Source organism: Bradyrhizobium roseum (assembly GCF_030413175.1).
Taxonomy (GTDB): Bacteria; Pseudomonadota; Alphaproteobacteria; order Rhizobiales; family Xanthobacteraceae; genus Bradyrhizobium; species Bradyrhizobium roseum.
Genome location: NZ_CP129212.1, coordinates 1081395 through 1138292 on the forward strand (window position 1 = coordinate 1081395; position 56898 = coordinate 1138292).

Consider the following 56898-nt stretch of genomic DNA (forward strand, 5'->3'; position numbering starts at 1 on the left):
CTGCAGGCCTCGGCGCCGCTGCGCAGTTCGAGGCGCCGCTGACCTATCGCCACGAGGCGCTGCGCATCACCTTCCTGACTGCGCACAAGGCCACCGACGCGGATGCCGTCGACTGGTCGGTGCTGACCGACAGCAAGATGACCATCGTGGTCTACATGGGCATGACGGCGGCGCCGTCGGTTCGGTCAGGGCTTTTGGCCGCCGGACGATCGCCGGAGACGCCGGTCGGTATCTTCGCGCGCGTGACGCGGCCCGATGCCCAAGCCGTGGTCGGCACGCTCGAAGAGCTTCCCGCGCTGGTCGAAAAAATCGATGGCGGCCCCGCCATCCTCATCATCGGCGACGTCGTCGCGCATTCCGCGCCGTGGCGCGAGGCCAACGCCGGTCACATCATCTCCAAACTGCTGGATGCCGCTGAATGACCTCTCCGCTTCAACAAAAAATCAAGATCACCGGTCCCTCGATGGTCACCGCCAACCGCACCTCGGACGGCATCGTGATCTATCGCACCGCGCAGCAGGGCTGGTCGGCGAACCTGTCGGACGCCGCGATTGTGCGCACCTCCGACGAGGCGCGGGTGCTGCTCAACGAAGCCAACGCCGACGACGTCGGTGCGATCGGTGCCTACATTGCGCCCGTTGAACTCGAGGATGGCGGCGAGATCAAGCCCGGCAACTTGCGCGAACATATCCGCTCGAAGGGTCTCACCATCGACCTGCTTCCGGCTTGAGGCTGATTTATCATGTATGCTTATGACGAACTCGATCGCACGCTGATCAATGAGCGCGTGTCCGAATTCCGCGACCAGGTGAAGCGCCGGCTCTCCGGCGAACTCACCGAGGACGAATTCAAGATGCTGCGGCTGCAGAACGGCGTCTATCTGCAACTGCACGCCTACATGTTCCGTGTCGCGATTCCCTACGGCACGCTGTCGTCGAAGCAGTTGCGGCGGCTGGCGCATGTCGGGCGCCGCTACGACCGCGGCTACGGCCATTTCACCACAAGGCAGAACATCCAGTTCAACTGGATCAAGCTGTCCGACCTGCCGGACGCGCTGGCCGACCTTGCCGACGTCGGCATCCACGCCATGCAGACTTCCGGCAACAACATGCGCAACGTCACCTCCGACCAGTGGGCCGGCGTCGCGCCGGGCGAAGTCGAGGATCCCCGCATCTGGTCGGAGATCCTGCGCCAGCACACCACGCTGCATCCGGAGTTCTCGTTCCTGCCGCGCAAGTTCAAGATCGCGATCACGGCGTCCGAGCACGACCGCGCCGCCATCAAGGTCCACGACATCGGGTTGCGCCTGCACAAGAACGCCGACGGCGAAACCGGCTTCGAGGTGCTGGTCGGCGGCGGCCTCGGCCGCACGCCGTTCATCGGCAAAACCATCAAGCCGTTCGTGCTGGGCCGCGACATCCTGAGCTATGTCGAGGCGATCCTGCGCGTCTACAACCAGTACGGCCGCCGCGACAACATCTACAAGGCCCGCATCAAGATCCTGGTCCATGAACTCGGCATCGAGAAGTTCTCGCGCGAGGTCGATGAGGAATGGAAGCAGATGGACGGCGGCGGGCTGACGCTCGATCATTCCGTCGTCGAGGAGGTGCGCTCGCGCTTCTCTTATCCTCCTTACGAAAAGCTGCCGCATATGCCGGACGAGCTGAAGCAGGCGGCTGCAGATCCTTTGTTCGAGCGCTGGCGCAAGAATTCGGTGGCCCCGCACAAGGTGCAGGGCTATTCGATCGTGACGCTGTCGCTGAAGCCGGTCGGCGGCCCGCCCGGCGACGCCACCGCCGACCAGATGGACGCGGTCGCCGATCTCGCCGACAAGTATTCGTTCGGCGAAATCCGCGTCGGCCACGAGCAGAACCTGGCGCTGCCGCATGTCGCCAAGCGCGACCTGCCAAAACTCTGGCGGGCGCTCGACCGTCTTGGGCTCGCCACGCCGAACGTCAATCTCGTCACCGACATCATCGCCTGCCCGGGGCTGGACTATTGCTCGCTGGCCAATGCGCGCTCGATCCCGATCGCGCAGGAACTGACCAGGCGTTTTGCCAACCACGACACCGCCGAGATGATCGGCCGGCTGCACATCAACATCTCCGGCTGCATCAATGCCTGCGGCCATCACCATGTCGGCCATATCGGCATTCTCGGCGTCGAGAAGAACGGCGAGGAATTTTACCAGATTACGATCGGCGGCCGCGCCGACGAGCACGCGCAGATGGGCGAGCTGATCGGTCCCGCCGTTCCCTATGCGGAGGTCGCCGACGTGATCGAAGACATCGTCGAAGCCTATCTCGCCCTGCGCGACCGTCCCGGGGAACTGTTCGTCGACACGGTGAAGCGCCTGGGCGTCGAGCCATTCAAGGAGCGGGTCTATGCCACTCGTTAAGAACGCAAGAATAGCGACCGATCTGTTCGTCCATGTCGCCGACGGTGCGGAATTGCCCGGTGACGGCGACGTCCTGGTTTCGGCCCAGCGCCTGCTTGACGACCCCGAGACGCTGCTGAAGCGGCCGGGCAAGGTCGGCGTGGTCTGGCCGAACAACCGCGCCGTCGATGATCTCGTGCCTCATCTCAACCGCCTGGCCGCGGTAGCGCTGGTATTTCCGTCGTTCCGCGACGGTCGCGCCTACAGCCAGGCGCGGCTTTTGCGCGAACGGCACGGCTATGACGGCGAATTGCGCGCCACCGGCCAGGTGCTGCGCGACCAGTTTGTCTTCATGGTCCGGGCCGGCTTTGATGCGTTCGACGTCAAGAAGGACGCGGACGCGGACGCGTTCGCCGAGACGGTAAAGCGCTATTCGGTATTCTATCAGCCGACCGGCGACGGCCGTGTCGCCGCGTTCAATCGGCGGATGCAGTTGCGTCACTCGGAGAGCGCCGGCCAGTGAGCATGACTGCACAGCAGGTGCTGGTTCCGGAAGCGGCGATAGCTTCGCAGGCACGGTCGCTCGATCTGGCGCTGCGCGCTGCGTCCCCGGCGGAAGTCATCAAGACCGCATTGAAGACCGTCGGCCGCGAGAATCTTGCGCTGGTCTCGTCGTTCGGCACTGAATCGGCGGCGCTGCTCAGAGTGATGGCGGGTGTGGATTCCGCCATCCCGGTGGTGTTCCTCGATACCGGCTGGCTGTTTGAGGAAACGCTCGCCTATCGCGACGCGCTGATTGCCACGCTCGGTCTTACCGACGTCCGCTCGATCCAGCCGCTGGACGAAAACTTGACCCGCGAAGACCCCGACCGCGAATTGTGGTTTTCCGATCCCGACGCCTGCTGCCGCATCCGCAAGGTCGAGCCGCTGGCGCGAGCGTTGAAACCGTTCTCGGCATGGATCAATGGTCGCAAGCGCTTTCAGGGTGGTGCGCGCGCGGACATTCCCGTTGTCGAGGACGACGGCACGAAGTTGAAGTTCAATCCGTTCGCCAATGTGTCGCGCGAAGAAATCGAGGCGATCTACAAGCTCGCCAAACTACCGCCACATCCGCTGGTCGCCTCGGGCTACCTCTCGGTCGGTTGCATGCCGTGCTCGAGCCGCGCCGCAGCGGATGAGGACGCCCGCGCCGGCCGCTGGCGCGGCAGGCAGAAGACTGAATGTGGCATCCACACGACGAAAACTTCCTAGGTTGCTCGCTTCTTAGGACAACGCGGCTGCCGGACCGCAAACAATGAAATGCGGTTTCGTTGACTAAGCGGCCATTCGCCGCGACTTATGCGTCCGTGTTTGATGTATGCTTCATCCAGCCGAATGGAGATCAACGATGATCCGTCGCATTCTGCCGCTCTTCGCGGGACTGCTCTGGGCAAGCTCAGCGTTTGCCGCAGATGTTACCCTGCTCAACGTGTCCTACGATCCGACCCGCGAACTCTATGCCGATTTCAACAAGGCGTTTGTCGCGGCCTATAGTAAGGAAACCGGCAAGAGCGTCGAGATCAAACAGTCGCACGGCGGTTCCGGCTCGCAGGCGCGCTCGGTGATCGACGGGCTGCAGGCCGACGTCGTGACGCTGGCGCTGGCCTATGACATCGACGCCATCGCAGCCAAGGGCCTCGTGGCGCCGGATTGGCAGAAGAAGCTGTCGCTCAACGCATCGCCCTATACCTCGACCATCGTGTTCCTGGTCCGCAAGGGCAATCCCAAGGCCATCAAGGACTGGGACGATTTGATCAAGTCGAACGTGCAGGTGATCACGCCGAACCCGAAGACCTCCGGCGGCGCCCGCTGGAATTATCTGGCGGCGTGGGGCTTTGCGGAAAAGAAATACGGCTCCGCCGACAAGGCCAAGAAATTCGTTGCCGATCTGTTCAAGAACGTGCCGGTGCTGGATACCGGCGCGCGCGGCTCCACCGTGACCTTCGTCGAGCGCGGCGTCGGAGACGTGCTGCTGGCGTGGGAGAACGAGGCGTTCCTGGCGCAGCGCGAATTCGGCAAGGACAAGTTCGAGATCGTGGCGCCGCCGCTGTCGATCCTGGCCGAGCCGCCGGTCGCCGTCGTCGACAAGGTTGCCGACAAGAAGGGGACGCGGGCGGCCGCCGAGGCCTACCTGAAATATTGGTATACCAAGGAAGGTCAGGAAATCGCCGCACGCAACTCCTACCGTCCGCGCGATTCGGAGATTGCGAAGGAGTACGAAAAATCCTTTGCCAAGGTCGAACTTTTTACCATCGACGACGTTTTCGGTGGTTGGACCAAGGCGCAGAAAGATCACTTCGGCGAAGGCGGCATTTTCGACCAGATTTACAAGAATTGATCTGGTCGCAAATATTCTGGTTAAGAGTCGGCCGTCGCGAAAGCAGGGGGATTTGTGAGCACAGCGGTCGCGCGGCGAAGCAGCTTGCCGGGATTTGGTCTCACCATGGGACTGACCCTGACATGGCTCTCGATCATCATCCTGATTCCGCTGGCCGGCCTGTTCCTCAAGACGCTCGAGTTGTCGCCCGCGCAATTCTGGGAAATCCTGACCAGCCGCCGCACGCTGAACGCACTGAAGATCTCGTTCGGCCTTTCCTTTGCGGCGGCCTGCGTCAACCTGGTGATGGGCACGATCATCGTCTGGGCGTTGGTGCGCTATCGCTTTCCGGGCCGGCGTCTGTTCGACGCCATCGTCGACATTCCCTTTGCGCTGCCGACCGCGGTCGCGGGGGTGGCGCTCACGCAATTGTTCGCAACTAAAGGCTGGCTCGGCGGACCGCTGGCCGAGCTCGGCATCAAGGTCGCGTTCACGCCGATCGGCATTTTCATTGCGATGGTCTTCATCGGCATCCCCTTCGTGGTGCGGACGGTGCAGCCGGTGCTGATCGATCTCGACCCCGAGATCGAGGAGGCGGCCGCGAGCCTCGGCGCCAACCGGTGGCACACGGTGTTCCGCGTGATCATGCCCAGCCTGACGCCGGCGCTGTTGACCGGCTTTGCGCTGGCGTTCGCGCGCGCGGTCGGCGAATACGGCTCGGTGATCTTCATCGCCGGCAACCTGCCGAATGTCTCGGAAATCGCGCCGCTTTTGATCGTGATCCGGCTATCCGAATTCCGCTATGCCGATGCGACCGCGATCGCCGTCATCATGTTGCTGGCGTCGTTTTTGATCATCCTGATCGTCAATCGCCTGCAACGCTGGGCGCAAACCCGCGTTCCCGCGCACTGAGGGCCCGGACGATGTCGATGCCATCCAGCTTCGTGACGCCGGCGCCGCTGAGAACTTACGCCTCGGCCGTTGACCTCTCGGTCTCGCCGCCGTCGACACGCGAGGCCGGCGAGCGGGCGCGCGCGATTGCGTCGCCTCGGGACCTGCGGACCGAGCCCGGACCGGTGCGCTTCATCATCATCGCGCTCGCCGTCAGCTTCCTCACCATCTTCGTCGTGCTGCCGCTGGTCGTGGTGTTCGCCTCGGCCTTTTCAAAGGGCATCACGGCCTATTTCACCGCGCTCGCCGAGCCGGAGGCGCTGTCGGCGATCAAGCTGACGTTGCTGGTCGCGGCGATCTCGGTCACGCTCAACCTCGTGTTCGGCGTGATCGCGGCCTGGGCGATCGCCAAGTTCGACTTCCGCGGCAAGACGTTTTTGATCACGCTGATCGACCTGCCGTTCTCGGTCAGCCCCGTCATCTCCGGCCTCGTCTTCGTGCTGTTGTTCGGCGCGCAGGGATACTTTGGCACTTGGCTGCAGGCGCGCGACATCCACATCCTGTTCGCAGTGCCCGGCATTGCGCTGGCGACCATCTTCGTGACGTTTCCCTTTGTCGCCCGTTCGCTCATACCGCTGATGCAGGAGCAGGGCACGCAGGAGGAAGAAGCCGCGATCTCGCTCGGCGCCTCAGGCCTGCAGACCTTCTTCCGCGTCACCCTGCCCAATATCAAATGGGGCCTGCTGTATGGCGTATTGCTGTGCAACGCCCGCGCCATGGGCGAGTTCGGCGCCGTATCGGTGGTCTCGGGCCATATCCGCGGCGAGACCAACACCATGCCGCTGCTGGTCGAAATCCTCTATAACGAGTATCAGTTCGTGGCGTCGTTTGCGATTGCCTCGCTGCTGGCGATGCTGGCCCTGATCACGCTGGTGGTGAAAACCGTGCTCGAGCAGCGGCTGGACGAAGGACAGATAAGGGACGATTCCGGTGACCATTGAAGTCAGAAACATCGTCAAGAAGTTCGGCGCGTTTGCAGCGCTCGACAATGTCGACCTGAAGGTCGGCAAGGGCGAACTGCTGGCGTTGCTCGGCCCGTCGGGGTCGGGCAAGACCACGCTGCTGCGGATCATCGCCGGCCTCGACTGGCCGGACGCCGGCGAGGTGCGGATCGACGGCGAGGACGCGCTGGGACGCGGCGCCAGCGAGCGTCACGTCGGGTTTGTTTTCCAGCACTACGCGCTGTTCCGCCACATGACGGTGTTCGAGAACGTCGCCTTCGGCTTGCGCGTGCAGCCGCGCGCCGTCCGCAAGGACGAGGCCACAATCCGCGCCCGCGTCAAGGAATTGCTCGATCTGGTGCAACTCGACTGGCTGGCCAACCGCTACCCCAGCCAGTTGTCCGGCGGCCAGCGGCAGCGCATCGCGCTGGCCCGCGCGCTCGCGATCGAGCCGCGCATCCTGCTGCTCGACGAGCCGTTTGGGGCGCTCGACGCCAAAGTGCGCAAGGAACTGCGGCAATGGCTGCGCTCGCTGCATTCCGAAATTCACGTCACCTCGATCTTCGTCACCCACGACCAGGAAGAGGCGCTGGAAGTCGCCAACCGCGTGGTGGTGATGGACAAAGGTCATATTGAGCAGATCGGAACGCCCGGCGACGTCTACGACAATCCCGCGTCCGCCTTCGTCCACGGCTTCATCGGCGAATCTATCGTCCTGCCGGTGGAGGTTTCCGGCGGTTCGGTGCGGCTCGGCGGCCGGCCGCTCAACATCGCCGCCGATGGCGCAGTCTCGGGCGCCTCAAGACTGTTCGTTCGCCGTCACGATATGCAGATCGGCCCGGCGGGAACCGGCTCGCTGGAAGGCGCCGTGCGCCATGTCCGCTCGTTCGGCCCGATCCAGCGGGCGGAAATCGCGCTGTCGGGCGGCGAGGGCAAGACCGTGATCGAAATCGACGCCCCCCGCGACCGGGAACTGCAAGCCGGCGAGATCATCAGCCTGCAGCCCCGCCGTTATCGGATATTTGCGGTCCAAGAATAGGGTCGCCGTCATTCCGGGGCGATGCGCAGCATCGAACCTGGAATCCCAAGATTCCGGGTTCGCTTCGCGCCCCGGAACGACCGTTGATTGGCTCCCGCGTTCACCATTCAGCCACTGTTGATATGCAACAACGGCCGCATTCAGCCTTTCAGATTCGGGGGATTTTTGCATTGAAACGGGCGACCACCGCCATCATCGGGCTTTTGCTGCTGGCCGGCTGTTCGGCCGACGTCAAGGTTCCCGAGCAGCCGTCCATGTATGCCGACATGGCGCAACCCGGCGCCAGGCTTGATACGGCCGCTGCCGCAATCATGATCTCGCAATACCGCCAGAACAACGGCCTCGGCACGGTCGTGGTCGATCCCGAACTGACCAGGCTGGCCGAGCAGCAGTCGCAGGCGATGGCGGCCCGCAACAAGATGGACCACAATGTGAAGGGTCCGCTCGACAAGCGGCTCAGCGCCGCCGGTTATCCTGCCACCGTTGCGGTCGAAAACATCTCGGCCGGCTACCACACGCTGGCGGAGGCCTTTTCCGGCTGGCGCGACTCGCCGCCGCACAAGGCCAATATGCTGAAAAGCGGTGTCACAAAATTGGGCATCGCGGCGACCTATGCGCCGAACGTCAAATACAAGGTGTTCTGGACCCTCATCCTGGCATCGACCTGAAGCTGGCCCGCTCACGGGCCCGCCGCTTCACAAAACGGTAAACTCGGCGTGATCCTTGCTTCGATCTCGCCGATTGACGCCGTTGCGAACTGCCGCCACGGTGCCGGCCAATTGCCCACGGATCGATGGTCACGATGGATCATTCCAGCAACCCCGCGCCCGCCACCACGCCCGCCTTGGCGCAGCGCGTACTGGTGCTGCAGGGCGGCGGCGCGCTCGGTTCCTATCAGGCCGGCGCATTCCAGGCGCTGTGCCGGGCGGGTTTCGAGCCGGAATGGATCGCGGGTATTTCAATCGGTGCCATCAACGCCGCGATCATCGCCGGCAACGACCCGGAGAAGCGCGTCGATCGCCTCAAGGAATTCTGGGAGATGGTGTCGTCTCCGGTGCCGTGGAAGCCCGTTACAAATGGCGACCGCGCGCGCTCGCTGTTCAACGAGACCTCCGCCGCACTGATCGCGACGTTCGGCGTGCCCGGCTTTTTCACTCCGCGGATTCCGCCCGCGCCACTGTGGCCGCCCGGCAGCGCGCAGTCGCAGAGCTATTACGATACCGCGCCCCTGAAGAAGACGCTGGAGCGGCTGGTCGACTTCGATCGCATCAACGATCTGAAGACGCGGCTCAGCGTCGGCGCGGTCGGCGTCACCTCGGGCAATTTCAGATATTTCGACAATGTCGAGTTCAGTAAGCTCGGCAAGAAGATCGGCCCCGAGCACATCATGGCTTCCGGCGCGCTGCCGCCCGGTTTTCCTTCCGTCGAGATCGATGGCGAGCACTATTGGGATGGCGGCATCGCCTCCAATACGCCGCTGGACTTTGTGCTGAGCGAGGAAACCCATCGGGATCTCCTGATCTTCCAGGTCGACCTGTTCAGCGCGCGCGGCGAATTGCCGACGTCGCTTCTGGAGGCTGCCGAGCGCGAGAAGGATATCCGTTTTTCCAGCCGCACCCGCATGAACACCGACAAGAACAAGCAGTTGCACAATGCGCGAAAGGCGCTGCGCGACTTGCTCGCAAAGCTGCCCGATGATCTCAAGAATGATCCGTCGGTGGAAGTCCTCTGCAGCGTGGCCATGGAAAATACCGTCACGGTGGTGCACCTGATCTACAAGAGCAAGAACTACGAAACGTCGTCCAAGGACTACGACTTTTCGCATGTCGCCATGGTCGAGCACTGGAACGCGGGCGTCCGCGACGTTCATGAATCGATGCGTCACAAGGACGTGCTGGAGCGGCCGCAATCCGGCGAGACCATGATCGCCTACGATATGTTGGGGGATGCCGCCAAGGTCCCCGCAGGCAAGCAGGAGTGAATGCAATGACGACACTGAAAGGCAAGACCGCCGTCGTGACCGGCTCGACCAGCGGCATCGGACTGGCGTATGCGCGCGCCTTTGCCGCCGCCGGCGCCAATGTCGTGCTCAACGGCATGGGTGTGCCGGCCGATATCGAGCGCGAGCGTTCAGGCATCGAGACCGATTTCAAGGTCCGCGCGGTGCATTCGCCCGCCGACATGACCAAGCCTGCCGAGATCGCCGAAATGATCGCGCTCGGCGAGAAGACGTTTGGCGCGGTCGATATCCTCGTCAACAATGCCGGTATCCAGTTCGTGTCGCCGATCGAGGAGTTTCCGCCGGAGAAGTGGGAAGCCATCATCGCGATCAACCTTTCGTCGGCGTTTTACGGCATCCGTGCCGCGGTGCCCGGCATGAAGAAGCGCGGCTGGGGCCGCATCATCAACACGGCGTCAGCCCATTCGCTGGTGGCGTCGCCGTTCAAGTCGGCCTACGTCTCGGCCAAGCACGGCATCGCCGGCCTCACCAAGACGGTGGCGCTGGAGCTTGCGACCTTCAAGATCACCTGCAACTGCATCAGCCCCGGCTATGTCTGGACGCCGCTGGTCGAGAAGCAGATTCCCGAAACCATGAAGGCGCGCAACCTGACCAAGGAGCAGGTCATCAAGGACGTGCTGCTCGACGCGCAGCCGACCAAGGAATTCGTGACGTCGGAGCAGGTCGCAGCACTGGCGCTGTTCCTGTGCAGCGACGATGCCGCCCAGATCACCGGCGCCAATCTCTCGATCGACGGCGGCTGGACCGCGGCATAGGCGGCGCGAACGGCTCCCGGGGAGCGCACGCCCTCGTCCTAATGGGCGGCGCTTCCGACAAAGGCTGCGATGCTCGCGGCCGAGAGATGCAACTCGTTGGCGGCAAGCTTGCCGGCGACGAGAATCAAAACGCTGGCCAGCAACAGCCTGAGCACCGTCTCCGGCACGCGCACCGCAAAATAGCTGCCGATGACGATGCCGGGCAGCGAACCGATCAGCAGCACGCCCATCAGCGCCCAGTCGACCGAGCCCAGCGCCCAGTGGCCGATGCCGGCGACCAGCGTCAGCGGCACGGCGTGCGCAATGTCGGAGCCGACGATCGTGGCCATCGGCAGCCGCGGATAGAGCAGCAGAAGGGCCGTGACGCCGACCGCGCCGGCGCCGACGGACGAGATCGACACCAGCACGCCGAGGGCGACGCCGACCATCACGGTCGCGCGGCCGGTCATCCAAACGTCGATCGCTTCCATCCGCCGACGGTATTGCTCCATGATCGCTTTGCGAAAGATCAGCGAGGTAGCCGTGAGCACGAGCGCGAGGCATAGCACCAGATTGATCAGGCTGCGCGCGGCCTCGCCGTTGAGTTCGAGCTGCCACAGCACCAGCAATGTCAAGACGCTCGCCGGGATGCTGCCGCTGGCCAGACGGATCACCGCCGGCCAGTGAATGCTTCGGGCCCAGCCATGCACCAGGCTTCCGCCGGTCTTGGTCGCCGCAGCGTAGAGCAGGTCGGTGCCGACAGCGGTCGATGGATGAACGCCGAACAGCAGGATTAACAACGGCGTCATCAGCGAGCCACCGCCAACCCCCGTCATCCCGACCAGCAGGCCGACGCCGAAGCCCGATGCGACGTAAAGAGGATCGATCATTGACAGGCGTCAGCTCGTTGATTCGGGCGAGTATAGAGCAATGCCGGTATCAACGTCCTGATTGGTCGCAATAAAAATGTGTTATGCTGAGCTTGGCCCGGCCGACGATGCCCAGCTAGTCGTCCCAGGCGGCAGGCCTTCGCGACGTGTGACGGATGCGCAAAATGTCGATCGTGTCTTTTCGCACGCGGTAGAAGATCCGGAATGGATAACCTACGACAGACGCTACGCGGACCTGAGATCGTTGCGAGACTCTCGGAGAGGATTCAGGGACCCGGCAAATCCGGTCGATGACATCTTCCATCGTCCGATGGCAGCAGCGATCACCGGGCTTGCGCTGGCGGTGTAGTATGCAGAAATCCGATCGAGATCGGCGAGCGCTTGTCTCGAATAGACGGGCTTCATGCCCGACGAAATTTTGCGAATGCTGCCTTAACTTCAGCATCGGTCGCGGTGTCGCCAGCGTCGATCGATTCCATCGCCGCATCAATGATCCGCAATTCCTCTTGGGTCACCGGATAGTCCGGCCCTCGCAATTCGTTCTCGATCTGGTTTGCGATGGCAACGAGCTCATGCTGTGCCTCCTCAGGCCAGGTTTGAGCGCGTTCCAGTAGCTTTTTCAGATCGGTCGCAGCCATGGTAAGAACATATCATGGCGGAGGCTGTCTTCCAACCGCTGCGATAGCCTCAAGGACACTGCTTCCCGAATGCCAGCACGTGCAGGCCGAGCCGCCGGCGCACGATCCAGAACAGCAGCACCGTCTCGAACGCCAGCGCGATCGAGGTCGCGGCCGCGGCGCCATGGCCACCGAAGCGCGGCACCAGGATCAGGCACAGCACGAGGTTCATCACGAAGGCGAGCGCATAGGCCAGCGCGCAGATGTGCTGGTGGCCGAGCATGTTGAGCAGCCGCTCGACCGGGCCGATGGCGGATCGCACCAGAAGCCCGATGGAGGCAATGAACATGATGTCGTAGCCGACCACGAATTGCGGTCCAAACAGCCACAACAGCGGCTTGCCCAGCGCCAGCAGCAGCACGGTTGCAGCCAGCGACGGCCAGAACGTCCACTGGATCGCATGCGTCACATAGGCCGACAGCCGCGCCTTGTCGCCCAGCGCGTGATACTCGGCAAAGCGATGCGCCGTCGTCGCGGCCATCGCATAGTGGATGAAGGAAACCAGCGCCAGCGTCTTCACCACGGCGAAATAGACGCCGACCTCTTCGGAGGAGCGGAATTGTTGCAGCACCAGCACGTCGGTGTAGGACAGCAGCAGGTAAAAACTTTCCACCAGCAGGATCGGCAGCGAGACCGCCAGCCAGCCGCGGAAATCATAGGCCTTGGGGCCGGCCTCGACATGGCCGCCGAGCCTGCGGTTCAGCACGATCATCTGGCCGATCATCGCGATCCATACCGCCGCGGCACTGGCCCCCATCGCGGCGGTAGCGCCGAGATTGAAGCCGAGCACGAAGGCGCCGGCGGTGAGGCCGATGATCAGCGACTGCCGCACGATGAATTGCGGCATCAGGCCGAGCCGCATCCAGTCATGCGAACGCGCGATGCCGTCCTGGGTGTTGGCGACCACGAATGCCGGCAGCGTCAGGCAGCCGATATAGAGCGGCACGATCGTGTTGGCGTCGATCCAGGGCGACAACGCCTTCACCAGGCCCGCCAGCAGCAGCGAGACGATGGAGGAGACGGCGAAGGTGATCCAGCGGCTGCCGGAGAGGAAGCCGCGCAGCAGGGCGTGTTCACCGCGGGTGCGATATTCCGGAATGATCTTTTGCGCTGACGCCGAGATGCCGAAATCCATCATGCTGCCTAGCAGCAGCACCCAGGTCCAGACATAGACATAGACGCCGTAATCCGAGCCGCCCATCCAGCGCGCCAGCAGGATCTGCGAGAAATAGGCGAGCGCCGCGCTCAACACGCGGATGATGAAGATGGTGCCGGCCAGCCGGCGGGTGACGGAAGCCTCGCTGGAGCCGCCGAGCAGCGCGCGCAGGCGCGCGATCGCGCCGGTGCGCGAGGCGGTTGCGGATTGCGTATCCATCACGGCCACGGCGGTGCATCCCCGAAACGCGCCGCGAGGCGGCGGCGATGTGCGGGGTGTATCAACCATTCGTTAAGATTTGGTTGGGTGGGGCCGCCTACCGCTATCGTCCCTGCGCAGGCAGGGACCCATGATCACCGGCGGATATTAGGCGGAAGGTTTCAGTCACCATGCCATGACCGAGAGATCACGCGGTATGGACCGCTGCGTTCGCAGGAACGACAAAACGGCTTAATTCAAATTGACGTTGAACTCATACGCCCGGTCGCCGCTAACCAGCGTCAGTTTCAGCGCGGCGCCTTCAGCGCTGGCGCCGGGCGGCAGGCCGTCGAGTTCGAAGACAAAGCGTTTGACGCCGGGTGGGCTTTGCTCCGCCAGTCTGGGGACCGGCAGCGCCCAATCGGGTGTCGGTCCCTCGACGAACAGGCTGACGTCCCGGGCCTCGGGCGCGGTCACGTCGACCAGCACGTTGTTCTTGCCCTCGCGCTTGACGTCGCGGATGGTCAGCGGATTGGGATCGCCGATATTGGCGGGTTTGGGCACGGTATTGAGCGCATCGGAAAGATTGCCGTCCTCGGTGCTGGCGACGCTGGCAAAGGCGAGCTCGGCATCGGCTTCGACCGGTATGCAGATCTTGTCGCAGACCGCATAACTGACGCTGGCGCGCAGCGTTACCGGCTTGTCGGCATTCTTGGCGACAATCCGCAGCGGCAGCACCACCTGCTGCTTGTAGCCCAGCGCGGTGCCGCCGGCGCCGTCGTCGAATTTCATCGGTGCCGGCCACAGCACGGTCACGGCTTCGACATTATCCGACCTGGAAAAATCGAAGCGCGGCGGGACGCCGGAATCGCCAGGGGTCCGCCAGTAGGTCTTCCATCCCGGCTGCAACTGGATGGCAACGCCGCCGAGCAGCACCGTGCCGCTGCGCGATCCCGCCAGCAGCCGGACCGCGGAGTGTGCGTCGCGTTGCCACGGCGAGGCATCCTCGGCGCGAACCTCGGACGTAGAATAGGCGGCGCAGAGAGCGGCAACGCCGAGCGCGGCGCGCAGGGGAACCATCGCGATCATGGGACGTCTTTACAGGCTAGTGTCGAGGTAAACCATTGAATTGCGTGTGATCGGCCGCCGAATGATACCGGAAGCTTGATTGACAGAAACCCGCCCCGATATCAGGATGTGCAATCAGCAGGAGAGGCCTTTGCGGATGAGCCCTGAAGGCAAAACACCGAAGCCCGTTCGCCGCAAGTCCGCGGGCTTGGGTGATATACCGTCCGGTGGCGACGGCTATCTGGACGGGCAGTTGCTGATCGCCATGCCGGTCATGGGCGATCCGCGTTTTGAGCGCTCCGTCATCTACATGTGCGCGCATTCCTCCGAGGGAGCGATGGGCATCATCGTCAACCGTCCGGCCGGCAGCATCGATTTTCCCGGCCTGCTGGTTCAGCTCGACATCATCCAGAAGGCCGACGAGATCAAGCTGCCGGAGAACGCCGAGACCATGCAGGTGCTCAAGGGCGGCCCGGTCGATACCGGCCGAGGCTTCGTGCTGCATTCCAGCGATTACTTCATCCAGGACGCGACGCTGAACATCGACGACGGCATCTGCCTGACCGCGACAGTGGACATCCTCAAGGCGATCGCCAAGGGCACCGGACCAAAGCACGCGATCCTGGCCCTGGGCTATGCCGGCTGGGCGCCAGGCCAGCTCGAGAACGAGATCCAGCATAATGGCTGGCTGCATTGCGACGCCGACGCGGATCTGATTTTCGGCGATGATGTCGGCGAAAAATATCTGCGCGCGCTACGCAAGATCGGCATCGATCCTGGCATGCTCTCGAACGAAGCCGGGCACGCCTGACTTGTCATTGCCGGGCTTGACCCGGCAATCCATCGAGAAGAGATGCTTTTGCGAAGATGATGGATGCGCGGGTCAAGCCCGCGCATGATGGCCTGAGGGCTTGGACTCGCTACTCCGCCGCCTGCTGCTGCACCGTCGGTTCGGTGCCGGCCACCGTCGCGCGGCGCATGTCGCGGGGCTGCGATTGGTCGTAGCGGCGGACGCGGTGCATGGTCTGGCGGTTGTCCCACATCACGAGGTCATGCAGCGTCCATTTGTGGACGTAGACGAATTCCGGCTGCGTGGCGTGCTCGGTCAGGTCGCGCAGCAGCAGCCGCGCCTCCGGCATGGTCATGCCCTGAATCGCGCCGGCATGCGATGACAGATACAGCGACTTGCGGCGATGCACCGGGTGCGTCCGCACCAGCCGCTGCAGTACCGGCTTGAACATCGCCTTCTCTTCGTCGGTATAATCCAGGAAGCCGAGCGAGCCGCGCGAATACATCAGCGAGTGCTCGCAGATCAGGTCCTCGATCTCGGCCTTGGTGTCGTCGTCGAGCGCGTCATAGGCCGCGCGCATGTCGGCGAATTCGGTGTTGCCGCCCTTGGGGTTCACCACCCGCGCCGACAGCAGCGAGAACTTTGCCGGAATCGGGCGGAACGAACTGTCGGAATGCCAAAGGCAATTGCCGAGATTGAACAGATGGGCGCGGCTGTCGCGGGGCAGCGGCTTGCCGTCCTTGCCGAGGTTGGACACATCGTTCAGGCCGGTGGTCAGCCGGTAATCTTCCTTCCTGGTGATGTTGCCGCCGCGGGCGCTTTCCCGCTCGCCGAAATTCAGCGCAAAGGCCATCTGCTGTTCGTCGGTCACGTCCTGGTTGCGGAACAGCAGCACGGCATATTTGTCCATGCCGGCCTCGATGTCGGCCGCGTCCTGCGGCGTCAGCGGCTTGCGCAAATCGACGCCCGAAACCTCGCCGAAAAAATGCGGATGAAGCTGCCGGATCGTAACCGTCATGGCGTCCCTCCAGGATGCGGCGGGCGGTGTGTCCCGCTTTGCTTGCGAGAAAAGTTACTCCCCGAACTGTCCAAGTCAACGCTGCGGACGCATGCCCGCTAAGCGTTTCGCGCCATCAGCCCGCCGTCGACCGGGATCACCGCGCCGGTCAGGAACGAAGCCGCCGGCAGGCACAGGCTCAGCGTCATGTGCGCCACTTCCTCAGGCTCGCCGTAACGGCCGAGTGCGGTGCGGCGCTTGGCATAGATCGTCTTGTGCTCTTCGGAAATCCGGTCGGTGATCCCGGTGCGGATCGGGCCCGGGCAGATGCAGTTCACGGTGATGCCCTCGCGGCCGAGCTCGACGGCCAGCGAGCGCGTCAGGCTGGTGACGCCGCCTTTTGCGGCCGAGTAGGCGCTGACGGTCGCGGTGGCGCCGAGCGCCTCGGTCGATGCGATATTGACGATGCGCGGGCACTTCGATCGGCGCAAATGCGGTAGTGCAGCGCGGATGATCCTGGGATGCGCGGTCAGCATCACGGCCAACGCCTTGTCCCATGCGGCGTCATAGCCGTCATCGTCGATCGGCATGCGGACGGACATGCCGGCGTTGTTGATGACAATATCGAGCGAACCGAAATGCTTCGCGACGTCGCCCACGACCGTGATGATGTCCTGCGGCTTGGCGACATCGAGAACCCATGCCTTTGCCGAGCCGCCGGCCACGGCGATTTCATCGGCCACCGCCTGGGTCGCTTCGACGTTGAGATCGGTGACGGCGACGTTGGCGCCCTCGGCGGCGAACACGCGCGCCGTGGCGCGGCCCATGCCGCTGGCGGCGCCGGTGACGAGAACGGTCAGGCCTTTGACCGAGCGGCTGAGCTGTTTGAAATCTGGCATGATGGTTCCCGGCGATGGAAGGCTGCGCGCTGGAAGGATTGACAAGGCTGGCACCGATCCGCAGAGAGGTCAACGAAGCCGGGCGCGGGCCATCCAACGACAACACAACAACAGGGACGGGAGCGATGAACGAACTGGATTTCAGTGGCAGGCAGGTCTTGGTGGTGGGCGGCTCGAGCGGCATCGGCAACGGCATCGCGCAGGCGTTTCGCGCCAAGGGTGCGAAGGTGGCCGTCTGCGGCACCCGCGCCAGCGCCGCCGACTACTCGCCCGACGAAGGCTCGCATCTCGAAGGGCTGAACTATTTTCAGCTCGACGTCAGCAACGCGCAGGCGATCGAAGCGCTGAAGCCGCCGTTTGAAAAGCTCGACGTGCTGGTGCTGGCGCAAGGCGCGGTGATCTATCGCCGCGGCGAATTCGAGATGGACGGCTTTCGAAAAGTGCTGGAAGTCAATCTGATGAGCCTGATGGCGTGCGCGATGAAATTTCAGCCGATGCTGAGCGCGAGCAAGGGGTCGCTGATCATCGTCAGCTCCACCGCGGCCTATCACTCCACCATGGGCAACCCGGCCTACAACGCCTCGAAGACCGGCGCGGTCGGTCTGACCCGCACGCTCGGCGAGGCCTGGGCCGAGAACGGCATTCGCGTCAACGGCATCGCGCCCGGCCTGGTCGATACCAAGATGACCAAGGCGACGACGGCCAATCCGAAACGCCTGGAAGGCGCGCTGGAGCGGATTCCGTTGAAGCGGCTCGGTACGCCCGCCGACATGGCCGGCGCGGCCTTGTTCCTGGCCTCGCCGTTGTCGTCCTACATCATCGGGCAAACCCTGGTGGTCGATGGCGGGCTGATCCTTTGAGCCTGAAATCTTGAACCGCGGCATTTCGCAAGCTTGAGGAACCCGAACGGGTCTCGCCGGTTAGCCCTCCAGAAATTCCGGAAACAAGGAGAGACCATGATGGACAAGGATCGGATTGCCGGTTCGGCCAAGGATTTTGCGGGTAAGGTCGAAAGCACCGTCGGCGACTTGGCCGGGGATGCGAAGACCCAGGCCGAGGGCCGCGCGCGCGAAGCCGCCGGCACCGTGCAAAATATCTACGGCCAGGCCAAGGACGCCGCCCGCGACGCTACGGATGCGGCGGTCAACTACGCCAAGGACGCCTATGACAACAGCGGCGACACCGTTCGCAGCGGTCAGCAGGCGGTGGCCAAGACCGTGCAGGAAAATCCGCTCGGCGCGCTGCTGGTGGCAGGCGGCATCGGATTTGCCTTGGCGATGCTGATGTCGCGCCCGGCGCGCCGTCCGCCGTCGCGCTTCCGCTACTAAGGTCAGAACACGGAAGCACCCCATGCCCCGGACGCCAGCCTTGCGGCTGCGCTCCGGGGCATTTCTGCATGGGGCTGTTTCGATATCTTGGTTTGGAGCGATGACGTGTTCACCCGGCGGTGCGATGTACCGTCGGGTAAACAACGCATGTCTGGCGAGGATCTTGGCCGTGTAAAAACCCCATTCCAGAGAAGCCGGAGAGAAGGTCGGACCGGTCGGCCTCAGGCCGCGATCGCGGCCATCAACGGCTTGGTCCCAACGATGTTCATAACCCGGGTCAGATTGTAGGCCAGGACCGAGAGGGCCATCTCGGCGGCTACTTTAGGAAGCGTTTTGGTCAGGAAGTGCGTCGCACCCATGCGCGCTTTCATGGTGCCGAACGGATGCTCGACGGTCTCGCGACGTAGTCGCATGGCGAGCGGGTTCGCATCGAGCCGCTGCTGCACGGCGTCGAGCAGATGCTCGTGTTCCCATCGTGTGATCCGTCGCTCGGACCCGGGCGTGCACTGGGATTTGATCGAACAATTCTTGCAGGCGTTGGTCCAGTAGCGCCTCAGCATCTTGTCGGCTTCTTCGTTTGTATAGCGATAAGGCAAACGCTCCCCGGCCGGACAACGATAGGCATCGTCCTCCGGCAAATAGACGAAGTCCTGCTTGCCGAAGCGTCCGTCCGACTTGGCGCCCGAAGTCATCGGCTTGGGCAGGGTTATCGTGATGCCGGCCTCGTGGCAGGCGAGGATCTCCGGGCTGTTGAAGTAGCCGCGGTCGGCAACGGCCTCGAGGGTCTCGGTCTGCAATACAGCCTTTGCTTGCCTGGCCATATTGGCGAGTTGCGCCCGATCCGAGCCGCTGTTCGTCACCTCATGGGTAATGATCAGGTGATGATCGGTATCCACAGCGACCTGCACGTTGTAGCCGACGACGCCCGAGCCACGGCCGCTGGTTGCCATCGAGCGACTGTCGGGGTCGGTCAGAGATATCTGCTGGTCGGGCGAAGCCAGCATCTGCTTCTCGTAGACAGCAAGCTTGCCCATTTGCTCCTTCACCTTCGCCAGCTTCTCCTTGAGTCTCGTCACCTTCCCGGCCAGCGCTTCGGTCGGCTCCTGCCGGTCGGCGGTGTCAAGCTGGCTCAGATAGCGGGCAACGCTTTCCTCCAGTTGGGCACGCCGCCGCTCCACCTTTGCCCGCGTGAAGTTCCTGTCCCGGTTGTTCACGGCCTTGAACTTGCTGCCATCGATGGCAACGCTCGCCGTCGCGAGAAGGCCCATCTCACGGCAAAGCTCAACGAAGCGCGCGCAGACCTTGCGGAGCCCCAGGCCGTTGTCCTTGCGGAAGTCTGCGATCGTCTTGTGATCAGGCACGAGCCGGCCCAGCAGCCACATGACTTCGACATTGCGACCGGCCTCTCGCTCCAGCCGCCGGCTCGACTGCACCCGGTTAAGGTAGCCGTAGATGTAAAGCTTCAGGAGAACCGAGGGATGGTACGACGGCCGTCCGGTCGCCGCCGGGTCCACCCCATCGAAGCCCATTTCCGCCAAATCTAGCGCATCGACAAACACGTCGATCACCCGAACCGGGTTGCCTTCGTCAATGAAATCATCGAGGCATTCGGGCAGCAGCGTCGATTGCCCACGATCCGCCTCTTCAATGAAGCGCCTCATCAATTCTCTCCCGAGAATCATCGAGGGAATCATAGCAGCGCAATGGCGTTTTCACACAGCCAGGATCAGAAGCGGCTGAGATTGCCCGGCGGGACTTCTGCCGATCGACCGACGCTGCCCGGCGGGCGCGGCGCGCCTGGATTGGCCGGTCCGCGCGGTGCGGCGGCGGGCGGCGGTCCGGGCGGGCGCGGTGCGGGACCAAAGCCGCCGAAGAAGTCGCGCAAGGACGGCTGCGGGTTGGTTTGCGCCGGTCGGATCTGCATCGGCGGTGGCGGCAGTTGCTGCTGCTGTCGTCTTGGCTGCTGGAATGTTTGCTGCGGCGGCGGCAACAGAAGCTGCTTTTGCGCGGGGGCTGCTGCCGCGGCCGGCCCGCCGCTGGGCGTCGCGGCCGCTACCGGCGTGTCGCCTCGGGCCTGCTCGCGGCCGATCTCCCGTCGCGGCCAGGCGTAATCGTCGGCGCGGCCGGCTGGTGCAGCCAGCGCTTCACCCTTTACCAGTGTTCGTGCCGCCAGCGCGTCGACCGAGGCCGGGCGCGAGCCGGGACCGCCGAGCAGCTGATCGGTGCCGACATTGGAGGCCACCAGCGGCATCACCGGTCCGGCCAACGGACGCGGTGCCGGCTGTCCCGGCACCACATTGGCGTCTGGCGTTACCGGTTCGATCGGCACGGCGATCGGCCCGGAGCGGGCGGCCAGCAGGCGCGTTACCTCGCGCTCCACATAATGCGCGAGCTTGCGCGCACCGGCCTTTGTGAAGAACACGCCGTCGGCGGCGCGCAACTGGCGGATCTGGCCTTCGAAGTCGGGGCCCTTCTGCAGGAAGCGGCCGGCCTCATCGACAAAGCCGTCCCAGACATCGACGTAGGTAATGCCGGCCTTGCCGGCGCCGTCGCGGTACAGCGCATCGAGGTACAGCATGTCGGACGTTCCGCGCTGGCCGCGGATGGCGGGCAGGCCGACCCACAGCACCGGCACGCCCTTGGATTTCAGCACGCCGATAAGCTCTTCGATCTTCTTGGCGTAGAGTTCGACCCAGCGCTCGTCGCGAAACTCGTAGAGCCCGCCGCCCGAACGCGCGCTCTTTTCGGGGGCGCTGATTTGCGGCGTGTCGTTGTCGGCGGCGTCGTCGGGCGACAGTTCGGCATCGACCGGCTTGTCGTCGCGCTTCGCGGCATCGGCCGAACCTTCCGGCTTCGCCTTGGGGTCTGCCGGTTTGGCGTCCGCCGGCTTCGCGTCGGTCTTGGCATCCGTCTTGCCGCGCGCGTCCTTCTTGTCGTCTTTCTTTTCGGTCTTCTTCTCGGTCGCCGCCTCGCGGATCGCGACGCGATCGTGCAGGCCGAGCATGACGACGATGGCGTCGGGCTTTTCGGTCGCGAGAATGGCCTTGGCCGCAGCAATCCAGTCGGCGGGCTCGCCGCGCGGCTGATACTTGATCAGGCCGGAGACGGTCTTGTGCTTGCGGATCACGCCCATGTCGGGCTGCTCGGAATAGGCGTCTTCGAGCCCATAGCCGAGCCAGTCGGCCATGGCGTCGCCCAGCACCAGAACGTTACGCTCGGCGACCGTGTCGCGCTTGGCCGGACCCGGTGCGCGCGAAAAATCCTGGCGCGGCGCCTGTTGCGGGGCCTGCTGCTGGAATGGCTGAAAGAAATCGCCGCCAAACCAGCCGCCGCCGCGCTGTGGCGACTGGCGCTGCGGCGGGCCGCCGAAATTGAAGAACTGCGCCGACGCCGGGCCGACGATCCCGATCAGGAGCGCGATCGCAACCGCCAGCGCCACCAGCGGACCGGTGTCGGTGAACACGTGCAAAAAGGACGTTGGCTTTCGCATCCGGCTCAGTCGCAATGGGGGTCGCAAGACGTCAAATATAGTAGCGGAATCGGGCTGCAAGCGGGCAGGTTTTCCCCATAAACCGGGGTTCCGGCCGAATCGTCAAGCTTTCTGCCGAATCGTGGTTTTCAGGGGCCGTTTTGCCCGGAAAAGGACGTCAGCGCCCCCTCAGCCGCTCCAGCACGTCGGAGGAGGCGAATCCGTCCGCGGGCGTGCCGATCGAGGCCTGGAAGCCGCGCAGCGCCTCCCGGGTCTGGCCGCCGAACTGGCCGTCCGGCGTGCCCTTGTAGTAGCCGCGCTGGGCCAGCAGCTGCTGCAGTTCCAGCCGCTCGGCCCGCGACAGCACCCGTTCGTGCCGCGGCCATGGCTGCACAAAGGGCGGGCCGCCGCGCAGGCGGTCGGCGAAATGACCGATCGCCAGCGCATAGGCCTCCGCCGGGTTATATTTCATGATCACCCGAAAGTTCTGCAGCATCAGGAAGCCCGGCCCCTGCGCACCGGCCGGCGCCAGCAGATAGGCTTTCTCGGTCGTGTCGGGGAACGTCTTGCCGTCGGCCCGCTTCATGCCTTGGCTCTGCCATTGCGCGATCGTCATCGCCTTGGCCTTGTCCGCCAGCATGAAATTAAAACCCTCCGGCAGCACCACCTCGTAACCCCAGGTGCGGCCGGTCTGCCAGCCGTCTTTCTTGAGGTTGTTGGCGGTCGACGCGATCAGGTCGGCGGCGTTGTCAACGACATCGCGGCGGCCGTCGCCGTCGGCATCGACCGCGTAGCGCTTGAAGGCGGTCGGCATGAACTGCGTCGGCCCGAAAGCACCGGCCCAGGAGCCCCGCATCTGTTCGGGACGCAGATCGCCGCGGTTGAGGATTTCCAGCGCGGTGAGAAATTCATCCTTGAAATAGGCCTGGCGGCGGCCCACGCAGGCCAGCGTCGCCGTCGAATTCACCACGTTGCGGTCGCCCATTTGCGTCGAATAGTTCGACTCGATGCCCCAGATCGAGGCGACCGCGTAGCGGTCAACGCCGTAAGCCTTCTCCATCGCGTCGAACTGCGGCTTGTATTTGGCGAGGATCTCGCGACCCTTGGCCATGCGGTTGTCGTTTACGAGGATGTCGAGATAGTCCCAGATCGCCTTGGTGAATTCGGGCTGCGAATCCATCAGGTCCATGATGCGCAGATCGGGCTGGAGATCTGCGGTGAAGCGCTGGAAGTTTTCCTGGGTGATATTGCGCCGTGCGGCATCGGGCCACATCCCGGCGACGCAGTTCGGAAAGTTTGCGGCGGCTTCCCGGATCGCGGAAGCCGTCATCAGGGGGTGGCCGGATCCGCCGTCCTCGCCGCTCCAGGGGGGTGGGCTGCCGTTGGGGCCGGGCGCGGCCTGCGGTGCCGGGGCGGACTTCGGACCGGAGAAAATGTTGCCGAAAAAGTTCGAGCCCCCGGTGCCGGAGGAGGGGTCTTGGGATTGGGCGTGAGACGTTCCGCTGGAACACAACAGCGCGGCCGCGATTAGCATCGCGCCGGTTCGATTGCTCATGCCGCGCTCCATTGGACCCATGCCGTACCCGCCCATCGCAACCAGCCCTGCGCCAAAAGGCCCTGTTACAGTTTCCAATAGCTTAACAGAGGGGATCTTGTTGTCGCACCCTGCGCACGCAAGGGGCGCGCTTGATCTTCATACATCCGCCTTTGTTCAGGGGTGCAAACCGGCTACCAACGTGCAATCTAAGCACTTTCCGCATTTCCAGCTGTTCCATAGCAAGGCTCTCGACATCCCATGAAAATCCGCAAAGCCGTCTTCCCGGTCGCCGGCCTCGGCACCCGCGTCCTGCCCGCCACCAAGGCGATGCCGAAGGAAATGCTGACCATCGTCGACAAGCCGCTGATCCAGTACGTGTACGACGAGGCGAGGGAGGCCGGCATCGAGCATTTCATCTTCGTCACCGGGCGCAACAAGGGCGTGATCGAGGACCATTTCGACCGGATGTTCGAACTCGACACCACACTCGCCGCGCGCGGCAACAAGAAGGCCGAACAGGATATTCTGGCGCGCGACCAGCCGGAAGCGGGCGCCACCAGCTTTACGCGCCAGCAGGCGCCGCTGGGTCTCGGGCACGCGGTCTGGTGCGCGCGCGACATCGTCGGCGATGAGCCGTTCGCGGTGGTGCTGCCGGACGAACTGGTGCTGAACGACCCAGGGTGCCTGAAGCAGATGATCGAGGCCGCCAACAGGCTCGGTGACAAATCCAACCTGCTTGCGGTGGAAGCCGTGCCCGACGATCTCACCCATCAATACGGCATCTGCGGCGTCGGCAGGCGGCTCGACAAGAACGTGTTCGAGGTCGACGGCATGGTGGAGAAGCCGGCGAAGGGCACCGCGCCATCGAACCTGTCGATCACCGGGCGCTACATCCTGCAGCCCGAAATCTTCAAGATCCTGGCAACGCAGGAGCGCGGCGCGGGTAACGAGATCCAGCTCACCGACGCGATGAAAACGCTGGCGAAGACGCAAAACTTCTACGGCGTCGAGTTCGAAGGCGAGCGGCACGATTGCGGCTCGAAACCCGGCTTCCTGCGCGCCAACATCGCCTACGGCATGGCGCGCGATGATCTGCGCGATGGGCTGCGCGCGGAGATGAAGAAGTATCTGGAGAAGTGACGAGAGCAGCTCAACGAGCTGATCTCGTCATTCCGGGGCGCGCGTAGCGCGAACCCGGAATCCAGAGCCGCAAGGGATTCTTTTCCAACAACGCCGAGATTCCGGGTTCGGCTGCGATGCAGCCGCCCCGGAATGACGTTGAAGTAATTCAAGCCACCAGCGCCAGCTGCGGCATCGCCGCGAGCACTGACTGATTACGGCCGTTGGCCTTGGCGGCGTAGAGCGCGCGGTCGGCGGCTTCGATCAGGTCGGGCCAGTTCGATGTCGCGGTCGGCGTCATGCTCGCCACGCCGATACTGACGGTCGTCACGCCGGGATCCTCCGACCATTGTTCGACCTTGAGGCGAATGGTCTCGGCGATGGCGAAGGCTTCGATCGCCGAAAGACCCGGCAGCAGCACCGCGAATTCCTCGCCGCCGAAGCGCGCCGGACAATCGCCCGACCGTTGCACCGAGTCCGAGATGCAGATCGCGATGCCGACCAGCACCTGGTCGCCAGCCTGATGGCCGTAGGTGTCGTTATAGGCCTTGAAGCGATCGGCATCGATCATCAGCACGGCGATCGGAGTTTGGCCGCGCGCCGCACGACGCCATTCCATGTCGATTTCCGAGTCAAATCTGCGCCGGTTCCTCAGACCCGTGAGTGCGTCGGTCGTCGCCAGCTCTTCCAATTTTTCCTCGGCCTCGGCGCGACGCCCGATCTCGCGTGCGAGAAACAGCGTGGTGCCACCGACGAACAGGATAAGCACCATCATGATTATTCCGATCCGCAGCACTTCGCGGTGCCAAAGGTTCAGGATGCTCGCGAGCGGCTTTCCGACCACCACGAAAAACAAGCTCGTGCTGCCGCTCCGGACATAAAGCCGCGGTATCGAATCGACCGGGCCGACGCCGGCATAGGCCGCATCAGCCTTGAGATTCTCTGCGCGCCAACTCGGCCGTTCGGACAAGTTCTTTCCGATGATCTCGAGGTCGAATGGCGTCCGCATGATGATCGTACGGTCGCTGCGCAGCACGGTGATCGTGTCGCCGGGGTTGAGGTTGAGCCGGCCGAACAGGTCATGAAAATAGCTGAAACGGATCGAGCCCACCACGACGCCGAGGAAGCCACCCTCGGCATCGGTGATGCGTCGGCTGAGCACGATCGAATAGGCACCGCGGCGTACCATCGGGCGGCTCACATACAGGCCCAGGTCGGGATCGGCGCGATGAACCGTGAAATACTCCTCGTCGGCGCGATTCTCCGGCGGCGGATCGAGACTGGCCGCATCGTGAGTCAGTTTGCCCTGGGCGTCGAAGACCTGGATCACGCCAAAATGCTTGGCGGTGGCGGCATGATCGAACAGGATCAAGTGCTGAATTTCCCGGCTGACGCCCCGGACATCCGGCATCATCAGATTGCTGGCGACGGCGCGCAACGAAAGGTCGTACAGCTCGATGTTCCGACTGATGTCGGCATCGATGCCGGAAGCAAGATTTTCCAGGGTCTGGCGCGCGAGTTCTTCCTCGCCGCGCCGCATGTCGAGCATGACGCTGCTGCAGATCGCGGTGAAGCCGATCACGGTGGCGATCGACGACGCGATCAACAGTTTCGCGGACAACCGCCAGGGTCGGCGGCCGGAGTCTTTCCTGCACCACCCCTTCCTGGCCCCATCGCTCTGTCGTCCGAATAGCATCGACCGCTCCAAGAAACCCCGTATGTATCCGGATACGTTGTTGCGGCCTTAAACGGCGACAGCGACATGAGAATGAGTTAACGCTTGGTTGCCGGGAGCGACGGTTTTTTGCATATCGCCATTGGAGACAAGGGTGAACGACTACGACCTGCTGCGGGACTATCTGAAGAAGCAGAAACTTCCCGAATTCGTGCTGAGCTTCGAACAGATCGAGGAGATCCTCGACGCGGCGCTGCCGCGCGCCGCGCACCGCGCGTCATGGTGGGAAACCGAGCGCAGCCCGCAGGAGAAGATGCCGCAGCGCGAGGCGTGTATCGAGGCCGGCTACATCGCGACCCGGCAGGCGGACGGGAAGAGCGTGAAGTTCAAGAAGATGCCGGTGAGGCGGTGAGATAAGCCGACGGCCCGGGCTTGACCCGGGACGACGGGAGAAATCAGCTCGCCGCTTCCAGCCGTTCTTCCGTCAACAGCCGCATCGCCGCGTCTGCGTCCATCGGCTCGCCGAAGGCAAAGCCCTGGGCGTATTCGCAGCCGAGTTGATAGAGCTCGACCGCATCCGAATCCGTCTCGGCGCCTTCCGCCACCACGTCCATGCCGAGGTCGTGGGCGAGCGCGATGATCGATTTCAGGATCACGGGCCGTGTGCCGCGGCTGGTGGTGCGTACGAAGGACTGGTCGATCTTGATCGTGTCGAACGGGAAACGCTGCAGATAGGCCAGCGAGGAATGCCCGGTGCCGAAGTCGTCGAGCGACAGCCCGGTGCCGAGCTCGCGAATCCGCGTCAGCATCTGCGCGGCGTGCTCCGGGTTCTCCATGACCAGCGATTCCGTCAACTCCAGCTTGAGCGTGCCGCGCGCCACCGAGGAGCGCGACAGCACGGTGCGGATATCGTGGATCAAATCGTGGCGCAGCAATTGCCGCGAGGAGACGTTGACGGAGGCAAAGATCGGCTCGCGCGAGCGCATCGCGCGCTGCCACACCGAGAGCTGCCGCGCGGTCTGGTCCATCACGAACATGCCGAGGTCGACGATCAGGCCGATTTCCTCGGCAATCGAGATGAATTCCGACGGCGACATCCGCCCGAGCTTGGGGTGGTCCCAGCGCGCCAGCGCCTCGAAGCCGGCGATCGAGCGGTCTTCCAGCCGCACGATCGGCTGGTACAGGATGGTGATCTCCTGCCGCTCGATGGCGCGGCGCAGTTCGCTTTCCAGCGTCAGGCGGTCGGTCTTGCGCGCGCGCATCGCGGGCTTGTAGACGTCGATGCGGTCGCCGCCGATCCGCTTGGAATGATACATCGCAAGCTCGGCGTCCTTGATGATCTCGTCGGTGAGCTGAACCTGCGGATCCGACAGCGCCAGCCCGATCGAAGCGGTCAGGAAGATCTCGCGGTCGTTGAACGCGATCGGGGCGCGGATGGTCTTGCGGATGGTTTCGGCAAACGCGGTGATGCGCGCCGGATCCTGCTCCGACAACAGGATCAGGCCGAACTGGTCGCCGGCCAGCCGCGCCAGCGTGTCCTGGGGTTTCAGGATGCGCGTCAGGCGACGCGCCAGCGTCAGCAGGATCGAGTCGCCGACCGCGATGCCGACGGAATCGTTGACCTGCTTGAAGCGGTCGAGGTCGATCACCATCAGCGTCGGCCGCAGCGTCGGCATGCTCTTGGCGAGATTCGCCACCGCGCCGAGCCGGTCGATGAACAACCGGCGGTTCGGCAGGCCGGTGAGGTTGTCGTGCACGCTGTCATGCAGCATGCGCTCCTCGGCGTTCTTGATCTCGGTGACGTCGGTCAGCGTGCCGACCACGCGCGAGACCTCGCCGTCGGAGCCGACCACCGGCCGCGCCTTCAGCGCGAACCACATGAAATGGCCGTCGGGCGTGCGCAGGCGGAAATCCTGCACCAGCCGGCCGCGGCGCTGGTCGAGCACGCTGTCGAGCGCGGCGCGGAAGCGGTCCTGATCGAGCGGGTGCAGCACTTCGAGCCATTTCGCTGCCGGGCCTTCCAGCGTGCCGCGTTTCAGCCCGAGCAGGCTTTCGGTCTCCGGGCTGGTGAACACCTTGTCGGCGGAAACGTCCCAGTCCCAGATCAGATCGCCCGAGCCGGTCAGCGCCAGCGCGCGGCGCTCGACATCGGAGACGATGCCGGTGGTGGCGCCGCCGCCTGCGAAGGCATGCTGCATCACCGTGAAGCCGATCAGCATCACGATCAGCACGAGGCCGCCGAGCAGGGCCGGGCCGACGATGTCGTTGGTCACGGAGCCCGCCACCGTCATGCCGGCGGCGATTACCCAGACCACCAGCAGGAACCAGGTCGGGATCAGCAGCACGGCGCGATCGAACCCATGGGTCGAGAGATAGACGATCAACGCAAAGCCCGCGAAGGCGATCAGCACCAGCGAGATGCGCGCAATGCCGGAAGCGACCGCAGGATCGAACAGCGCCAGGCCCACCAGCGAACCGAGGAAGGTCAGCCAGCCGACGGTGATATGGGCATAGCGCACGTGCCAGCGGCTGAGATTGAGATAGGCGAACACGAACACCAGCAGCGTCGCCGCCAGGATCGCTTCGCCGGCCGCGCGCCAGACGCGCTCGGCGTTGTTCGACATGTCGAGGACCTTGCCCCAGAAGCCGAAATCGACGCCGATATAGACCAGCACCGCCCACGCCAGCGCCGCAGCGGCCGGAAACATGATGCTGCCCTTCACCACGAACAGGATGGTCAGCACCAGCGCCAGCAGGCCGGAGATGCCGATCACAATGCCCTGGTAGAGCGTGAACGAGTTGACCTTGTCCTTGTAGGCGTCGGGTTCCCACAGATAGAGCTGGGGCAGCTTGTCGGTGCGCAGTTCGGCGACGAAAGTGACGACGGCGCCGGGATCGAGCGTAAGACGGAAGATATCGGCGGTGGCGCTTTCCTGTCGCTCGGGACGATCGCCGACCGATGGCGTGATGGTCGCAATGCGCGACAGGCCGAGGTCGGGCCACAGCAGGCCGGACGACACGATGCGATAGTGCGGCGCGACGATCAGGCGGTCGAGCTGGTCGTCCGTGTTGTTGGCGAGCGCGAACACCACCCAGTTTTGTCCGCCCTCGCGGGCGCGGACCTCGATGCGGCGGACGATGCCGTCGGTTCCCGGCGCGGTCGAAACCTGGATGCGGTCGGTTTCGCTGCGCTGGTGGTCGAGGACGGCGGTGAGATCGATGGCAGGCGCGTCGCCGCGGACGCTGACTGCGTCAATGGCGTGCGCCGCTGGCGCGACCGCAACAATCATGAGGCCCAGCGCAACCAGCGCAAGGCACCTGATCAGACGCAATGTCAGTACTCCGCGACCAACGATTCATCCGGCCCGGCGAACGGGTCGGCGTAGCCGCGATAAATGACATGAAAGCGAAGTAAATCAAAGGGTTTCCGCCTTCACTCCACTTGCGATTGGCTAGACTGCCAACACAATTTTGCCAATATGTGCGCTGGTCTCCATTCGCCGGTGCGCGTCAGCGGCCTTTTCAAGCGGGAATGAGCTGTCCATCAGCGGTTTTACCCGTCCTTCGCGCAACAGTGGCATGACCTTGGCCTCGATGGCCGCGACCATCGCCGCCTTGTCCGCATTCGTACGGGGGCGCAGCGTGGAGCCGGTGTGGGTCAGTCGCTTCACCATCACCTTGGCGATGTTGACGGTGACCTTGGGTCCGTTGAGGGTGGCGATCTGCACGATCCGGCCATCGACCGCGGCGGCGTCATAGTTGCGATCGACATAGTCCCCGGCAACCATGTCGAGGATCAAATTGGCGCCGACATTGTCGGTTTCCGCCTTGACCACGGCGACGAAGTCCTCGGTCTTGTAGTTGATGGCGCGATCGGCGCCGAGCTTGAGGCAGGCGTCGATCTTGTCCTGCGAGCCGACGGTGACGATGACCTTCGAGCCGAACGCTTTTGCGAGCTGGATCGCCATGGTGCCGATGCCCGATGAGCCGCCATGGATCAGCAAGGTCTCGCCCGGCTTCAGCGCGCCGCGCTCGAACACATTGTGCCAGACCGTCATCAGCGTTTCCGGGATCGCACCGGCTTCCTGGATCGAGAGCGAGGAGGGCACCGCCATCGCCTGCGCGTCTTGCGCAATGCAATATTGGGCATAGCCGCCGCCGGCCACCAGCGACATCACCTTGTCGCCGAGCTTGTGCTTCTTGGCGCCTTCGCCGAGTGCAACCACTTCGCCCGCGATTTCGAGGCCGGGCAGGTCGCTGGCGCCGGGCGGCGGCGGGTAGGCGCCGGAGCGCTGCGCGACGTCGGGGCGGTTGACGCCGGCGGCCATGACCTTGACCAGGATTTCGCCCGGGCCGGGTGTCGGTACCGCTCGGGTTTCGGGCAACAGCACCTCGGGACCGCCGGGCTTGCTGATGCCGACGACGGTCATTTGCGCGGGCAGCTTTTCCATGATTTGTCCTTGCGAAATGCGGGAATTTTAGGTGGTCCCTGATTAGCCAGCCCGGCTCCGGCTGGCAACCGCTTCGGGATCCGCCCAGCGCAAGGAGAAACGCATGGCGATCGAGGACGACGACAAGCCGCGCAAGAAAATCAGCCACGAGATCGGCCAGGACCTGTCGCTGCTGTCGGTCGAGGAATTGACCGAGCGCATCGCGTTGATGAACTCTGAAATCGAACGGCTGCAGCAGGCCGTCACCAAGAAGCGCGCGTCAATGGATGCGGCGAACAGTTTTTTCAAGACGTGAGATTAGAACCCGATCTCTCACCACGTCGTCCCGGCGAAGGTCGGGACCCATATGCCGCGGCCCATCGTGTGGCAGGCCACTGGCCGACTTTTCCCTCAATCATCACCGCTTGTGTCTATGGGTCCCCGCCTTCGCGGAGGCGACGAGAGAGTCAATCGCAAACCTCGGCCACTGGCCGACATGGCAAATAATCCCTGAAGAAATCCGCAAATTTACGAAGGATTAAGCTTTCCCCTTTATGACTTAGATTGTCCTCGTTTGGACACCGAGTGGCTCCTGTCCACTCTGTTTGACGCCTCCCTGTTATCAACTTCAAAAGCCGCCGGAAACGGCGGCTCTTTTTTGCGTCCAGCGTGGCTATTTAGTGCCCCCATCCGCCGGAAACCATAAATCCGGTTGCCGCTGGACTCTCGCCGACACAAGCGCAATGATTTGTTCATCATAAGCCGGTGGGGTTTACAGCCGGCGGGGCAAATAGTGGCGTGAGGGCGTTTACCATGGCGGACCGTTCGCAAAGCGAATCCGCGCTCGTTCAGTTCAGCGAGCGGCTCACCAATTCGGCGGCATTCGGAACCCTGTTCCGGGAGGGCATGGACTTGGTCGAGGAGACCGCCGCCTATCTCGACGGCGACGGCCGCACCGAGGCCAAGGCGCTGGAGCGTTCCGTCAGCCTGACCTATGCCACCGAAAGCATGCGCCTGACCACCCGGCTGATGCAGCTCGCGTCCTGGCTGCTGCTGCATCGCGCGGTCAAGGAAGGCGAGATGACGCTGACCCAGGCCAACCGGGAAAAGACCAAAGTCAAGCTCACCGCCGCCGAGCCCGGCGCCGAGGACATGATCGAAAAGCTGCCGCAGCAATTGCAGGACCTGATTGCGCGCTCGGTGAGCCTGCAGAACAAGGTGCGCCGGCTCGACGCCACGATCCACACGCCGCCGGCCGAACGGGCCCCGATCGGCAACCCGCTAGTGCCGCAGCTCAACCGCCTGAAGGCGGCGTTCGAGCAGTAAGCCTCTGCGATCATTATCGTCAGCCAACGGGTCGGCGCAAAGCGCCGTCCCGTTGGCTCGCAATGACGCTGATGGGGCTTAGCCAAACAAAAACGCCCCGGCTTGACCGGGGCGTGTTTGTATTCTGGGCAGGAATAGAGAGGGTCGATCCCCCTCAGTCCTTCTTGAGGAAGCCCGAAAACTTCTTCTGGAAGCGCGACACGCGACCGCCGCGGTCGAGCAGCTGCTGCGAACCACCGGTCCACGCCGGGTGCGACTTGGGGTCGATGTCGAGGTTCAGCTTGTCGCCTTCCTTGCCCCAGGTGGAGCGGGTCTGGTACTCGGTCCCGTCGGTCATTACGACCGTAATCATATGATAATTCGGGTGAATTTCGGCTTTCATGGCATATCCTTCGGCGCGCCGGCGCCCATCGCAATCGTCAGGGGATACGGGATTTGGCGGCTCTATAACGTAAGCTGACCACCAAAACAAGCTTGTATCAGCCCTGATTGGGATCTCCCGGATTTGCCAGCGCCGTCCGCGGGGCCTATCTGGGGGCAGAAAAACCGGTCGGATTTCATGAGCGCAGCGGAACAGCTTGAAGACGTCAAACCCGCGCCGCCGCGGCGCGACGCCTTGCTCGAGGAGGAGGCTTTCATCGAGGACGAACTGACGCAGTCGCCGGCCAAGACGGGCGCAAAACTGCGTCCGCTGCTGGCGCTGGCGCCTTATGTCGCGCGCTACCGCGGCCGCGCGATTCTCGCCTTCATCTCGCTGACGGTCGCTGCGATCACCACGCTCATGGTGCCGATCGCGGTCCGCCGCATGATCGATTTTGGCTTCAGCCCCGAAGGCATCGTGCTGATCAACAGCTATTTCAGTGTCATGATCGCCATCGTGGCGGTGCTCGCCGCCGCCAGCGCGTCGCGCTACTACCTCGTCATGACGATCGGCGAACGCATCGTCGCCGACCTCAGGCGCGACGTGTTCGCGCACCTGGTGTCGCTGTCGCCGGCGTTCTTCGATTCCGCCCGCTCCGGCGAACTGGTGTCGCGGCTGACCGCCGATACCACCCAGATCAAATCAGCGGTCGGCGCCTCGGTGTCGATCGCGCTGCGCAACATGATGCTGTTCATCGGCGCCACCGCCATGATGGTGATCACCAGTCCGAAACTGTCGGGCTTCGTGCTGCTGGCGATCCCGCTGATCGTGCTTCCGCTGGTGGCGTTCGGGCGCTGGGTGCGGCGGCTGTCGCGCAATGCGCAGGACACGCTGGCGGACGCCAGCGCCTACGCCTCCGAACTGATCGGCGCGATCAGGACCGTGCAGGCCTATACCAGCGAGCGGATGGCCACCGGCCGGTTCAGCGGCGAGGTCGAACAGGCCTACGAGGCGGCGCGCAGCTCGACGAAGGCGCGCGCGGTGCTGACGCTGATCATTATCTTCATCGTGTTCTCCAGCGTCGTGGCGATCCTGTGGGTCGGCTCGCACGACGTGCTGACCGGGCAGATCACGCCGGGCCGGCTCGGCCAGTTCGTGCTGTACGCGGCGTTTGCCGCATCCGCCCTCGGCCAGCTCAGCGAGGTCTGGGGCGAAGTGTCGGCCGCGTCCGGCGCCGCCGAACGGCTGTTCGAGATCTTGCGCGTGAAATCGCAGATCGCGGCGCCGCCAAAGCCGGTCGCGCTGCCGCAGCCGGCGCGCGGCGACGTCGGGTTTGAGAAGGTCAGCTTCGCCTATCCGACGCGGCCGGACGTGATGGCGGTCGACGACGTCTCGCTGTCGGTCAGGGCCGGCGAAAAGGTTGCGATCGTCGGCCCGTCGGGCGCCGGCAAAAGCACGCTGTTTCACCTCTTGCTGCGCTTCTACGATCCGGCGCGCGGCACGATTTCGCTCGACGGCGTTCCGGTCAGGTCGGCCGATCCGGTCGACGTGCGTTCGCGCATTGCGCTGGTGCCGCAGGACTCGGTGGTGTTCGCCGCGTCAGCGCGTGAAAACATCCGCTTCGGCCGGCCTGATGCGAGCGATGCCGAAGTCGAGCGCGCCGCCGAGCTCGCCCACGCCAGCGAATTCCTGCGCCGCCTGCCCGGCGGCTTCGAAACGCCGCTCGGCGAGCGCGGCGTGACGCTGTCCGGCGGCCAGCGCCAGCGCATCGCGATCGCCCGCGCGATCCTGCGCGACGCGCCGCTCTTGCTGCTCGACGAAGCGACCTCCGCGCTCGACGCCGAAAGCGAGACGCTGGTGCAGACCGCGCTGGAAGAATTGATGCGGCACCGCACCACGCTCGTGATCGCCCATCGCCTTGCCACCGTGCTGTCCTGCGACCGCATCCTGGTGATGGAGCAGGGCAAGATCGTCGAACAGGGCACGCATGCGGAGCTGGTGGCCGCGAACGGTCTCTACGCGCGACTGGCGCGGCTGCAGTTCGACGCAGGCTAGAACGGTTTACAGCGAAATGGAGGCGACTTCGCGTCGAGAAAACGCGTCTGGAGCCACACGCTGACTCTATCGGTTCGGCGCGCCCGAAAGGCGGGAACCAGAACGTCGCGTGCCTGTTGTAGCCCCGTTAATCATCTGGTTCCAATCGAACAGGAGAGGGGCATGCCTTACCGTCGCGCAGGTTTCGCGCTTACGCCGCCGTCGCTCGTGATATTTTTGATTTCGGTGGTGCTGGCGCTGATCGCGCTCCTGATCCGGTATGCCCACCTTTCCATCCCGATCATCAGCTCGGCACGGGTCTTCGACGTTCTGGCGATCGCCTATGTCGTGCTGGTGATCGGCGTGCTGTTCCGGCGGATATGACGCGTTGAGTGGCTGGCGGCGCGAAATTCGCGGCCGCTACTTCTCCGTCAGCTTCAGTTCGATGCGGCGGTTGCGCCTGTAGGCGTCTTCGTTGGGGGACGGGTCCAGCGGCTGGAATTCGGCAAAGCCGGCGGCGACCAGCCGCTGCGCGGGGACGCCGAGGAAAGCCAGATATTGCACCACCGAGATGGCGCGTGCCGACGACAATTCCCAGTTCGACTTGAACAGCGGCGAGTTGATCGGCCGCATGTCGGTGTGGCCGTCGACGCGCAGCACCCAGCCGATCTCGTTCGGAATCTGCTTGTCCAGATCGATCAGCGCGGTGGCGAGCTTGTCCAGTTCGGATCGGCCTTCGGGCAGCAATAGTGCCTGACCGCTGTCGAAAAACACTTCCGACTGGAACACGAACCGGTCGCCGACGACGCGGATATCGGGGCGGTTGCCCAGGATGGCGCGCAGGCGGCCGAAGAATTCCGAACGGTAGCGCGACAGTTCCTGCACGCGTTGCGCCAGCGCGACGTTGAGGCGCGAGCCGAGATCGGCGATCCGCCCCTGCGATTCCTTGTCGCGCTTTTCGGACGCCTCGAGCGCCTCCTCGAGCGCTGCGAGCTGGCGGCGCAACGCGCTGATCTGCTGGTTCAGCACCTCGATCTGGGCGAGCGCGCGCGCGTTCACCGTCTTTTCGGATTCGAGCGCCTTGTTGAGCTCGTTGGCCCGGCCTTGCGCATCTCCGCCGGCGCCAGCCAGCCCCTCGTACAGTCCCTTGATGCGGTCGCGCTCGCTCTCCGCAGCGGAGAGGCCGGCGCGCAGCTGGCCGACCTGGTCGTCGAGCGCGAGCTTGCCGAGCTTTTCCAGCGACAGCAGGTCGTTGAGCTGCGCGATCTTGGCGTTGAGCTGCTCCAGCGCCTTGTCCTTGCCCGTGACTTCCTGCGACAAGAAGAACTGCACCACCAGAAACACCGAGAGCAGGAATACGATCGACAGCACCAGCGTCGACAGCGCGTCGACGAAACCGGGCCAGTAGTTGAGACCGGCTTCGCTGCGGCGTGCACGGGCTAGGGCCATCTATTTTTCTCCGGTATCGGGTCGCGGACACGGAGCGGCGTTGCACGTCGCAGCGCGTCCGGGACGCGGAACACTTTGCCTTCAGCCTTTCTCGGGCTGTTTCGCGATCCGCTCCAGCAGCTTCTTGATCTCGCGATTCTGCTCGCCCTGGCCGTCGGCCCATTCGCGGATCATCTGCTGCTCGGTGCGCATATGCGCGACCAGTCCCTGGATGGCCTCGGCGAGGTTGGCCATCGCGGCGGTGGTGCTTCGCCCGCCGCCGCTGTCCTCGAGCACCGTGCGGATCCGGTCCAGCGCATGTTGCAGTTCGCCGCCGAGGGCGGCGCCGCCATCGCCATACTCGCGCACGGTGGAGGCGAGCCAGTCCTCCAGATCGGTGTAGAAGCGGTTCTGCGCCTGGCTCGACTGCAGGTCGAGAAAGCCCAGGATCAGGGAGCCGGCGAGGCCGAACAGCGAGGACGAGAACGAAATGCCCATGCCGCCGAGCGGCGCGGCCAGGCCGTCTTTCAGGGTATCGAACAGGGCGCCGGAATCGCCGCCGACCTTCAAGCCGTCGATCACCTTGCCGACGGAGCCGACGGTTTCGATCAGGCCCCAGAAGGTGCCGAGCAGGCCGAGAAAGACCAGCAGGCCCGTCATGTAGCGGGAAATATCACGCGCTTCGTCAAGTCGCGTCGCGATCGAATCGAGCAGATGCCGCATGGTCTGCTGGGAGATCGACATCCGCCCCGAGCGCTCGACGCCGAGGATCGCGGCCATCGGCGCCAGCAGGGTGGGCCGCCGCTCGATCGCCAGCCCGGGGTCGGCGATACGGAAATTGTTCACCCAGGCCACTTCCGGATAAAGCCGGACCACCTGCCGGAACGACAGGATGATGCCGATCAGAAGCACCGCGCCGATCAGGGCGTTGAGGCCCGGATTGGCAAAGAACGCCGCGATGATCTGCTTGTAGAGCACGACCGTGATCAGCGTGCACAGCACCAGGAACACCAGCATTCGCACCAGGAAAATCCGGGGCGAGGACAGTTTGCTCAGTTCGATCTCCATGTCGGAGCGGGAGGAGGGGCCTGAGGGCATTTGCGGGTGTCATCCGTTACGAAAAGCCGCGCTGGGAACCAATATGGCACAGCGGGCTGGAGAAAAAAGCTGGGAAGCTGCGATTTCAGGTGGACGGTGGGGAACCTCTGCCTGAAACCCAGCTTTGACATCAACGTATTTTGCAACGGTTCAATGTCCAAACGGGATCTTCATGACGATCTTATATCTGGAAGCGCTGGTGGTGATTGCCGCGTCGCTTTCGGCCCTGATGGCAGGCGCCTGGCTGGTGCAGCAGCGGACCGGCAATTCGGGCTGGGTTGACACGATCTGGACCTTTTCGCTCGGCCTGGTTGGCGCCGGAAGCGCCTTGTGGCCGATCGAAGGCGCCCCGCAAACCGACCGGCAGTGGCTGGTGGCGGTGCTGGTTGCCGTCTGGTCGCTGCGGCTCGGGGTTCATATTGCAATTCGCAGCGCGGGGATATCGGACGACCCACGTTATGCCGATTTTGCCCGCGAATGGGGCGCCAATTCGCCGCGAAGGATGTTCATCTTTCTGCAGAATCAGGGGCTCGGATCGATTCCGCTGGTATTCGCCATCTTTGTCGCGGCGCACATGCCCGGCGACGGCCTGCGGCCCGCGGACTATCTGGGCGCGCTGATCCTCCTCATTGGCATTGCCGGCGAGGCGCTGGCCGATGCGCAGCTCCAGGCGTTCCGCACGAATCCAGCCAATAAGGGCAGGGTCTGCGATGCAGGGTTGTGGCGCTGGTCGCGCCATCCCAACTACTTCTTCGAATGGTTCGGGTGGCTGGCCTATCCCGTGATCGGCATCTCGTACGCCGATCCATTGTCCTATCCGTGGGGCTTCGCGGCGCTGCTGGCGCCGATCTTCATGTACTGGATACTGGTCCACGTCACCGGCATCCCGCCGCTGGAAGCGCAGATGCTGCGCTCGCGCGGCGATCGCTATCGCGACTACCAGGCGCGCACCAGCCGGTTCTTTCCGTGGCTGCCGCAAGCATGATCCCGGCCCCGCGGGCCGTATCAGCGAAGGGAGTGGTCGCATGAGCTTCACCTCCACCGTCATCGCCACCGCCGAGCGCGTGCCGTTGCCCGATGTCATCGTCCGCGCCGCGATTCACCGGTTGTGCTCGCGCACCGCCCTGCGGCTCGCCACCGGGAATGCGGAAAGCGATGCCGTGTTTGCCGACGCCATGGCAGCGCGCGCCATCGCCGAACATGCCGACGCGGCCAACGCCCAGCATTACGAGGTGCCGGCGGCGTTCTTCGCCCTTGTCCTCGGCCCCAACCGCAAATATTCCGCTTGCTTCTACAACGAACCGGCCTCGACCTTGCAGGAGGCCGAGGAAGAGGCGCTGCGCCAGACCGTTGAGCATGCCGATCTGGCCGACGGGCAATCGATCCTCGAACTGGGCTGCGGCTGGGGATCCCTGTCGCTCTGGATGGCGCGGCAGTTTCCGCACTCGCTGATAACAGCGGTTTCCAATTCGAACTCGCAGCGAAAATATATCGAAGAAGAGGCCCGATGGCGCGGCCTCTCGAATTTGCGGGTCATTACGCAGGACATGAACGTGTTCGCGCCCGAGGCGCGCTTCGACCGCATCGTTTCGGTCGAGATGTTCGAGCACATGATGAACTGGCGCGAATTGCTGACCCGCGTCGTCGCGTGGCTGAAGCCCGATGGCCGCTTCTTCATGCACATCTTCACCCATCGTTCCGGCGCCTATCTGTTCGATCGCACCGACGCCGAGGACTGGATCGCGCAGCATTTCTTCACCGGCGGCGTGATGCCGAGCCATCACCTGATCCGGCAATATTCCGATCTGTTCGAGGTCGAAAAGGAATGGCGCTGGAGCGGCGTGCACTATCGGCGCACCGCGCAGGACTGGCTCGACAATTTTGATGCCAATCGCGACGAGATCGAGCGGGTTCTCCGTGAGGTCTATGGCAGCGACGCCGCGTTGTGGATGCGACGCTGGCGCTGGTTCTTCCTCGCCACCGCGGGCCTGTTTGGATACGCCGGGGGGAGCGAGTGGGGCGTAAGCCATTACCGGCTGAAAGCCGCTGGCTGACGCTTCGATTCGCGGGGGATACCTCATTTTGGCAGTTATCCCGGCGCGAGGACGCGGTTCCCGATTCGCCGTAAACCTTAACGTGAGAACGGAACCCGACTCACAATCGAGTGACCCCGGGAAACAGCCGCGAATTCAGCACGATAGCGTTGTGTGACATTGGGCCGCCGCGCGATCGTATTGCATCGCAGCAGGTGCGGTTTATCCTCTGTTCATCAACTGAGTTCCAGGAGCTTCGGCCGTCGCCTTTCGGGGATGCCCTCCTGAACAACGTTGCGAATGATCAATTCGCGCTTTCAACCTGAACTGGGGCAATGCTTTCAATGTCCGGACTTCGAACGCGATCGGCATGCATCGTTGTGATGTTGGCTGCGATGGCGCCGCTATTGGCTGGCTGTAACGAACCCACGGCGGTGGCCGCGGCAGCGACGGCTCCGGCCGAACCTGAAGTCGGCACCTTTACGGTGCGGCCGCAGTCCCGCGCCATCATCCGTGAATTGCCGGGCCGGATCGCGCCCACCCGGGTTTCGGAAGTGCGCGCGCGGGTCTCCGGCATCGTCGTCGAACGCCTGTTCCAGCAAGGTACCGAAGTGACGGCCGGCCAGCCGCTGTACCGCATCGACCCCAAGCCGTTCGAAGTGGAACTGCAGGCGAGCGAAGCCGCGCTGGACAAGGCGGTGGCGGCGTTCGATCTCGCGTCCCAGCATGCTCGGCGCATCGCGACGCTGACCAGCCAGCGCGCGGCGCCCGAGGCCGAGAACGAAAAGGCGATCGGCGCCCAGCGCCAGGCCGAGGCCGAAGTCAGCAGCCGCAAGGCCGAAGTGGCGCGCGCCAAGCTCAACCTCGATTACGCGACGATCCGCGCGCCGATCAACGGCGTGGTCGGCGCGGCGCTGGTGAGCGAAGGCGCGCTGGTGGTTCAGAACGAAAGCACCAGCCTCGCCACGATCCAGCAACTCGATCCGATCTATGCGGACTTCACCCAGTCCGTCTCCGAGATGAACAAGCTGCGTCGCGCGCTCGATAGCGGCGATCTCGACCGCATTGCGCCCGACGCCGCCAAGGTCCGTCTGGTGCTCGATGACGGAACGGTCTATCCGATCCCCGGTAAGCTGCTGTTTTCCGAAGCCAAGGTGGACGCCTTTACCGGGCAGGTCACGTTGCGCGGCCAGTTTCCCAACCCGAAGCGCGAATTGCTGCCGGGCATGTATGTGCGCGTCCTGATCGAGCAGGGCATCGATTCCGATTCCATCGCCGTGCCGCAGCAGGCCATCCAGCGCGATGCCGGCGGCGGCAGCGAGGTGTTCGTGGTCAAGGAAGACGGCCGCGTCGCGATGCAGCCGGTTCGCACCGGCGCGGTGCAGGACGGTGTCTGGCTGATCAGCGAGGGCCTGAAGGATGGCGATCAGGTCGTTGTCGACGGGTTTCAGAAATTTGTTCCCGGCGACAAGGTCAAGGCGAAGGCGTGGATCGACGCGGATGCCTCGGTTGGGTCGGTATCGGGCGCACCGGCGACGCAAGCTGCGCGCTGATCGATGCCCAGTTTCTTCATCGACAGGCCGATCTTCGCCTGGGTGGTCGCGCTTTTTATCTGTCTGATCGGCGCGATCTCGATTCCGCTGCTGGCGGTCGCGCAATATCCGATCATCGCGCCGCCCTCGATCTCGATCTCGACCAGCTATCCCGGCGCCTCGCCGGAAAACCTCTACAACAGCGTCACGCGGCTGATCGAGGAGGAACTCAACGGCGCCTCCGGCATCCTCAATTTCGAATCGACCTCCGACTCGCTGGGCCAGGTCGAGATCATCGCCAATTTCGTGCCGGGCACCGAGACCGGCGCGGCCTCGGTGGAAGTTCAGAACCGTCTCAAGCGCGTCGAGGCGCGGCTGCCGCGCGCGGTGATCCAGCAGGGCATCCTGGTCGAGGAAGCGTCTTCTGCCGTTCTGCAGATCATCACGCTGAATTCGTCCGACGGCTCGCTCGACGAAATCGGCCTTGGCGATTTCATGATCCGCAACGTGCTCGGCGAGATCCGGCGGATCCCCGGCGTCGGACGCGCCACGCTCTATTCCACCGAGCGCTCGCTGCGGATCTGGGTCGATCCCGCAAAACTCGTCGGCTACGGCCTCACCGCTGACGACGTCAACAAGGCCATTACAGCCCAGAACGCGCAGGTCGCTTCCGGCAGCGTCGGCGCCGAGCCGAGCACGCCGGAGCAGAAGATTTCCGCGCTGGTGCTGGTCAAAGGGCAGCTCTCCTCGCCTGAAGAATTCGGCGCGATCACGCTGCGCGCCAATGCCGACGGCTCCACGGTGCGGCTGCGCGACGTCGCGCGCATCGAGATCGGCGGCCTCAGCTACCAGTTCAACACCCGCCTGGACGGCAAGCCGACCGCGGGTCTTTCCGTGCTGCTGTCGCCGACCGGCAACGCCCTGGCGACCGCGAGCGCCGTCGAAGCCAAGATGAAGGAACTGTCGAAGTTCTTTCCGACCAATATCGGCTATGAAATTCCCTACAACATTACGCCCGTCGTCAAGGCCTCGATCAACAAGGTGCTGATGACGCTGGTCGAAGCCATCGTGCTGGTCTTCATCGTGATGTTCCTGTTCCTGCAGAACATCCGCTACACCATCATCCCGACCATCGTGGTGCCGGTGGCGCTGCTCGGCACCTGCGCGATGCTGATGGCGGTCGGCTATTCCATCAACATGCTCACCATGTTCGGCATGGTGCTGGCGGTCGGCATTCTCGTCGACGACGCCATCGTCGTGGTGGAAAACGTCGAGCGCATCATGGCCGAGGAAGGCCTGCCGCCCAAGGAAGCCACCCGCAAGGCGATGTCGCAGATATCGAGCGCCATCATCGGCATCACGCTGGTGCTGATGGCGGTGTTCGTGCCGATGGCGTTCTTCCCGGGATCGGTCGGCATCATCTATCGCCAGTTCTCCGTCACCATGGTGTCCGCGATCGCCTTCTCGGCGCTGCTGGCGCTGTCGCTGACGCCGGCGTTGTGCGCAACGCTGCTGAAGCCGGTCGAGGCCGGCCACGCCCATGCGCGCAAGGGCGTGTTCGGCTGGTTCAACCGCGTGCTGGAGTCGACCCGCGGCGGCTATACGCGCACCGTCCAGGGTTCGCTGAAGCGCACCGGACGGCTGATGCTGATCTACGCCGTGCTGCTGATCGGCCTCGGCTGGGCGTTCGTACGGCTGCCCGGCGGCTTCCTGCCGGTCGACGACCAGGGCTTTATCACCACCGACGTGCAGACGCCGTCCGACTCCTCCTATGCCCGCACCCAGGCCGCGGTCGAGCAGGTCGAAAAATATCTGCTCAAGCGCGAAGGCGTCGAGAACGTGACGTTCCTGACCGGCTTCAGCTTCCTCGGCCAGGGCGTCAACACCGCGCAGGCCTTCATCTCGCTGAAGGACTGGTCGGAGCGCGGCAAGAAGGAGTCGGCAGCCGCGATCGTCGCCGACATCAACCGCGACCTGTCGTCGATCCGCGATGCGAAGATCTCCGCGCTGCAGCCGCCGCCGATCGACAACCTCGGCAATTCCAGCGGCTTCTCGTTCCGCCTGCAGGACCGCGGCCAGAAGGGTTATGCGGCGTTGATCGCCGCCTCCGACCGCCTGATCGCGGAAGCCAATGCCAGCCGCGTGCTGCAAAAAGTCTATGTCGAGGGCCTGCCGCCGGCGCCGCAGGTCAATCTGATGATCGACCGCGAAAAGGCCGGCGCGTTCGGCGTCACCTTCGAGGACATCAACCAGACCATCTCGACCAATCTTGGCTCGAACTACATCAACGACTTCCCGAACCGCGGGCGCATGCAGCGCGTGATCGTGCAGGCCGACCGCGCCAGCCGCATGAACGCCGACGACATCCTCAACTACAACGTCAAGAACAGCCGCGGCCAACTGGTGCCGTTCTCGGCGTTCGCCACCGTGCAGTGGCAGAAGGGCCCGACCCAGATCGCGGGCTTCAACTATTATCCAGCCGTGCGCATCTCCGGCGAGGCCAAGCCCGGCTTCACCTCCGGCGACGCCATCGCCGAAATGGAGCGGCTCGCGGGCAAATTGCCGCGCGGTTTCGGTTACGAATGGACCGGGCAATCTCTGCAGGAAAAACTGTCCGGCTCGCAGGCGCCGTTCCTGCTCGGTCTCTCGGTATTCGTCGTGTTCCTGCTGCTCGCCGCGCTCTACGAAAGCTGGACCATCCCGCTCGCCGTGCTGCTGACGATCCCGCTCGGCATCTGCGGCGCGGTCATCGCCGCCACCATGCGCGGCCTGTCGAACGACGTTTATTTCACCGTCGGCCTGATCACCATCATCGGCCTGGCGGCAAAAGACGCCATCCTCATCATCGAATTCGCCAAGGATTTGCGCGCGCAGGGCAAGCCGCTGGTCGAGGCCACGATCGAAGCGTGTTCGCTCCGCTTCCGCCCGATCCTGATGACCGGCCTCGCCTTCGTCTGCGGCGTGCTGCCGATGGCGATTGCGACCGGCGCCGGCGGCGCCAGCCAGCAGGCGCTCGGCACCAGCGTGATGGGCGGCATGATCGCGGTCGTGATCCTGGCACTGCTGCTGGTGCCGGTGTTTTTCGTCAGCGTGCAGCGCGTGCTGGCGGGGGACCGGGAGAAGGTGGTGGAGACGGCGGCCGTTGCTGCGAGCGAGCCGCGAGCGCCATCGGCACAGCCAACGAAATAGGACTTCCTTAACCGAACGCGCCTTTTAGTCGCGCCAAAGTTGGAAGAGGGCGATGCTACAATTACTAACCCTCTTGCTAACTCATACGGTCAGGGCGTAGCTCAGGTCAGGCATCTCAGTCACACATTCGGGATCGGAGTATCCGGAGTGCGACGATTGATATGAATATCGGCAAGCAAATCACGCTATTCCTGAACTATTGCAGGCTCGAACGACAACTGTCAGAAAATACGCTGCAAGCGTATGCCTATGACTTGGCTGATTTTCGCAAATGGTTGCCGGCGCGGAACTCTCTCGCTGCCATCAAGACAGAAACACTACGCGACTATCTGGAAGAGATGAGAACGCGTGAATTCTCTCCCGCCACCATCCGCCGGCATCTCGCCTGTCTCCGTTCGTTCTTCCGGTTCATGGAATATGAGGGCAAGTGCACCAACCCGTTCACGGGATGGCGACTGAAACTGCCGCGACGCAAGCGTTTGCCAAGAGCCTTGTCGCGCAAGGAGACGTCAAGCCTTCTAAGTCTGGCTCGCGGGTCCCGTCGCGGAAGGAAGGCCGCGGGTCATTCGCATATTCTCGATATCGAGATACGGCTGATGATTGCCACCGGAATTCGAGTCGGGGAGATGTGCAAGATTCAGATCGGGGACGTTTCGGCCGACGGCTCCACTCTTCGCATACACGGCAAGGGTTCGCGTGACCGCATCGTCTACGTTGCGGATTCGGCTCTCCAAAATGATCTGCAAAAGCTGACCTCTTTCCGCCGACGCCTGATCATGGCCGACGGCCCGTTGTTTATCAATCGCAGCGGCAAGAAATTGCGGCCGCACTCCTTCCGTTCGAAGTTGCGTAGCTTTGCAGGTCAGGCCGGCATCGAGCGACGCGTGACGCCGCACATGTTGCGGCATACGGCGGCGACATTGCTGATCGAAAGCGGCGTCGATATCAGGATCGTACAGCGGTTGCTTGGGCATTCGAGTATCGCAACGACGGAAATTTATACTCACGTCACCGATCAGGCGCTTCGGACGACGCTTGAGCGTGTGAATATCGTTGGTGGGCTTGCGGCGTAGTTATTCCAGGCTTCGAAAACGCTTCGCCGCACCTTGAAAACTAGAAGGGTTGCCGAATCCACATAACTCCGGATTATGCGTCTGCTTTTAGAAGCCCTCGACCGAATCGAGTTGGCCGACGAACTTGCCCGAACACTCGCTGACGGACAGTCGTGTTGGCTGAGTGGTCCGTCCGGTAGCGGCAAAACAGAGCTATCTCGCTATGTTGGATCTCAGCGGTCTGGCGTCGCCGGGGAGGTGCACTGGATCGTCGGCGATAAAGATCAGTCTGGGACGACGTGTCTTGCCGCGCACCGCATGCTGGCAGCGACGCGACCCCGGCGAGCTGCACGGGAGGCTGACAGGGAGATTCCAACTGCAGCTCTGCGTGGTATTCCTTGGGTCGGCGGTCCTATTTCGGCATTGGCCAAAGCGTTTCTCGCCAGGATGGAAGTGACAGGTCCCGACTTTCTGCCATCCGAAATGCAAGATCTCCTGTCCGGCTTCCAAAGAATCTGCATCAGCGAGCGAGTTCTCTTCATCGTTGATAATGTGCATTGGCTCGACACTGGCACGGCAGAACTGCTTGTACGGATGAAATCACCTGAGGTAATTGAAAGTTACCCCTTCGCGGCACGCTCATCCTTCCTCTTCATCGAAACCACCGATCAGGAAGCGCTGCCGTCAACCGCTGCAGATGTTGCAACGTTAAAGTCGCTAACGTTTAAGACTTTCGCTTTGCCGTTTCCCTCGCGCGCACAGTTTCCTATTATCTTGAAGATGTTCGGGCTGGCACGTGCGCCTGATCCGGATATCTGCGATCGCCTTTACGACGTTACTCGTGGGCACCTAAGGCTCGCCAAGGAGATTGTTCGCCTGCTGAATACCGACGGTCCAGAGGCGGAGTTGGGGCGAGAGAATGCCACGACGCCAACAGAAATGGCAAAGCGATTGCTTGGACTCCGGCTACAGACCCTCGCCCCCTCAACACCGCATATTCAAAAGCTTCTCGGGATTGCTTCTTGTATTGGACAGACGTTCTCTAGGCGCGAGTTAGAATGCGCTTTTGCTGACCCACTTGATTTTGCCTCGGCCCTCGATTTAGCCCGCCGGGAAGAATTTCTTTCTGGCGAGGACGACTCTCTCCAATTTGCTCACGATATAGTGCAGAGCGCCTTGAAGGCACTTGTGGAGTCTGATGCTGCGCCGTTTCATGACAAGCTGGCTGAGTGCATCCGTCATATTCGACCCGGCGACTATCGCGCACGTCTGCGCCACTCAACCCTTACTAACAATTCGCATCGGACGGCGTCATTGGCATTCGCACTATTGATGCAGGAACGTAGGGGAGAAATAGTTCTCGATGAAGATGTTGATCGCCCATCTGACGAGATGACGCGAGAATACAACGGCGCACTCCGTGCAACCTCGTCAGCCTTACGTGCAATGGACAACGGGCGTCACACAGAGGCCATCAATGAGCTCGTCCTGCACTATGACGGCACCAACGCCCTCGTTCAAGGTGAGATCGCCTATCTCATTTCACTCAACTACTATAAGAAACGCGGCCGATCCGATTACCAGAACGCTCGCGTTGTACTTGAGCCGTGGGTTGCGCGACGCGACGAAGGCGAGCTTTGGTATCGTCTTATGCTAACCCTTGCAGTCGTCAATGCCTCTCTCGGCGACCAGCGTGCTAGCAGTGAGGTGCTCACCCGCGTGCGAACGCACCTTGAGCGTTCCGCTTTCCACGACCCACACGCCCGGACAAAAATTCAGATACTCAACAGAAAGGCCGACGTCTTTTACCCGCTAGAGGTTGCCGGCGCCCTTATCGAAAAGGCAGTAAAGTACTTTGCGGCGCCGCAAGGTGGTGGAATGCCACGCAACGCCTTTCAGTATAGCGCCGCGCTCATTAATTTGGCGGGCAATGCATATTTTCGCGGTGAATTCTCCGCCAGTGTCACCAATGCTGATGCGGCGGTCAGGTTTATCAGCACGTTTTCGGATCGGATCCGATTGCCTGAAGCGTACAAAGCTTTCAACAATTACGTCATTGCAGCGGTTCGTGCCGCACACATCACGCCGCGCGAGGGATTGGATATTTTAGATTCGATTGCACAAACCACCGGCGGTTCTGATCGATTTGATTACGCGCTACTCTCAGCAAATCGTGGCGCCTTGGCTATCTTGGATGGGGGCATCACAGAGGGCGATGCTCTGTTAGGACGAACATTCGAGCGCTGTAAGATTGACGGCGTCGAGGGATACTATCTTCTGTTTGTCGCAAGTAATTTCGCGGCGTCACGATACCTTCTGGGTGCATCGGAACGCGCTCTGGAGCTTTTGGACGAGGTAGACAGGTGCATGTGGGAAATTCCAAGCGAGCTCCGCCGCTCAATCGAGTTGAGGCAAGCCTGCATGCGTCACGCGATCGAGAACGGAATTGCAAAAGAACCCGAAAGTTGGGACGGCTATCCAAAGACTGTGCATGGCGGCGACGGGCCCCACATATCGTGGCGCGCAGTTGGCTACGGCATTATCATGTCTGACATTCAAGTGTGGTCCGAAAGTTAGAATCTACGAATTTCAAATTCAATACCAACCAAGACGTTGAGCGTTAGCCGCCACTACAGCCCCTAGCACGTCGGCATGTCGAAAACCCGCCTGATCGAACCAGAAGGCAAACGCGCTATGCCTCACAAGATGCGGGGTCGTCGCTACATCTGTAATGAAAAACCGATTGTCTGGTCCAATCCTGAAATCGACGCGTCCGATCGCGGTCATCCCTAGCGCACGAAAAACCCGCTTGGACGTCTCTCTCATTTCTTCACATGTTCTCTGGTCAAGGTGCGTGCACATTGCAAACCCTCCGAGATCGTCCGCCACGATGTCATAGTCGAGAATTCGGTCGCCAAGAATAGGGCTGCCATCCAGTGTCATCGCTACGGGATCCAATGAGAACGCCTCGCCAAAAAGGTCTATGACTGGAACCTCCGCTTCGCTGCCCGCGATGAATCGCTGCACGATAAACGGTTGCCGCAACGCGGCCACCTTACGCGCCAGCGACGTTTCATATGCATAAGATAGCTCGCCAATGCACTCGTGGTCCAAGCCAATACTTGCCGACTCATGGCAGGCCTTTGCTATAAGCTTGAGTTCATGAGGCGGCTTTTGATCAAAAAGCCAGCCCTGCTCATCGAAAAGCCAAGACTCGGTTGCCGGAAGACCCAGCGCTCGTAAGATTAAAGAAACATGAAATTTGTGGCGCGCCAATGAAAGGACGTATGCGTTCGAGTTACAAACGGGAATGTTATGTAGGGTGCAAAATGCTGGAATCAGTGACTTACGACCTGCCCCTGTGCCGCTCTGCGAGGTGTTGTAGACTAGCTTCCGCGGCCTCGGCAGATTGCTGAACGAGCCCTCGAGAATCGCAGTGATGAATTCCAATTCGCCGACATAGAGTTTGGTATAAAAACCGCATTCTTGCAGACCGAGAAGAATCTGGCTGGCTTCGTTCTCCGAGAAGTACTCGGTCACGACGGAAGAGACGTCGTAGTCGCCCGCTTTTACATCCGATGACTTTAGGTTTGCCACGAGAGGAACCGTGAGTGTATCTGCAATGGATGTGATCGCATGCAGTGCGCGTGCAATAGTCTCCACTGCTTGTGCATTCACGGCCATAATCCGGAGTTATGTGCTAGTTGCTCGCATAGGTAGAGACTGTATCTAAAATCCACCGTCTGGCTAGCCATCTGTTGGACGGTGCTGGTGTAATTAGTTGGCCTTGGGTGCTTGTGCCGGCAGAGAATAATCTGTACATTCGCCGCATAGAGTGCGGAGAATGGCTGGACAAATCTATCAACGGCCTGATTGGCCCAGCTTTCATTGCGATCAGGGGGCGCTTGCCCACCAACTCGGCGCCGTACGGTACCGGCAAGGACGGCTGATCGGCCGCATGCAGGCGCTTGGCTTCCCTCTGCAGGAACAGGCCGTCCTCAAAACCCTCACCGAGGACGTTCTCAAGTCCAGCGAGATCGAAGGCGAAATTCTCGACAGGAATCAGGTGCGCTCGTCCATCGCCCGGCGTCTCGGGATTGATGCGGGGGCATTGCTTCCGGCCGATCGCAACGTCGAGGGCATCGTCGAGATGATGCTGGATGCGACCCAAAGGTTCGACCAGCCTCTCAGCTCTGCAAGACTATTCGGTTGGCATGGAGCGCTGTTTCCGACGGGCCGCAGCGGTCTGGACAAGATCAAGGTCGCCCAGTGGCGCGACGAGGAATCGGGGCCGATGCGCGTCAGTTCCGGCACGTATGGTCGCGAGAGGGTTCACTACGAAGCACCGGCGGCCGATCGGCTCGATCATGAAATGCGGGGCTTTCTCATCTGGTTCAATCGCGAAGAAGAGCTTGATCCGGTCGTCAAAGCCGCGCTCGCGCATGTCTGGTTCGTCACCATCCATCCATTCGACGACGGCAATGGCCGCATCGCGCGCGCCATCGCCGACATGTCGCTTGCACGGTCGGAAGCCAGCCCGCAGCGCTTCTACAGCATGTCGGCGCAGATTCAGCTGGAGCGGCAGGCCTATTACGAGGCGCTGGAAGCGACGCAGAAAGGCGGTCTCGATATCACCCATTGGCTCGAATGGTTTTTGGCGTGCCTGGACCGCGCATTCGATGGCGCCGAAGCGATCCTGTCGAGCGTCTTCCGAAAAGCAGAATTCTGGAGAGCAAATGCCGCGACGCAGCTCAATGAGCGTCAGCGCGACATCCTCAATCGCCTGCTCGATAGATTCGAAGGCAAGTTGACGACGTCGAAATGGGCAAAGATCGAGAAGTGTTCGGCGGACACTGCGCTGCGCGACATCAACGAACTCGTCGCGCTCGGCATTCTTGCGAGAGACGAAGCGGGTGGCCGCAGCACCAGCTATTCGCTCGCGGAGATCAAGGCCGATCGCTGACCGGCAGGTCCGTCTGATGATGGCCTTATGCCGCTGATTTGCCCGACGTGTCAAACATGCGCTTCGTCACAGAGCCAAGCGTCCGGCTACTGTGCATGGGGTTGTTTTCGATGTTTTAGTTTGGAGGCCGCGGACGTCGGCAACCGTCGCTCTACTTGTCGAGCGCCTTCAATATCTTCACCAGTTCCCCGTGCACGAACTCATTCCCGCACACCACGTGCCCGGTCTTCAGCGCATCGTCCTTGCCGCCGACGTCCGTGATCGTTCCCCCGGCTTCCCGCACCATGATCTGCCCCGCCGCGATGTCCCAGGGCTGCAGGTTGCGTTCCCAGTAGCCGTCGAGGCGGCCGGCGGCGACGAAGGCTAAGTCGAGGGAGGCGGCGCCGAAGCGGCGGAAGCCGGCGACCTTGTTTTGCAGCGCGGCCATTTCCTTTTGCGCCAGCGCATGGTCGCCGCGGCCGATATGCGGCAGGCCGCAGGCCACCACGCATTCGTCGAGCTGGCGGCGGCCGGCAACGCGGAGCCGCTGGTCGTTGAGGAAGGCGCCCTTGCCGCGTTCGGCGATGTACAGCTCGTCATTGGCGGGGTTGTAGATCACGCCGGCGATGATCGTATCGTCGCGGCGCAGCCCGATCGAGATCGCGAATTGCGGGATGCCGTGCAGGAAGTTGGTGGTGCCGTCGAGCGGATCGACGATCCAGGTGTGGCTCTTGTCGGAGCCCTCGCGGTTGCCGCCTTCCTCGCCGATGAAGCCGTAGCCGGGGCGGGCCTTGGCGAGGTCCTCGTACAGCATTTCCTCGGCGCGCTTGTCGGCCTTGGTGACGAAGTTTGCCGGTCCCTTGAGCGATACCTGCAGGTGCTCGATCTCGCCGAGGTCGCGCTTGAGGTTGCGGCCGGCGCGGCGCGCGGCTTTCACCATGACGTTGATTAGGGCTGAATGCAGCATGATGCGCGCTTACGGTGTGAGGGAACGGCCCAATGCCGTCAGGGGTTTAGGGACTGGGTTGCCCTGCAGATGTGCCGCCGTCAAGGCGTCATTTATTGGCCGCGGCACCAATGGTCCCGGTCCATTTGCGCGCCGCCGCATCGACCTTGGCGCGGTCCTCGGGGCTGAGCTCGGAGAGGCGCTCGTCGAGTTCGGGGTCGCCCTTGCCGGCGGTTTTGGCGACGAGATGCCACTTCAGGCCCTCGATCTTGTCCACCGGCACCCCCAGCCCGCTCACCAGCACGCGGGCGAGACGGTTCTGCGCGATCGGCGAGTTCTGCCGCGCCGCCTTGCGCAACAGCGCCACCGCGGCCGGCTGGTTCTTCGGCGTGCCGGTGCCGTTGAACAGCGCGATGGCATATTCGACCTCTGCGTCGACATTGTCGGCCAGCGCCGCCGCCTGCAGCAGGCGTACCGCCTTGTCGAGATCCTTCGGCACGCCGTTGCCTTCCTTGTAGAAGGTCGCCAGCGCGTATTGCGCTTCCGGGTTGCCGGCGTCGGCCGCGACGCGCAGCAGCTCGGCCGCGCGCCTGACGTCCTGCGGCAGCGTGTTGCCGTCGAGATAGAGCAGCGCCAGATTATAGGCCGCCTTGGCGTTGCCGAGCTTGGCGGAGGAGGCGAGCAGCTTGACCGCCTGGTCGCGGTTGGTGGCGCCGCCGCGGCCGGACAGCCGCATCATGGCGAGTGCGAACATGCCTTCGCGGTCGCCTGCATCCGCGGCGCGCTGATACCATTCGGCAGCCTTGGCGTAATCGCGCTTGATGCCGAGCCCGTTGGCATAGAGCTCGCCCAGCATCGTCATTGCCTTCGGGTCGCGGGCGTATTGCGCGCGCGTGGTCGCGAGATCGAAGGTGGTCTTGTAGAGGCCGCGCTGATAGGCGGCGTAGACGTTGTCGACGTTGGGATCGTCAAACGTCGGCATTTGCGGGTCCGGCTGCCCCAACACGGGTTTGGTCGCCGTAGGCTTGGGTGTCGTCGCGGGGGCAGGCGCCGGTGTCGCGGCAGGCTTTTTCGCCGGCGCAGCAGGCGCTTTTGCTTTCGGTGGGGCCTGCTTTGCAGCCGGAGCAGCTGCGGGCGGCGGCGCGGCGGGCGGCGCCAGCGAGGTCTGTGCTGTGGCACCGGCCGTCGTCATCACGAGGCCCGTGAGCAGCGATATGGGACGTAGCAGTTTCATGGTCCGGCGTTATCCGTGTCCGGCCTTGTCAGGGCTGGTCCTGGTTTTTCCGAACGCGGCTTCATACGCCTGCAGGACAGCCTGGGCGACATCGGTCAGCGCGGCCTCGGCGCCGCGCGGATCGGCCCAGATGAAATCGCCGACCAGCACGAAATCCGCGCCGGCGCGCGCGAACTCGGCGGCCTCCTCGCGCGAGGCGGCAAAGCCGACACAGGGCGGCTCGAACAGCTCGTCCCACCATTGCAGGCGTTCGGCAATCGCTTCCACCGAAGGCCGCTGGCCGTTTGCATCGGGCTCGCCGAACAGCACGTAGTCGGCGCCACTTTCGCCTGCGGCCATCGAATCGTGTCGCGTCGTGAGCCCGCCGACGCCGGCAATGCGGTCCGGCTTCAGCGAGGGCAGGGCGTCCTCCAGCGCGGCGAGGCTGTTCAGATGCGCGCCGTCGGCGCCCGCGCGCGCCACCAGTTCGACATGGCCGTCGAGCAGCAGCGCCGCGCCGGCATTCTGGATCACGGGCGCCAGCGTCTTCACGCGCGAGATCATGGTGCGCTGGTCCGTGGGCTTAAGCCGCAGCAGCACTGCCGCGACGTCGGCCGCAGCCAACAGCGTCGGAAGTTCGCTCGCGAGTTGCGCGGGATCATCCACCTCCGGCGTCGCGAGATAGAGACGCGGCGCCGGGCGGGGCGGAAGAGTTTTGCCAGCCGAGTCTTTATTGGCCAAATCTAGGCGACCTTCTTTTCAAGGCCGGCTTCCCACGCGCCCTTGCTCGCCAGCGCGTTCATTTTCGCGCGGTGGGTGAAGGCGCGCTGGCCGGCAGCGACGTTCTCGGCCTTGCCCGACCACGCCTTTTGCGGCGCTGCCTGCAGCGCGCGGCCATAGGAGAAGGTGAGCTTCCAGGGCAGGTTGCGGATCCTGTTCATGGCGTCCAGATGCGCGGTCGCTTCCTCGTCGGATTGCCCGCCGGAGAGGAAGGCGATGCCCGGCACGGCGGCGGGCACGCAGGCTTTCAGCAGCCGCACGGTTTTCTCCGCGACCTCTTCGACGGAAGCCTGCTGTGCGCACTTCTTGCCCGAAATGACCATGTTGGGCTTCAGCACCATGCCCTCGAGTTCGACGCGCTGGATGCGCAATTCCTGAAAGGTCTTGTTCAGCACGCGCTGGGTCACGTCGTAGCAGCGGTCGATGTCGTGATCGCCATCCATCAGCACTTCCGGCTCCACGATCGGCACGATCTGCGCCGCCTGGCACAGCGCCGCATAGCGCGCCAGCGCGTGCGCGTTGACGCTGATCGCGGTCATGGTTGGAATGCCCCGGCCGCCAGTGCCGCTGCCGATATCGATCACCGCGCGCCATTTGGCGAAGCGCGCGCCGCGCTCGTAATACTTCTTCAATCGCTCGGCGAGCTTGTCGAGGCCGACGGTGACCAGCTCGCCCGGGCATTGCGGCAGCGCCTGCGTTCCCTCGTCGACCTTGATGCCGGGGATCGCGCCGGCCTGCTCGATCAGCTTGACCAGCGGCGTGCCATCCTTCGCGTTCTGCCAGATCGTCTCGTCGTACAGGATGACGCCGGAGACGTATTGGCTCATCGCCTCGGAGGAGCGGAACAGCATCTCGCGGTAGTCGCGGCGGCTCTCCTCGGTCGATTCGACCTTGATGGCGTCAAAGCGCTTCTTGATCGTCCCGGAGGATTCATCGGCGGCGAGGATGCCCTTGCCCGGGGTGACCATGGCGAGGGCAACCTTGTTGAGGTCGGCGAGATTCATCGAAGTTCTCCAAGAACATCATGCCCTTGCGCACCAAAATAGGCGGTTCTCGGGCAATTGCCTAGAAAACGTTCGTCGCACCCTAGGTGTTTGCGGGGCGCGGGCGGCCCTTCAGGCAACCTTGTCAGGCAACCTTGGGATCGAGCTCACCCTTGGTGTAACGCTTCGCCATTTCGGCCGTGGTCAGCACCTTCTTGATCTTGCTGGCCTGGCCTGCGGTGTTGAATTCCTGCAGCCGCTGCTTGCACAGCTTGGCCATCGCTTCCATCGCCGGCTTGAGATATTTGCGCGGATCGAACTCTTCCGGATTTTCCTTCAGGACCTTGCGGATCTGACCGGTCATCGCCATGCGGTTGTCGGTGTCGATGTTGATCTTGCGCACGCCGTTCTTGATGCCGCGCTGGATCTCGGACACCGGCACGCCCCAGGTCGGCTTCATCTTGCCGCCATTGGCGTTGATGATCTCCTGGAGATCCTGCGGCACCGAGGACGAGCCATGCATCACCAGATGCGTGTTCGGCAGCTTGCGATGGATTTCCTCGATCACGTTCATGGCGAGGATGTCGCCGTCGGGCTTGCGGGTGAACTTGTAGGCGCCGTGCGAGGTGCCCATCGCGATCGCCAGCGCGTCGACCTTTGTCTCGCGGACGAACTTCACGGCTTCGTCGGGATTGGTCAGCAACTGGTCGTGCGACAGCTTGCCTTCGGCGCCGTGGCCGTCTTCCTTGTCGCCCATGCCGGTTTCCAGCGAACCGAGTACGCCGAGTTCGCCTTCCACCGAGATGCCGCCGAGATGCGCCATGTCGGTGACGGTCTTGGTCACCCCGACATTGTAATCCCAGTCGCCGGGCGTCTTGCCGTCAGCTTTCAGCGAACCGTCCATCATCACAGAGGTGAAGCCGGCCTGGATCGCGGTCATGCAGGTGGCGGGTTCGTTGCCATGGTCGAGATGCACGCAGACCGGAATCTGCGGATAGATCTCGGTGACGGCGTCCATCATGTGCTTGAGCATGATGTCGTTGGCGTAGGAGCGCGCGCCGCGCGAGGCCTGGATGATGACGGGGGCATCGAGCGAGGACGCGGCCTCCATGATGGCCAGCGCCTGCTCCATGTTGTTGATGTTGAACGCCGGCACCCCGTAATCGTGCTCGGCCGCATAATCGAGCAGTTGACGCAAGGTGATGCGAGCCATTCAAATTCTCCTGTATTTGCCGCGCCTCTGGCGCTCCACTAATTGGTTTATCGCAGTTTCAGAACTTCGACCCCGGGCAGCGGCTTGCCTTCCATCCATTCGAGGAATGCGCCGCCGGCCGTCGAGACATAGGAAAAATCGTCGGCCACGCCGGCCTGGTTCAGCGCCGCGACGGTGTCGCCGCCGCCGGCGACCGAGATCAGCTTGTTGGCCTTGGTGCGCTCTGCAGCATGCTTGGCCGCGACCATGGTGCCGCGGTCGAACGGCGTCATCTCGAACGCGCCGAGCGGGCCGTTCCACACCAGCGTCTTGGCGTCGTCGATCGCGGCGTGAATCCGCGCGGTTGATTGCGGGCCGACGTCGAGGATCATGCCGTCCGCCGGGATCGCATCGAGTCCATAGGCATGCGAGGGTGAGTTGGCTGCGAAATGATAGGCGACCACGGCATCGACGGGCAGGATGATGGCGCAGTTCGCGGCCTCGGCCTTCTCCATGATGCGCAGCGCCGTGGCGGCGAGATCCTTCTCCGCCAGCGACTTGCCGATGCCGACGCCCTGCGCATGCAGGAAGGTGTTGGCCATGCCGCCGCCGATCACCAGCGCATCAACCTTTTTCACAAGGTTTTCCAAGAGGTCGATCTTGGTCGAGACTTTTGCGCCGCCGATGATCGCGATCACCGGCTTGGTCGGCGCGTCCAGCGCCTTCTCAAGCGCAGTGAGTTCGGCCTGCATGGTGCGCCCGGCGTAGGCGGGAAGCTTATGGCCGAGGCCTTCGGTGGTGGCGTGCGCGCGGTGCGCGGCCGAGAACGCATCGTTGACCCAGATGTCGCCGAGTTTTGCCAGCTCCGCCACGAACGCCGGATCGTTCTTCTCTTCCTCTTTGTGGAAGCGGGTGTTTTCCAGGCAGAGAATATCGCCGTCCTTCATCGCCGCCACCGCCTTGGCTGCGGCGTCGCCAATGCAATCGTCGGCGAAGGCGACCGGCTTCTTGATCACCTTCGACAGCGCCTCGGCGACCGGCTTCAGCGAATCCTTGGCGTCGCGTCCCTTCGGCCGGCCGAAATGGGCAAGCAGGATGACCTTGCCGCCCTTGTCCGAGATTTCGGTGATGGTCGGCGCGACGCGCTCGAGCCGCGTTGCATCGGTGACGCGGCCGTTCTCCATGGGCACGTTGAGGTCGACGCGCAGCAGCACGCGCTTGGCTTTCACGTCGATGTCATCGAGAGTACGGAAGCTTCCTGCCATTGATCACCATCGTTTCAAGCGAATTACTATTGATGGTCCGGTGGCGGCGAGTGGCCATGGTCGCCACTTCCGCCGCCATCGTCAGGGTCGTTGACCTTCATGCCTCGCAGGAAACCGTACGCGATCAAGCCGATCAGCAAGATTACTCCGGGGATTCCGAGCCAGTGCGGAAGGCTCATCGATCTGTTCTCTTACAGCAGCTTCCCCATCGCCACGGCGGTGTCGCCCATGCGGTTGGAGAAACCCCATTCATTGTCGTACCAGGACATCACCCGCACCAGCGTCCCGTTCTGAACCTTGGTCTGGTCCTCGTGGAACGTCGAGGAATGAGGATCGTGGTTGAAGTCGATCGAGACGTTCGGCGCCGTGGTGTAGCCGAGGATGCCCTTGAGCTGCTGCTCGGAGGCGCGCTTCATCGCCGCGTTGATTTCCTTCACGTCGGTGGCGCGCTTGGCGACGATCTTGAGATCGACCACCGAAACGTTGGGCGTAGGCACCCGGATCGCGACGCCGTCGAGCTTGCCCTTCAGCTCCGGCAGCACCAGGCCGATCGCCTTGGCAGCACCGGTGGAAGTCGGGATCATCGACATCGCCGCCGCGCGGCCGCGATAGAGATCCTTGTGCATGGTATCGAGCGTCGGCTGGTCGCCGGTATAGGCGTGGATGGTGGTCATGAAGCCGGTCTCGATGCCCACCGTGTCGTTCAGCACCTTGGCGACCGGCGCCAGGCAGTTGGTGGTGCAGGAGCCGTTGGAGACGATCAGGTGATCCTTCGTCAGGGTGTCGTGATTGACGCCGAACACAATGGTCGCATCGGCATTCTCGCCGGGCGCCGATATCAGGACGCGCTTGGCGCCGGCGGTGAGATGGGCT

The 56898-nt window shown here is 63.2% G+C and carries 52 protein-coding genes (2 of these 52 running past the window's edge); 28 read left to right on the top strand and 24 right to left on the bottom strand.

All coding sequences use genetic code 11. The annotated features are described in order from the left end of the window. The 12 genes from cysG to QUH67_RS05055 form a co-directional block, all read left to right on the top strand. Positions 1 to 422, top strand: partial view of a siroheme synthase CysG gene (cysG, locus tag QUH67_RS05000; RefSeq protein ID WP_300945548.1) — the final stretch only. Its footprint begins 1015 nt before the window's first position; 422 of the gene's 1437 nt are visible here — the last part of the coding sequence; its start codon lies beyond the left edge, outside the window; its stop codon occupies positions 420 to 422. Next, positions 419 to 730, top strand: a complete 312-nt coding sequence (locus QUH67_RS05005; protein WP_300945549.1) for a DUF2849 domain-containing protein — start codon at positions 419 to 421, stop codon at positions 728 to 730. The genes cysG and QUH67_RS05005 overlap by 4 nt, the downstream gene beginning before the upstream one ends. A 12-nt stretch (positions 731 to 742) precedes the next feature. Further along, positions 743 to 2398 (top strand): nitrite/sulfite reductase, encoded by a 1656-nt coding sequence (locus QUH67_RS05010; RefSeq protein WP_300945550.1) that lies wholly within the window; start codon positions 743 to 745, stop codon positions 2396 to 2398. Then, entirely contained in the window at positions 2385 to 2900 is a 516-nt protein-coding gene (locus tag QUH67_RS05015; protein WP_300945551.1) for a DUF934 domain-containing protein, read from the top strand. The genes QUH67_RS05010 and QUH67_RS05015 overlap by 14 nt, the downstream gene beginning before the upstream one ends. A gap of 2 nt (positions 2901 to 2902) precedes the next feature. Then, a complete protein-coding gene (locus tag QUH67_RS05020; RefSeq protein WP_300947943.1) occupies positions 2903 to 3628 on the top strand; it encodes a phosphoadenylyl-sulfate reductase in 726 nt (241 codons plus the stop codon). A 136-nt stretch (positions 3629 to 3764) separates the two neighbouring features. After that, positions 3765 to 4754 carry a sulfate ABC transporter substrate-binding protein gene (locus QUH67_RS05025; protein ID WP_300945552.1) on the top strand — a complete coding sequence of 330 codons (990 nt, stop codon included), beginning with the start codon at positions 3765 to 3767 and terminating at the stop codon, positions 4752 to 4754. A gap of 84 nt (positions 4755 to 4838) precedes the next feature. Next, the gene (gene cysT, locus QUH67_RS05030; RefSeq protein ID WP_300947944.1) at positions 4839 to 5645 is read left to right on the top strand and encodes a sulfate ABC transporter permease subunit CysT; all 807 of its coding nucleotides are present in this window, start codon (positions 4839 to 4841) and stop codon (positions 5643 to 5645) included. Between the two features lie 17 nt (positions 5646 to 5662). Continuing rightward, on the top strand, positions 5663 to 6625 hold the full coding sequence (gene cysW, locus QUH67_RS05035; RefSeq protein ID WP_300945553.1) for a sulfate ABC transporter permease subunit CysW: 963 nt from the start codon (positions 5663 to 5665) through the stop codon (positions 6623 to 6625). Then, the gene (locus QUH67_RS05040; RefSeq protein ID WP_300945554.1) at positions 6615 to 7664 is read left to right on the top strand and encodes a sulfate/molybdate ABC transporter ATP-binding protein; all 1050 of its coding nucleotides are present in this window, start codon (positions 6615 to 6617) and stop codon (positions 7662 to 7664) included. Before cysW ends, QUH67_RS05040 begins: the two co-directional genes overlap by 11 nt. Before the next feature lie 122 nt (positions 7665 to 7786). After that, positions 7787 to 8332: a CAP domain-containing protein gene (locus QUH67_RS05045; RefSeq protein ID WP_407080410.1), complete on the top strand. Its 546-nt coding sequence runs from the start codon at positions 7787 to 7789 to the stop codon at positions 8330 to 8332. Between the two features lie 134 nt (positions 8333 to 8466). Beyond that, a complete protein-coding gene (locus QUH67_RS05050) occupies positions 8467 to 9645 on the top strand; it encodes a patatin-like phospholipase family protein (protein ID WP_300945556.1) in 1179 nt (392 codons plus the stop codon). Positions 9646 to 9650: 5 nt separating this feature from the next. Continuing rightward, positions 9651 to 10439: a 3-hydroxybutyrate dehydrogenase gene (locus tag QUH67_RS05055; protein WP_300945557.1), complete on the top strand. Its 789-nt coding sequence runs from the start codon at positions 9651 to 9653 to the stop codon at positions 10437 to 10439. 38 nt (positions 10440 to 10477) lie between these two features. On the opposite strand, the gene QUH67_RS05060 is transcribed toward QUH67_RS05055, so the two are convergent. From QUH67_RS05060 to QUH67_RS05080, 5 genes are all read right to left on the bottom strand, one after another. Further along, entirely contained in the window at positions 10478 to 11308 is an 831-nt protein-coding gene (locus QUH67_RS05060; protein ID WP_300945558.1) for a sulfite exporter TauE/SafE family protein, read from the bottom strand. Positions 11309 to 11423: 115 nt separating this feature from the next. Continuing rightward, on the bottom strand, positions 11424 to 11795 hold the full coding sequence (locus QUH67_RS34830) for a type II toxin-antitoxin system RelE/ParE family toxin (RefSeq protein ID WP_320416122.1): 372 nt from the start codon (positions 11793 to 11795) through the stop codon (positions 11424 to 11426). Further along, complete coding sequence (locus QUH67_RS05070; RefSeq protein WP_300945560.1) at positions 11710 to 11946, bottom strand: hypothetical protein; 237 nt, start codon at positions 11944 to 11946, stop codon at positions 11710 to 11712. The genes QUH67_RS34830 and QUH67_RS05070 overlap by 86 nt, the downstream gene beginning before the upstream one ends. 49 nt (positions 11947 to 11995) lie before the next feature. Beyond that, positions 11996 to 13360 carry a lipopolysaccharide biosynthesis protein gene (locus QUH67_RS05075; RefSeq protein WP_300947945.1) on the bottom strand — a complete coding sequence of 455 codons (1365 nt, stop codon included), beginning with the start codon at positions 13358 to 13360 and terminating at the stop codon, positions 11996 to 11998. A gap of 231 nt (positions 13361 to 13591) precedes the next feature. Continuing rightward, a complete protein-coding gene (locus QUH67_RS05080) occupies positions 13592 to 14428 on the bottom strand; it encodes a protein-disulfide reductase DsbD domain-containing protein (protein ID WP_300945561.1) in 837 nt (278 codons plus the stop codon). Positions 14429 to 14564: 136 nt separating this feature from the next. On the opposite strand from QUH67_RS05080, the gene QUH67_RS05085 reads away from it, so the two are divergent. Further along, the gene (locus QUH67_RS05085) at positions 14565 to 15218 is read left to right on the top strand and encodes a YqgE/AlgH family protein (RefSeq protein WP_300945562.1); all 654 of its coding nucleotides are present in this window, start codon (positions 14565 to 14567) and stop codon (positions 15216 to 15218) included. A gap of 109 nt (positions 15219 to 15327) precedes the next feature. Here QUH67_RS05085 and QUH67_RS05090 read toward each other — a convergent pair whose 3' ends face one another. Then, positions 15328 to 16215 carry a TauD/TfdA dioxygenase family protein gene (locus tag QUH67_RS05090; RefSeq protein WP_300945563.1) on the bottom strand — a complete coding sequence of 296 codons (888 nt, stop codon included), beginning with the start codon at positions 16213 to 16215 and terminating at the stop codon, positions 15328 to 15330. Between the two features lie 98 nt (positions 16216 to 16313). Then, on the bottom strand, positions 16314 to 17093 hold the full coding sequence (locus QUH67_RS05095; protein WP_300945564.1) for an SDR family NAD(P)-dependent oxidoreductase: 780 nt from the start codon (positions 17091 to 17093) through the stop codon (positions 16314 to 16316). Between the two features lie 125 nt (positions 17094 to 17218). On the opposite strand from QUH67_RS05095, the gene QUH67_RS05100 reads away from it, so the two are divergent. Beyond that, entirely contained in the window at positions 17219 to 17953 is a 735-nt protein-coding gene (locus tag QUH67_RS05100) for an SDR family NAD(P)-dependent oxidoreductase (protein WP_300945565.1), read from the top strand. A 99-nt stretch (positions 17954 to 18052) separates the two neighbouring features. Next, entirely contained in the window at positions 18053 to 18421 is a 369-nt protein-coding gene (locus QUH67_RS05105; protein WP_300947946.1) for a CsbD family protein, read from the top strand. Positions 18422 to 18642: 221 nt separating this feature from the next. Here the strand turns inward: QUH67_RS05105 and QUH67_RS05110 are convergent, their stop codons facing one another. The 3 genes from QUH67_RS05110 to QUH67_RS05120 form a co-directional block, all read right to left on the bottom strand. Continuing rightward, positions 18643 to 20082, bottom strand: coding sequence for an IS1182 family transposase (locus tag QUH67_RS05110; protein WP_300942786.1), 1440 nt, complete (start codon positions 20080 to 20082; stop codon positions 18643 to 18645). 65 nt (positions 20083 to 20147) lie between these two features. After that, complete coding sequence (locus QUH67_RS05115) at positions 20148 to 21911, bottom strand: SGNH/GDSL hydrolase family protein (protein ID WP_300945566.1); 1764 nt, start codon at positions 21909 to 21911, stop codon at positions 20148 to 20150. A gap of 157 nt (positions 21912 to 22068) precedes the next feature. Then, complete coding sequence (locus QUH67_RS05120) at positions 22069 to 23445, bottom strand: lytic murein transglycosylase (RefSeq protein ID WP_300945567.1); 1377 nt, start codon at positions 23443 to 23445, stop codon at positions 22069 to 22071. 240 nt (positions 23446 to 23685) lie between these two features. Here QUH67_RS05120 and QUH67_RS05125 point away from each other — a divergent pair, with 240 nt between their 5' ends. Continuing rightward, positions 23686 to 24567, top strand: a complete 882-nt coding sequence (locus tag QUH67_RS05125; RefSeq protein ID WP_300945568.1) for a UTP--glucose-1-phosphate uridylyltransferase — start codon at positions 23686 to 23688, stop codon at positions 24565 to 24567. 148 nt (positions 24568 to 24715) lie between these two features. On the opposite strand, the gene QUH67_RS05130 is transcribed toward QUH67_RS05125, so the two are convergent. Continuing rightward, positions 24716 to 26242: a GGDEF domain-containing protein gene (locus QUH67_RS05130; protein ID WP_300945569.1), complete on the bottom strand. Its 1527-nt coding sequence runs from the start codon at positions 26240 to 26242 to the stop codon at positions 24716 to 24718. Between the two features lie 133 nt (positions 26243 to 26375). Between QUH67_RS05130 and QUH67_RS05135 the strand changes: the two genes are divergently transcribed. Then, entirely contained in the window at positions 26376 to 26633 is a 258-nt protein-coding gene (locus tag QUH67_RS05135) for a DUF7662 domain-containing protein (protein ID WP_300945570.1), read from the top strand. 43 nt (positions 26634 to 26676) lie between these two features. On the opposite strand, the gene QUH67_RS05140 is transcribed toward QUH67_RS05135, so the two are convergent. Next, positions 26677 to 29553 (bottom strand): EAL domain-containing protein, encoded by a 2877-nt coding sequence (locus tag QUH67_RS05140; protein ID WP_300945571.1) that lies wholly within the window; start codon positions 29551 to 29553, stop codon positions 26677 to 26679. A 120-nt stretch (positions 29554 to 29673) separates the two neighbouring features. Continuing rightward, positions 29674 to 30672: an NAD(P)H-quinone oxidoreductase gene (locus QUH67_RS05145; RefSeq protein ID WP_300945572.1), complete on the bottom strand. Its 999-nt coding sequence runs from the start codon at positions 30670 to 30672 to the stop codon at positions 29674 to 29676. Positions 30673 to 30775: 103 nt separating this feature from the next. Here QUH67_RS05145 and QUH67_RS05150 point away from each other — a divergent pair, with 103 nt between their 5' ends. After that, on the top strand, positions 30776 to 30967 hold the full coding sequence (locus QUH67_RS05150; protein ID WP_300945573.1) for a DUF1192 domain-containing protein: 192 nt from the start codon (positions 30776 to 30778) through the stop codon (positions 30965 to 30967). A gap of 497 nt (positions 30968 to 31464) precedes the next feature. Continuing rightward, on the top strand, positions 31465 to 31977 hold the full coding sequence (rcdA, locus tag QUH67_RS05155; protein ID WP_300945574.1) for a protease adaptor protein RcdA: 513 nt from the start codon (positions 31465 to 31467) through the stop codon (positions 31975 to 31977). A 154-nt stretch (positions 31978 to 32131) separates the two neighbouring features. On the opposite strand, the gene rpmE is transcribed toward rcdA, so the two are convergent. Beyond that, complete coding sequence (gene rpmE / locus QUH67_RS05160) at positions 32132 to 32359, bottom strand: 50S ribosomal protein L31 (protein ID WP_025588166.1); 228 nt, start codon at positions 32357 to 32359, stop codon at positions 32132 to 32134. 177 nt (positions 32360 to 32536) lie between these two features. Here rpmE and QUH67_RS05165 point away from each other — a divergent pair, with 177 nt between their 5' ends. After that, positions 32537 to 34393, top strand: a complete 1857-nt coding sequence (locus QUH67_RS05165) for an ABC transporter ATP-binding protein/permease (RefSeq protein ID WP_300945575.1) — start codon at positions 32537 to 32539, stop codon at positions 34391 to 34393. A 162-nt stretch (positions 34394 to 34555) separates the two neighbouring features. Then, entirely contained in the window at positions 34556 to 34756 is a 201-nt protein-coding gene (locus QUH67_RS05170; RefSeq protein WP_300945576.1) for a hypothetical protein, read from the top strand. Between the two features lie 36 nt (positions 34757 to 34792). Here QUH67_RS05170 and QUH67_RS05175 read toward each other — a convergent pair whose 3' ends face one another. Both QUH67_RS05175 and QUH67_RS05180 read right to left on the bottom strand, forming a co-directional pair. Beyond that, a complete protein-coding gene (locus tag QUH67_RS05175; protein ID WP_300945577.1) occupies positions 34793 to 35821 on the bottom strand; it encodes a peptidoglycan -binding protein in 1029 nt (342 codons plus the stop codon). A gap of 81 nt (positions 35822 to 35902) precedes the next feature. Then, complete coding sequence (locus QUH67_RS05180) at positions 35903 to 36898, bottom strand: flagellar motor protein MotA (protein ID WP_300945578.1); 996 nt, start codon at positions 36896 to 36898, stop codon at positions 35903 to 35905. Positions 36899 to 37070: 172 nt separating this feature from the next. Here QUH67_RS05180 and QUH67_RS05185 point away from each other — a divergent pair, with 172 nt between their 5' ends. The 6 genes from QUH67_RS05185 (at position 37071) to QUH67_RS05210 (ending at position 47281) form a co-directional block, all read left to right on the top strand. Beyond that, entirely contained in the window at positions 37071 to 37883 is an 813-nt protein-coding gene (locus tag QUH67_RS05185) for a DUF1295 domain-containing protein (RefSeq protein WP_300945579.1), read from the top strand. 40 nt (positions 37884 to 37923) lie between these two features. Next, positions 37924 to 38952 carry an SAM-dependent methyltransferase gene (locus tag QUH67_RS05190; protein WP_300945580.1) on the top strand — a complete coding sequence of 343 codons (1029 nt, stop codon included), beginning with the start codon at positions 37924 to 37926 and terminating at the stop codon, positions 38950 to 38952. Positions 38953 to 39275: 323 nt separating this feature from the next. Further along, on the top strand, positions 39276 to 40484 hold the full coding sequence (locus QUH67_RS05195; RefSeq protein ID WP_300945581.1) for an efflux RND transporter periplasmic adaptor subunit: 1209 nt from the start codon (positions 39276 to 39278) through the stop codon (positions 40482 to 40484). Between the two features lie 3 nt (positions 40485 to 40487). After that, positions 40488 to 43652, top strand: a complete 3165-nt coding sequence (locus tag QUH67_RS05200) for an efflux RND transporter permease subunit (RefSeq protein WP_300945582.1) — start codon at positions 40488 to 40490, stop codon at positions 43650 to 43652. A 161-nt stretch (positions 43653 to 43813) separates the two neighbouring features. Then, entirely contained in the window at positions 43814 to 44725 is a 912-nt protein-coding gene (locus tag QUH67_RS05205) for a tyrosine-type recombinase/integrase (protein WP_300945584.1), read from the top strand. 75 nt (positions 44726 to 44800) lie between these two features. Then, positions 44801 to 47281 (top strand): AAA family ATPase, encoded by a 2481-nt coding sequence (locus QUH67_RS05210; protein WP_300945585.1) that lies wholly within the window; start codon positions 44801 to 44803, stop codon positions 47279 to 47281. A gap of 18 nt (positions 47282 to 47299) precedes the next feature. Here the strand turns inward: QUH67_RS05210 and QUH67_RS05215 are convergent, their stop codons facing one another. Beyond that, positions 47300 to 48382: a D-alanine--D-alanine ligase family protein gene (locus tag QUH67_RS05215; RefSeq protein WP_300945586.1), complete on the bottom strand. Its 1083-nt coding sequence runs from the start codon at positions 48380 to 48382 to the stop codon at positions 47300 to 47302. Positions 48383 to 48548: 166 nt separating this feature from the next. On the opposite strand from QUH67_RS05215, the gene QUH67_RS05220 reads away from it, so the two are divergent. Beyond that, the gene (locus QUH67_RS05220) at positions 48549 to 49667 is read left to right on the top strand and encodes a Fic family protein (RefSeq protein ID WP_300945587.1); all 1119 of its coding nucleotides are present in this window, start codon (positions 48549 to 48551) and stop codon (positions 49665 to 49667) included. A gap of 151 nt (positions 49668 to 49818) precedes the next feature. Here QUH67_RS05220 and QUH67_RS05225 read toward each other — a convergent pair whose 3' ends face one another. From QUH67_RS05225 to gap, 7 genes are all read right to left on the bottom strand, one after another. Further along, positions 49819 to 50613 (bottom strand): inositol monophosphatase family protein, encoded by a 795-nt coding sequence (locus QUH67_RS05225; protein ID WP_300945588.1) that lies wholly within the window; start codon positions 50611 to 50613, stop codon positions 49819 to 49821. 88 nt (positions 50614 to 50701) lie between these two features. Beyond that, positions 50702 to 51826, bottom strand: coding sequence for a tetratricopeptide repeat protein (locus QUH67_RS05230; protein WP_300945589.1), 1125 nt, complete (start codon positions 51824 to 51826; stop codon positions 50702 to 50704). A 9-nt stretch (positions 51827 to 51835) separates the two neighbouring features. Next, complete coding sequence (locus tag QUH67_RS05235) at positions 51836 to 52546, bottom strand: thiamine phosphate synthase (RefSeq protein WP_300945590.1); 711 nt, start codon at positions 52544 to 52546, stop codon at positions 51836 to 51838. Between the two features lie 2 nt (positions 52547 to 52548). Further along, positions 52549 to 53589 carry a class I fructose-bisphosphate aldolase gene (locus tag QUH67_RS05240; protein WP_300945591.1) on the bottom strand — a complete coding sequence of 347 codons (1041 nt, stop codon included), beginning with the start codon at positions 53587 to 53589 and terminating at the stop codon, positions 52549 to 52551. A 124-nt stretch (positions 53590 to 53713) separates the two neighbouring features. Next, positions 53714 to 54781 (bottom strand): class II fructose-bisphosphate aldolase, encoded by a 1068-nt coding sequence (gene fba / locus QUH67_RS05245; RefSeq protein ID WP_300945592.1) that lies wholly within the window; start codon positions 54779 to 54781, stop codon positions 53714 to 53716. Between the two features lie 47 nt (positions 54782 to 54828). Next, positions 54829 to 56025: a phosphoglycerate kinase gene (locus QUH67_RS05250; RefSeq protein WP_300945593.1), complete on the bottom strand. Its 1197-nt coding sequence runs from the start codon at positions 56023 to 56025 to the stop codon at positions 54829 to 54831. A gap of 191 nt (positions 56026 to 56216) precedes the next feature. Next, positions 56217 to 56898: the 3' portion of a type I glyceraldehyde-3-phosphate dehydrogenase gene (gap, locus tag QUH67_RS05255; protein WP_300945594.1), read on the bottom strand. It continues 326 nt past the right edge of the window; the window shows 682 of its 1008 coding nt (coding positions 327-1008); the start codon falls outside the window, past its right edge; it ends in the stop codon at positions 56217 to 56219.

What these genes read in the sequence shown, in the direction of transcription:
- QUH67_RS05005 (WP_300945549.1), top strand. Translation starts at nt 419, where the DNA reads ATGACCTCTCCGCTTCAACAAAAAATCAAGATCACCGGTCCCTCGATG.
- QUH67_RS05010 (WP_300945550.1), top strand. Translation starts at nt 743, where the DNA reads ATGTATGCTTATGACGAACTCGATCGCACGCTGATCAATGAGCGCGTG.
- QUH67_RS05015 (WP_300945551.1), top strand. Translation starts at nt 2,385, where the DNA reads ATGCCACTCGTTAAGAACGCAAGAATAGCGACCGATCTGTTCGTCCAT.
- QUH67_RS05020 (WP_300947943.1), top strand. Translation starts at nt 2,903, where the DNA reads ATGACTGCACAGCAGGTGCTGGTTCCGGAAGCGGCGATAGCTTCGCAG.
- QUH67_RS05025 (WP_300945552.1), top strand. Translation starts at nt 3,765, where the DNA reads ATGATCCGTCGCATTCTGCCGCTCTTCGCGGGACTGCTCTGGGCAAGC.
- cysW (WP_300945553.1), top strand. Translation starts at nt 5,663, where the DNA reads ATGCCATCCAGCTTCGTGACGCCGGCGCCGCTGAGAACTTACGCCTCG.
- QUH67_RS05045 (WP_407080410.1), top strand. Translation starts at nt 7,787, where the DNA reads ATGCAACAACGGCCGCATTCAGCCTTTCAGATTCGGGGGATTTTTGCA.
- QUH67_RS05050 (WP_300945556.1), top strand. Translation starts at nt 8,467, where the DNA reads ATGGATCATTCCAGCAACCCCGCGCCCGCCACCACGCCCGCCTTGGCG.
- QUH67_RS05055 (WP_300945557.1), top strand. Translation starts at nt 9,651, where the DNA reads ATGACGACACTGAAAGGCAAGACCGCCGTCGTGACCGGCTCGACCAGC.
- QUH67_RS05060 (WP_300945558.1), bottom strand. Translation starts at nt 11,308, where the DNA reads ATGATCGATCCTCTTTACGTCGCATCGGGCTTCGGCGTCGGCCTGCTG.
- QUH67_RS34830 (WP_320416122.1), bottom strand. Translation starts at nt 11,795, where the DNA reads ATGCGGCGATGGAATCGATCGACGCTGGCGACACCGCGACCGATGCTG.
- QUH67_RS05070 (WP_300945560.1), bottom strand. Translation starts at nt 11,946, where the DNA reads ATGGCTGCGACCGATCTGAAAAAGCTACTGGAACGCGCTCAAACCTGG.
- QUH67_RS05075 (WP_300947945.1), bottom strand. Translation starts at nt 13,360, where the DNA reads ATGGATACGCAATCCGCAACCGCCTCGCGCACCGGCGCGATCGCGCGC.
- QUH67_RS05080 (WP_300945561.1), bottom strand. Translation starts at nt 14,428, where the DNA reads ATGATCGCGATGGTTCCCCTGCGCGCCGCGCTCGGCGTTGCCGCTCTC.
- QUH67_RS05085 (WP_300945562.1), top strand. Translation starts at nt 14,565, where the DNA reads ATGAGCCCTGAAGGCAAAACACCGAAGCCCGTTCGCCGCAAGTCCGCG.
- QUH67_RS05090 (WP_300945563.1), bottom strand. Translation starts at nt 16,215, where the DNA reads ATGACGGTTACGATCCGGCAGCTTCATCCGCATTTTTTCGGCGAGGTT.
- QUH67_RS05095 (WP_300945564.1), bottom strand. Translation starts at nt 17,093, where the DNA reads ATGCCAGATTTCAAACAGCTCAGCCGCTCGGTCAAAGGCCTGACCGTT.
- QUH67_RS05100 (WP_300945565.1), top strand. Translation starts at nt 17,219, where the DNA reads ATGAACGAACTGGATTTCAGTGGCAGGCAGGTCTTGGTGGTGGGCGGC.
- QUH67_RS05105 (WP_300947946.1), top strand. Translation starts at nt 18,053, where the DNA reads ATGGACAAGGATCGGATTGCCGGTTCGGCCAAGGATTTTGCGGGTAAG.
- QUH67_RS05110 (WP_300942786.1), bottom strand. Translation starts at nt 20,082, where the DNA reads ATGAGGCGCTTCATTGAAGAGGCGGATCGTGGGCAATCGACGCTGCTG.
- QUH67_RS05115 (WP_300945566.1), bottom strand. Translation starts at nt 21,911, where the DNA reads ATGCGAAAGCCAACGTCCTTTTTGCACGTGTTCACCGACACCGGTCCG.
- QUH67_RS05120 (WP_300945567.1), bottom strand. Translation starts at nt 23,445, where the DNA reads ATGAGCAATCGAACCGGCGCGATGCTAATCGCGGCCGCGCTGTTGTGT.
- QUH67_RS05125 (WP_300945568.1), top strand. Translation starts at nt 23,686, where the DNA reads ATGAAAATCCGCAAAGCCGTCTTCCCGGTCGCCGGCCTCGGCACCCGC.
- QUH67_RS05130 (WP_300945569.1), bottom strand. Translation starts at nt 26,242, where the DNA reads ATGCTATTCGGACGACAGAGCGATGGGGCCAGGAAGGGGTGGTGCAGG.
- QUH67_RS05145 (WP_300945572.1), bottom strand. Translation starts at nt 30,672, where the DNA reads ATGGAAAAGCTGCCCGCGCAAATGACCGTCGTCGGCATCAGCAAGCCC.
- QUH67_RS05150 (WP_300945573.1), top strand. Translation starts at nt 30,776, where the DNA reads ATGGCGATCGAGGACGACGACAAGCCGCGCAAGAAAATCAGCCACGAG.
- rcdA (WP_300945574.1), top strand. Translation starts at nt 31,465, where the DNA reads ATGGCGGACCGTTCGCAAAGCGAATCCGCGCTCGTTCAGTTCAGCGAG.
- rpmE (WP_025588166.1), bottom strand. Translation starts at nt 32,359, where the DNA reads ATGAAAGCCGAAATTCACCCGAATTATCATATGATTACGGTCGTAATG.
- QUH67_RS05165 (WP_300945575.1), top strand. Translation starts at nt 32,537, where the DNA reads ATGAGCGCAGCGGAACAGCTTGAAGACGTCAAACCCGCGCCGCCGCGG.
- QUH67_RS05170 (WP_300945576.1), top strand. Translation starts at nt 34,556, where the DNA reads ATGCCTTACCGTCGCGCAGGTTTCGCGCTTACGCCGCCGTCGCTCGTG.
- QUH67_RS05175 (WP_300945577.1), bottom strand. Translation starts at nt 35,821, where the DNA reads ATGGCCCTAGCCCGTGCACGCCGCAGCGAAGCCGGTCTCAACTACTGG.
- QUH67_RS05180 (WP_300945578.1), bottom strand. Translation starts at nt 36,898, where the DNA reads ATGCCCTCAGGCCCCTCCTCCCGCTCCGACATGGAGATCGAACTGAGC.
- QUH67_RS05185 (WP_300945579.1), top strand. Translation starts at nt 37,071, where the DNA reads ATGACGATCTTATATCTGGAAGCGCTGGTGGTGATTGCCGCGTCGCTT.
- QUH67_RS05190 (WP_300945580.1), top strand. Translation starts at nt 37,924, where the DNA reads ATGAGCTTCACCTCCACCGTCATCGCCACCGCCGAGCGCGTGCCGTTG.
- QUH67_RS05195 (WP_300945581.1), top strand. Translation starts at nt 39,276, where the DNA reads ATGTCCGGACTTCGAACGCGATCGGCATGCATCGTTGTGATGTTGGCT.
- QUH67_RS05200 (WP_300945582.1), top strand. Translation starts at nt 40,488, where the DNA reads ATGCCCAGTTTCTTCATCGACAGGCCGATCTTCGCCTGGGTGGTCGCG.
- QUH67_RS05205 (WP_300945584.1), top strand. Translation starts at nt 43,814, where the DNA reads ATGAATATCGGCAAGCAAATCACGCTATTCCTGAACTATTGCAGGCTC.
- QUH67_RS05210 (WP_300945585.1), top strand. Translation starts at nt 44,801, where the DNA reads ATGCGTCTGCTTTTAGAAGCCCTCGACCGAATCGAGTTGGCCGACGAA.
- QUH67_RS05220 (WP_300945587.1), top strand. Translation starts at nt 48,549, where the DNA reads ATGGCTGGACAAATCTATCAACGGCCTGATTGGCCCAGCTTTCATTGC.
- QUH67_RS05225 (WP_300945588.1), bottom strand. Translation starts at nt 50,613, where the DNA reads ATGCTGCATTCAGCCCTAATCAACGTCATGGTGAAAGCCGCGCGCCGC.
- QUH67_RS05230 (WP_300945589.1), bottom strand. Translation starts at nt 51,826, where the DNA reads ATGAAACTGCTACGTCCCATATCGCTGCTCACGGGCCTCGTGATGACG.
- QUH67_RS05240 (WP_300945591.1), bottom strand. Translation starts at nt 53,589, where the DNA reads ATGAATCTCGCCGACCTCAACAAGGTTGCCCTCGCCATGGTCACCCCG.
- fba (WP_300945592.1), bottom strand. Translation starts at nt 54,781, where the DNA reads ATGGCTCGCATCACCTTGCGTCAACTGCTCGATTATGCGGCCGAGCAC.
- QUH67_RS05250 (WP_300945593.1), bottom strand. Translation starts at nt 56,025, where the DNA reads ATGGCAGGAAGCTTCCGTACTCTCGATGACATCGACGTGAAAGCCAAG.